Source organism: Streptomyces sp. NPDC046866, assembly GCF_040704625.1.
GTDB lineage: Bacteria > Actinomycetota > Actinomycetes > Streptomycetales > Streptomycetaceae > Streptomyces.
In genome coordinates this window covers 85,732-142,318 of the sequence record NZ_JBEYXN010000005.1, presented here as the reverse complement: position 1 = coordinate 142,318, position 56,587 = coordinate 85,732, and the positions used below count along the sequence as shown (strand labels likewise).

Annotated in this window: 50 protein-coding genes, 2 tRNA genes and 1 pseudogene (1 of these 53 cut by a window edge); 29 read left to right on the top strand and 24 right to left on the bottom strand. The window is 73.1% G+C overall.

The features are described from left to right. Both AB0953_RS10770 and AB0953_RS10765 read left to right on the top strand, forming a co-directional pair. Positions 1-443: the final stretch of a hypothetical protein gene (locus tag AB0953_RS10770; protein ID WP_366859056.1), read on the top strand. Its footprint begins 580 nt before the window's first position; only the last 443 of its 1,023 coding nucleotides appear in the window; the start codon falls outside the window, past its left edge; its stop codon occupies positions 441-443. 72 nt (positions 444-515) lie between these two features. Continuing rightward, positions 516-589, top strand: a tRNA-Ala gene (locus AB0953_RS10765). 134 nt (positions 590-723) lie between these two features. On the opposite strand, the gene AB0953_RS10760 is transcribed toward AB0953_RS10765, so the two are convergent. Further along, on the bottom strand, positions 724-1,221 hold the full coding sequence (locus tag AB0953_RS10760) for a GNAT family N-acetyltransferase (protein ID WP_366859055.1): 498 nt from the start codon (positions 1,219-1,221) through the stop codon (positions 724-726). Between the two features lie 38 nt (positions 1,222-1,259). Here AB0953_RS10760 and AB0953_RS10755 point away from each other — a divergent pair, with 38 nt between their 5' ends. Next, on the top strand, positions 1,260-2,066 hold the full coding sequence (locus AB0953_RS10755) for an exodeoxyribonuclease III (protein WP_366859054.1): 807 nt from the start codon (positions 1,260-1,262) through the stop codon (positions 2,064-2,066). On the opposite strand, the gene AB0953_RS10750 is transcribed toward AB0953_RS10755, so the two are convergent. Then, positions 2,045-2,749, bottom strand: coding sequence for a MerR family transcriptional regulator (locus AB0953_RS10750; protein ID WP_366859053.1), 705 nt, complete (start codon positions 2,747-2,749; stop codon positions 2,045-2,047). The two genes, AB0953_RS10755 and AB0953_RS10750, sit on opposite strands and share 22 nt — an antisense overlap. A gap of 139 nt (positions 2,750-2,888) precedes the next feature. Here AB0953_RS10750 and AB0953_RS10745 point away from each other — a divergent pair, with 139 nt between their 5' ends. The 4 genes from AB0953_RS10745 to AB0953_RS10730 all read left to right on the top strand — a co-directional run bounded on the left by AB0953_RS10745 (position 2,889) and on the right by AB0953_RS10730 (position 6,627). Further along, the gene (locus AB0953_RS10745) at positions 2,889-4,526 is read left to right on the top strand and encodes an NAD(P)/FAD-dependent oxidoreductase (protein WP_366859052.1); all 1,638 of its coding nucleotides are present in this window, start codon (positions 2,889-2,891) and stop codon (positions 4,524-4,526) included. Continuing rightward, a complete protein-coding gene (locus tag AB0953_RS10740) occupies positions 4,523-5,479 on the top strand; it encodes an alpha/beta hydrolase (protein ID WP_366859051.1) in 957 nt (318 codons plus the stop codon). Before AB0953_RS10745 ends, AB0953_RS10740 begins: the two co-directional genes overlap by 4 nt. Continuing rightward, positions 5,476-6,360: an SDR family oxidoreductase gene (locus tag AB0953_RS10735; RefSeq protein WP_366859050.1), complete on the top strand. Its 885-nt coding sequence runs from the start codon at positions 5,476-5,478 to the stop codon at positions 6,358-6,360. The genes AB0953_RS10740 and AB0953_RS10735 overlap by 4 nt, the downstream gene beginning before the upstream one ends. A gap of 75 nt (positions 6,361-6,435) precedes the next feature. After that, positions 6,436-6,627, top strand: a complete 192-nt coding sequence (locus tag AB0953_RS10730) for a hypothetical protein (protein WP_366859049.1) — start codon at positions 6,436-6,438, stop codon at positions 6,625-6,627. A gap of 158 nt (positions 6,628-6,785) precedes the next feature. Here the strand turns inward: AB0953_RS10730 and AB0953_RS10725 are convergent, their stop codons facing one another. Further along, positions 6,786-10,079, bottom strand: a complete 3,294-nt coding sequence (locus AB0953_RS10725; protein WP_366859048.1) for a S41 family peptidase — start codon at positions 10,077-10,079, stop codon at positions 6,786-6,788. After that, positions 10,076-10,234 (bottom strand): hypothetical protein, encoded by a 159-nt coding sequence (locus AB0953_RS10720; RefSeq protein ID WP_366859047.1) that lies wholly within the window; start codon positions 10,232-10,234, stop codon positions 10,076-10,078. Before AB0953_RS10720 ends, AB0953_RS10725 begins: the two co-directional genes overlap by 4 nt. Here AB0953_RS10720 and AB0953_RS10715 point away from each other — a divergent pair. Both AB0953_RS10715 and AB0953_RS10710 read left to right on the top strand, forming a co-directional pair. Then, entirely contained in the window at positions 10,233-10,823 is a 591-nt protein-coding gene (locus AB0953_RS10715; RefSeq protein WP_366859046.1) for a TetR/AcrR family transcriptional regulator, read from the top strand. The two genes, AB0953_RS10720 and AB0953_RS10715, sit on opposite strands and share 2 nt — an antisense overlap. 125 nt (positions 10,824-10,948) lie before the next feature. Next, positions 10,949-13,162 carry an MMPL family transporter gene (locus AB0953_RS10710; protein ID WP_366859045.1) on the top strand — a complete coding sequence of 738 codons (2,214 nt, stop codon included), beginning with the start codon at positions 10,949-10,951 and terminating at the stop codon, positions 13,160-13,162. 90 nt (positions 13,163-13,252) lie between these two features. Here the strand turns inward: AB0953_RS10710 and AB0953_RS10705 are convergent, their stop codons facing one another. Then, positions 13,253-13,684: an SsgA family sporulation/cell division regulator gene (locus AB0953_RS10705; protein ID WP_366859044.1), complete on the bottom strand. Its 432-nt coding sequence runs from the start codon at positions 13,682-13,684 to the stop codon at positions 13,253-13,255. 187 nt (positions 13,685-13,871) lie between these two features. On the opposite strand from AB0953_RS10705, the gene AB0953_RS10700 reads away from it, so the two are divergent. Genes AB0953_RS10700 through AB0953_RS10685 form a run of 4 tightly spaced genes read left to right on the top strand, consistent with a single transcriptional unit; the run spans position 13,872 to position 17,664 of the window. Beyond that, positions 13,872-14,936, top strand: coding sequence for an energy-coupling factor ABC transporter permease (locus AB0953_RS10700; protein WP_366859043.1), 1,065 nt, complete (start codon positions 13,872-13,874; stop codon positions 14,934-14,936). A 1-nt stretch (position 14,937) separates the two neighbouring features. Continuing rightward, a complete protein-coding gene (cbiQ, locus tag AB0953_RS10695) occupies positions 14,938-15,699 on the top strand; it encodes a cobalt ECF transporter T component CbiQ (protein ID WP_366859042.1) in 762 nt (253 codons plus the stop codon). After that, the gene (locus AB0953_RS10690) at positions 15,696-16,463 is read left to right on the top strand and encodes an ABC transporter ATP-binding protein (RefSeq protein ID WP_366859041.1); all 768 of its coding nucleotides are present in this window, start codon (positions 15,696-15,698) and stop codon (positions 16,461-16,463) included. The genes cbiQ and AB0953_RS10690 overlap by 4 nt, the downstream gene beginning before the upstream one ends. A gap of 28 nt (positions 16,464-16,491) precedes the next feature. Then, positions 16,492-17,664: a serine hydrolase domain-containing protein gene (locus tag AB0953_RS10685; RefSeq protein ID WP_366859040.1), complete on the top strand. Its 1,173-nt coding sequence runs from the start codon at positions 16,492-16,494 to the stop codon at positions 17,662-17,664. Positions 17,665-17,879: 215 nt separating this feature from the next. Here AB0953_RS10685 and AB0953_RS10680 read toward each other — a convergent pair whose 3' ends face one another. The 8 genes from AB0953_RS10680 to rsmI all read right to left on the bottom strand — a co-directional run bounded on the left by AB0953_RS10680 (position 17,880) and on the right by rsmI (position 25,051). After that, positions 17,880-18,086 carry a hypothetical protein gene (locus tag AB0953_RS10680; protein ID WP_366859039.1) on the bottom strand — a complete coding sequence of 69 codons (207 nt, stop codon included), beginning with the start codon at positions 18,084-18,086 and terminating at the stop codon, positions 17,880-17,882. After that, positions 18,083-18,433 carry a hypothetical protein gene (locus AB0953_RS10675; RefSeq protein WP_366859038.1) on the bottom strand — a complete coding sequence of 117 codons (351 nt, stop codon included), beginning with the start codon at positions 18,431-18,433 and terminating at the stop codon, positions 18,083-18,085. The genes AB0953_RS10680 and AB0953_RS10675 overlap by 4 nt, the downstream gene beginning before the upstream one ends. Positions 18,434-18,476: 43 nt before the next feature. Beyond that, positions 18,477-19,418, bottom strand: coding sequence for a 4-(cytidine 5'-diphospho)-2-C-methyl-D-erythritol kinase (locus tag AB0953_RS10670; protein WP_366859037.1), 942 nt, complete (start codon positions 19,416-19,418; stop codon positions 18,477-18,479). After that, positions 19,415-20,314 carry a 16S rRNA (adenine(1518)-N(6)/adenine(1519)-N(6))-dimethyltransferase RsmA gene (rsmA, locus tag AB0953_RS10665; protein ID WP_366859036.1) on the bottom strand — a complete coding sequence of 300 codons (900 nt, stop codon included), beginning with the start codon at positions 20,312-20,314 and terminating at the stop codon, positions 19,415-19,417. The genes AB0953_RS10670 and rsmA overlap by 4 nt, the downstream gene beginning before the upstream one ends. Further along, a complete protein-coding gene (locus AB0953_RS10660; protein WP_366859209.1) occupies positions 20,311-21,519 on the bottom strand; it encodes a ubiquitin-like domain-containing protein in 1,209 nt (402 codons plus the stop codon). Before AB0953_RS10660 ends, rsmA begins: the two co-directional genes overlap by 4 nt. A gap of 1,124 nt (positions 21,520-22,643) precedes the next feature. Then, positions 22,644-23,537, bottom strand: coding sequence for a TatD family hydrolase (locus AB0953_RS10655; protein WP_366859035.1), 894 nt, complete (start codon positions 23,535-23,537; stop codon positions 22,644-22,646). A gap of 10 nt (positions 23,538-23,547) precedes the next feature. Further along, positions 23,548-23,934 carry a hypothetical protein gene (locus AB0953_RS10650; RefSeq protein WP_366859208.1) on the bottom strand — a complete coding sequence of 129 codons (387 nt, stop codon included), beginning with the start codon at positions 23,932-23,934 and terminating at the stop codon, positions 23,548-23,550. Between the two features lie 274 nt (positions 23,935-24,208). Then, positions 24,209-25,051 (bottom strand): 16S rRNA (cytidine(1402)-2'-O)-methyltransferase, encoded by an 843-nt coding sequence (rsmI, locus tag AB0953_RS10645; RefSeq protein ID WP_366859207.1) that lies wholly within the window; start codon positions 25,049-25,051, stop codon positions 24,209-24,211. Positions 25,052-25,322: 271 nt separating this feature from the next. Between rsmI and AB0953_RS10640 the strand changes: the two genes are divergently transcribed. The 9 genes from AB0953_RS10640 to AB0953_RS10600 all read left to right on the top strand — a co-directional run bounded on the left by AB0953_RS10640 (position 25,323) and on the right by AB0953_RS10600 (position 38,918). Then, on the top strand, positions 25,323-27,002 hold the full coding sequence (locus AB0953_RS10640; protein ID WP_366859206.1) for a phospholipid carrier-dependent glycosyltransferase: 1,680 nt from the start codon (positions 25,323-25,325) through the stop codon (positions 27,000-27,002). A 196-nt stretch (positions 27,003-27,198) separates the two neighbouring features. Further along, a complete protein-coding gene (locus AB0953_RS10635; protein ID WP_366859034.1) occupies positions 27,199-28,839 on the top strand; it encodes a penicillin-binding transpeptidase domain-containing protein in 1,641 nt (546 codons plus the stop codon). 111 nt (positions 28,840-28,950) lie between these two features. Beyond that, the gene (locus AB0953_RS10630) at positions 28,951-30,285 is read left to right on the top strand and encodes an acyltransferase (protein ID WP_366859033.1); all 1,335 of its coding nucleotides are present in this window, start codon (positions 28,951-28,953) and stop codon (positions 30,283-30,285) included. A gap of 28 nt (positions 30,286-30,313) precedes the next feature. Next, positions 30,314-32,110, top strand: coding sequence for an ABC-F family ATP-binding cassette domain-containing protein (locus AB0953_RS10625; RefSeq protein ID WP_366859032.1), 1,797 nt, complete (start codon positions 30,314-30,316; stop codon positions 32,108-32,110). Positions 32,111-32,267: 157 nt separating this feature from the next. Beyond that, complete coding sequence (locus AB0953_RS10620) at positions 32,268-33,884, top strand: PQQ-binding-like beta-propeller repeat protein (RefSeq protein WP_366859031.1); 1,617 nt, start codon at positions 32,268-32,270, stop codon at positions 33,882-33,884. Between the two features lie 41 nt (positions 33,885-33,925). Further along, entirely contained in the window at positions 33,926-35,695 is a 1,770-nt protein-coding gene (locus tag AB0953_RS10615; RefSeq protein ID WP_366859030.1) for a PQQ-binding-like beta-propeller repeat protein, read from the top strand. 138 nt (positions 35,696-35,833) lie between these two features. Further along, on the top strand, positions 35,834-36,532 hold the full coding sequence (locus AB0953_RS10610) for a LuxR C-terminal-related transcriptional regulator (protein ID WP_366859029.1): 699 nt from the start codon (positions 35,834-35,836) through the stop codon (positions 36,530-36,532). A 98-nt stretch (positions 36,533-36,630) separates the two neighbouring features. Continuing rightward, complete coding sequence (galE, locus tag AB0953_RS10605; protein ID WP_366859205.1) at positions 36,631-37,578, top strand: UDP-glucose 4-epimerase GalE; 948 nt, start codon at positions 36,631-36,633, stop codon at positions 37,576-37,578. Between the two features lie 569 nt (positions 37,579-38,147). After that, complete coding sequence (locus AB0953_RS10600; RefSeq protein WP_366859028.1) at positions 38,148-38,918, top strand: response regulator transcription factor; 771 nt, start codon at positions 38,148-38,150, stop codon at positions 38,916-38,918. Here the strand turns inward: AB0953_RS10600 and AB0953_RS10595 are convergent. Next, on the bottom strand, positions 38,877-39,374 hold the full coding sequence (locus AB0953_RS10595; RefSeq protein ID WP_366859027.1) for a MarR family transcriptional regulator: 498 nt from the start codon (positions 39,372-39,374) through the stop codon (positions 38,877-38,879). The genes AB0953_RS10600 and AB0953_RS10595 overlap by 42 nt on opposite strands. A gap of 175 nt (positions 39,375-39,549) precedes the next feature. Here AB0953_RS10595 and AB0953_RS10590 point away from each other — a divergent pair, with 175 nt between their 5' ends. Together AB0953_RS10590 and AB0953_RS10585 are read left to right on the top strand one after the other, a co-directional pair. Further along, positions 39,550-40,410 (top strand): trans-aconitate 2-methyltransferase, encoded by an 861-nt coding sequence (locus AB0953_RS10590; protein ID WP_366859026.1) that lies wholly within the window; start codon positions 39,550-39,552, stop codon positions 40,408-40,410. A 2-nt stretch (positions 40,411-40,412) separates the two neighbouring features. Next, entirely contained in the window at positions 40,413-40,799 is a 387-nt protein-coding gene (locus tag AB0953_RS10585; protein ID WP_366859025.1) for a glyoxalase, read from the top strand. 78 nt (positions 40,800-40,877) lie between these two features. Here AB0953_RS10585 and AB0953_RS10580 read toward each other — a convergent pair whose 3' ends face one another. Then, positions 40,878-41,549 carry a TetR/AcrR family transcriptional regulator gene (locus tag AB0953_RS10580; protein ID WP_366859204.1) on the bottom strand — a complete coding sequence of 224 codons (672 nt, stop codon included), beginning with the start codon at positions 41,547-41,549 and terminating at the stop codon, positions 40,878-40,880. After that, positions 41,549-42,529 (bottom strand): acyl-CoA desaturase, encoded by a 981-nt coding sequence (locus AB0953_RS10575; RefSeq protein WP_366859024.1) that lies wholly within the window; start codon positions 42,527-42,529, stop codon positions 41,549-41,551. Before AB0953_RS10575 ends, AB0953_RS10580 begins: the two co-directional genes overlap by 1 nt. A gap of 396 nt (positions 42,530-42,925) precedes the next feature. Here AB0953_RS10575 and ppc point away from each other — a divergent pair, with 396 nt between their 5' ends. Together ppc and AB0953_RS10565 are read left to right on the top strand one after the other, a co-directional pair. Then, positions 42,926-45,706, top strand: coding sequence for a phosphoenolpyruvate carboxylase (ppc, locus tag AB0953_RS10570; protein WP_366859023.1), 2,781 nt, complete (start codon positions 42,926-42,928; stop codon positions 45,704-45,706). Positions 45,707-45,823: 117 nt separating this feature from the next. Further along, a complete protein-coding gene (locus AB0953_RS10565) occupies positions 45,824-46,402 on the top strand; it encodes a Uma2 family endonuclease (protein WP_366859022.1) in 579 nt (192 codons plus the stop codon). A 3-nt stretch (positions 46,403-46,405) separates the two neighbouring features. Here the strand turns inward: AB0953_RS10565 and pth are convergent, their stop codons facing one another. The 6 genes from pth to AB0953_RS10535 all read right to left on the bottom strand — a co-directional run bounded on the left by pth (position 46,406) and on the right by AB0953_RS10535 (position 51,484). Beyond that, positions 46,406-46,996: an aminoacyl-tRNA hydrolase gene (gene pth / locus AB0953_RS10560; RefSeq protein ID WP_366859021.1), complete on the bottom strand. Its 591-nt coding sequence runs from the start codon at positions 46,994-46,996 to the stop codon at positions 46,406-46,408. A 90-nt stretch (positions 46,997-47,086) separates the two neighbouring features. Further along, complete coding sequence (locus AB0953_RS10555; RefSeq protein WP_366859020.1) at positions 47,087-47,671, bottom strand: 50S ribosomal protein L25/general stress protein Ctc; 585 nt, start codon at positions 47,669-47,671, stop codon at positions 47,087-47,089. A gap of 184 nt (positions 47,672-47,855) precedes the next feature. Then, positions 47,856-48,833 (bottom strand): ribose-phosphate diphosphokinase, encoded by a 978-nt coding sequence (locus tag AB0953_RS10550; RefSeq protein ID WP_362178035.1) that lies wholly within the window; start codon positions 48,831-48,833, stop codon positions 47,856-47,858. A gap of 147 nt (positions 48,834-48,980) precedes the next feature. Then, positions 48,981-50,429: a bifunctional UDP-N-acetylglucosamine diphosphorylase/glucosamine-1-phosphate N-acetyltransferase GlmU gene (glmU, locus tag AB0953_RS10545; protein WP_366859019.1), complete on the bottom strand. Its 1,449-nt coding sequence runs from the start codon at positions 50,427-50,429 to the stop codon at positions 48,981-48,983. Between the two features lie 108 nt (positions 50,430-50,537). Continuing rightward, positions 50,538-50,609: transfer RNA gene (locus AB0953_RS10540), tRNA-Gln, on the bottom strand. Between the two features lie 29 nt (positions 50,610-50,638). After that, complete coding sequence (locus tag AB0953_RS10535) at positions 50,639-51,484, bottom strand: hypothetical protein (RefSeq protein ID WP_366859018.1); 846 nt, start codon at positions 51,482-51,484, stop codon at positions 50,639-50,641. A gap of 130 nt (positions 51,485-51,614) precedes the next feature. Between AB0953_RS10535 and AB0953_RS10530 the strand changes: the two genes are divergently transcribed. Beyond that, positions 51,615-52,904 (top strand): histidine kinase, encoded by a 1,290-nt coding sequence (locus AB0953_RS10530; RefSeq protein ID WP_366859017.1) that lies wholly within the window; start codon positions 51,615-51,617, stop codon positions 52,902-52,904. Positions 52,905-52,919: 15 nt separating this feature from the next. Here AB0953_RS10530 and AB0953_RS10525 read toward each other — a convergent pair whose 3' ends face one another. Both AB0953_RS10525 and AB0953_RS10520 read right to left on the bottom strand, forming a co-directional pair. Then, entirely contained in the window at positions 52,920-53,432 is a 513-nt protein-coding gene (locus AB0953_RS10525) for an SUKH-3 domain-containing protein (protein WP_366859016.1), read from the bottom strand. Positions 53,433-53,443: 11 nt separating this feature from the next. Next, on the bottom strand, positions 53,444-53,992 hold the full coding sequence (locus AB0953_RS10520) for a YwqJ-related putative deaminase (RefSeq protein WP_366859015.1): 549 nt from the start codon (positions 53,990-53,992) through the stop codon (positions 53,444-53,446). A gap of 230 nt (positions 53,993-54,222) precedes the next feature. Here AB0953_RS10520 and AB0953_RS10515 point away from each other — a divergent pair, with 230 nt between their 5' ends. Further along, complete coding sequence (locus AB0953_RS10515; protein WP_366859014.1) at positions 54,223-55,212, top strand: SMI1/KNR4 family protein; 990 nt, start codon at positions 54,223-54,225, stop codon at positions 55,210-55,212. Positions 55,213-55,219: 7 nt separating this feature from the next. After that, a pseudogene (locus AB0953_RS10510) lies at positions 55,220-56,587 on the top strand (hypothetical protein); the annotation flags it as partial.

The following is a 56,587-nucleotide window of genomic DNA, read 5'->3' as shown; positions in this document are numbered from 1 at the left end:
CGCGGCGCCGCGAGGCCGAGGAGGCCCCGGGCGCCGAACCGGAGCCCGCGCCACCCGTGTCCCCGCAGGAGGCCGGGCGGCGGGCCCTGGTCGAGCAGACCGACCACGCCGAATGGGTCGACCAGACCCGCGAGCGCGAACGCGGCCCCGTCCGCGGGGACAGCTGGGAGCCGGTCCCGGTCCCGCTGCCCACGTACGTCACCGCCCCGGTCGCCCCGCGCGCCACGGGCCCGGCCGCGCCCGACGCCTGGAGCGCGACCCGCTCCAGCGCGGCCGAGCCGACCGACCCCCGGCTGCGGGCCCAGCCCGGCCCTGCGGCCAAGGCCGACCCGAAGCAGGACGCGAAGCCCCAGCCGGGCCGCCCCCGCGCCCAGGGCCGCGGCCGCACCCCGCTGTTCGACCAGTACGAGAGCGAGGACCGCCCCCGCGCGGCCAACGAATGACCCCGCACGGCCGCTCCGGGGAACGGATTTTGGAGCAGCACCGCGGGGATGCTAATGTTTCACACGTCGCAAGGGCCTGTGGCGCAGTCTGGTAGCGCACCTCGTTCGCATCGAGGGGGTCTGGGGTTCAAATCCCCACAGGTCCACAAACGACAGTTCTCGGATAGCTACCGGGAATCGTCACGAGATCCCGTCAGGTCGAAAGACCGGGCGGGATCTCGGCGTTTCCGGGGTCATGGCCGAACGGCCCGGCGGACCCGGGCCGTTGTGGGGATTCGGGTCACGGGTGGGTGAGGGGCTTGGCCATGCAGCGGCTGCTGTCGTAGTCGCGGTAGTAGCCGAACTTCTCCGACGGGGCGTAGCCCGAGGAGAGGTAGAGGGCGATGGCCTCCGGCTGCTGGTCGCCGGTCTCCAGGACCATGCGGGTGCGGCCCGCGGCCCGGGCGTCGGCCTCCAGCTCCGCCAGGATGCGGCGGGCCAGGCCGAGGCCGCGGGCCGCGGGTATGACGTACATGCGCTTCAGTTCGGCGTCGCCGTCCGCGTAGCCCTCGTCGTTCTTGTCCTGCGTGCGCCAGCCGCCGCTGGCGACCGGGGCGCCGGCCTCGTCGTAGGCGAGCAGGTACAGGCCCTGCGGCGGGACGAACATCGCCGGGTCGAGGGAGGTGGCGTCGCCCTCGCCGCCGTAGCGGGCCTGGTACTCGAGCTGGACCTGGCCGTCGAGCCTGACCGCGTCGGGGTGGTCGTAGGGCACTGCGCGGAGCTGGATCCCGTGAGACATCCGGACATCGTACGGAACGGTCGGGCTATGGTGCTGGGATGCTCATCGTGACCTCCGTGAACGTGAATGGGATCCGCGCCGCCGCCAAGAAGGGCTTCTCCCCGTGGCTGGCCGGGTCGGATGCCGATGTCGTGTGCCTGCAGGAGGTGCGGGCGGAGGAGGCGCAGATCCCCGAGGAGGTGCGCAGCCCCGAGGGCTGGCACACCGTCTTCGCGCCGGCCGCCGCCAAGGGGCGGGCCGGGGTCGCGGTGTACACGCGCCGGGCGCCCGAGCGGGTGCAGGTCGGCTTCGGCAGCGAGGAGTTCGACGCCTCCGGGCGCTACCTGGAGGTGGACCTGCCCGGCGTGACCGTCGCCAGCCTGTACCTGCCCTCGGGGGAGGCGGGGACCGCGAAGCAGGACGAGAAGTACCGGTTCATGGCGGAGTTCCTGCCCTATCTGGCCGGGCTGCGCGAGCGCGCCGCGGCCGGCGGGCGCGAGGTCGTCGTCTGCGGCGACTGGAACATCTGCCACCGCGAGGCGGACCTCAAGAACTGGCGGACCAACCGCAAGAGCGCCGGGTTCCTGCCCGAGGAGCGCGAGTGGCTCGGGAAGGTCTACGACGAGGCCGGGTACGTGGACGTGGTGCGGGCCCTGCACCCCGACACCGAGGGCCCCTACTCGTGGTGGTCCTATCGCGGCCGCGCCTTCGACAACGACGCCGGCTGGCGCATCGACCTCCAGGTCGCCTCCCCGGGGCTCGCGGCGCGCGCGGTCAAGGCGTTCGTCGAGCGGGCCGAGACGCACCCGGAGCGGTGGTCCGACCACGCCCCGGTGACCGCCGTCTACGAGCTCGGCCCCTCCTGAGCGGCGCCCGGCGGGCGGGCCGCCGCCAGCAGGCGGTCCATCGCCAGGGAGAGCTCCGCCTCCACCACGCTCTTGGCCAGGGGGCGCAGCCGGGTCACCGCCTCCTCGTCGGGCAGGTGCTCGGCGATGAGCTCGGCGAACAGGGCGGCCATGGCGTCCGCGTGCGCGCGGACCCGGCGGCCGGTCTCCAGGACCGCCGCCAGCGGGATGCCCTCGCGCACCAGGGCCGAGGAGACGTCGAGCAGGCGGCGGCTGACGTGGACGATGGCGTCGCCGTCGGTGGCGAGGTAGCCGAGGTCGAGGGAGGCCGCCAGGTTCTCCGGGGTGACCTCTCCCTCGAAGTAGTCCGCGAGGGCCTCCGGCGTCAGCCGCACGGGCGTCTCCTCGGACCAGCCGATCCCGAGCAGCTCGCCGAGCTGGCTGACGTCGCGGCCGTTTTCGAAGGCGGCGGTGAGCTCGGCTATGCCGCCGAGGGTGTGGCCCCGCTCCAGCAGGGCGGCGATGGTGCGCAGCCGGGCCAGGTGGTGGTCGTCGTACCAGGCGATGCGGCCCTCGCGGCGCGGCGGCGGCAGGAGCCGGCGCTCGCGGTAGAAGCGCAGGGTGCGGACGGGGATTCCGGCCGCCTCGGCCAGCTCCTCCGTACGGTATTCGCGCACTGTCGTCCCCGCTTCCCTGTCTGCCACGGCCGAAGCCTATGGCGTACCGGCAGTAACTTTCCGGGTGCGACCCCTACCCATGGGTACGGAGCTGCTCTACCCTCCCGATTGTGCCAGTGATTGCTGGCAGAGTGGCGCGACGGTGCGATGCGGAGAGGCGGCGGGCATGAGCGGCATGGGCGGCGGCACGGGCGGCACGGGCGGGCGTGAGCACGTCCGGGTGGCGGTGATCGGCTCCGGGTTCGGCGGGCTGGGCGCGGCCGTCCGGCTGCGCCGGGAGGGGATCACGGACTTCGTCGTCCTGGAGCGGGCGGACTCCGTCGGCGGGACCTGGCGCGACAACAGCTACCCCGGCTGCGCCTGCGACGTGCCCTCCCACCTCTACTCCTTCTCCTTCGCGCCCAACCCCGACTGGCCGCGCACCTTCTCCGGACAGCCGCACATCCGGGCCTACCTGGAGCACGTCGCCGACACCTTCGGCCTGCGCCCGCACATCCGGCTGAACCACGAGGTCCGCACGGCCCGCTGGGACGCCGAGCGGCTGCACTGGGAGATCGAGACCACGGGCGGCACGCTCACCGCCGACGTCGTCGTCTCCGCGACGGGGCCGCTGTCCGACCCGAAGATGCCCGAGGTGCCCGGACTGGCCGAATTCCCCGGCAAGGTCTTCCACTCCGCCCGCTGGGACCACGACTACGACCTGCGCGGCAAGCGCGTCGCCGTGATCGGGACCGGTGCCTCCGCCATCCAGATCGTCCCGGCCATCGCACCCGACGTGGAGCGGCTCACCCTCTTCCAGCGCACGCCGCCGTGGGTCATGCCGCGCACCGACCGGGCCATCAGCTCGGTCGAACGCTGGCTGCACCGGCAGCTGCCGTTCACCCGGGCGGCCCGGCGCGGGCTGCTCTGGGGGATCCGCGAGCTCCAGGTCAGCGCCTTCACCAAGCGGCCGAACCAGCTGGGCCTGATCGAATCGCTGGCCAAGGCCAATATGGCCCGCTCCATCAAGGACCCGGAGCTGCTGGCCAGGCTGACGCCCTCGTACCGGATCGGCTGCAAGCGGATCCTGCTGTCCAGCGAGTACTACCCGGCGCTCGCCCGGCCCAACGTGGACCTCGTGGCCTCCGGGCTGAAGGAGGTCCGCGGCGCCACCCTCGTCGCCGCAGACGGCACCGAGGCCGAGGCCGACGCGATCGTCTTCGGGACGGGCTTCCACGTCACCGACATGCCGATCGCGGACCGGGTGGTGGGGGCGGAGGGCCGTACGCTCGCGGACCACTGGAAGGACGGGATGCAGGCGCTGCGCGGGGCGACCGCGGCCGGCTTCCCGAACTGGATGACGATCATCGGGCCGAACACCGGGCTCGGGAACAGCTCGATGATCCTGATGATCGAGTCGCAGCTGAACTACATGGCGGACTACCTGCGCCAACTGGCCCTCCTCGAGGGAAGCGGCCCGGGCGGGCGGGTCGCGCTCGCCGCCCGGCCGTCGGCCGTGAACCGGTGGAACCGGCACGTCCAGGCCCGGATGCAGCGGACCGTCTGGAACACCGGCGGCTGCACCAGCTGGTACCTGGACGCCCAGGGCCGCAACACCACCGTCTGGCCGGGGACCACCGGCGAGTTCCGCAAGCTCACGCGGAGCGTGGACCTCGGCGAGTACGAGGTGGTGCGCGTCCGGGACGGCGGCCCCGAGCGGGTCCCGGCCCAGGCGAAGGCCCCCGCCCGGGCGAAGGCCCCTGCCACCGCCAAGGCAGCGGCGTCCGCCGCCGCCAGGGCCGCCGCCGAGGAGGACGCCGCATGAGCCGCCGTACGGACCGCCGCCCGGCCCACGCCACCACCGGGCGGTACGCCCCGCCCGCCGCGCGGAGCGAACGGTTCGCCGTCTCCGCCGACGGCGCCCGCCTGCACGTCGAGGAGCACGGGCCCGAGGAGGCCCCGGCCGTCGTCCTCGCCCACGGCTGGACCTGCTCGACCGCCTTCTGGGCCGCGCAGATACGCGACCTCGCCCGCGACCACCGGGTCATCGCCTACGACCAGCGCGGCCACGGGCGCAGCCCCGTCGTCCCCGCCTCCGGCTACAGCACCACCGCGCTCGCCGACGACCTCGTCGCCGTGCTGCGCACCACCCTCGCCCCCGGCGAGCGCGCCGTCGTCGCCGGGCACTCCATGGGCGGCATGACCATCATGGCCGCCGCGGGCCGGCCCGAGTTCGCCGAGCACACCGCGGCCGCGCTGCTGTGCAGCACCGGCAGCTCCCGCCTGACCGCCGAGTCCCTCGTGGTCCCCTGGCGCCCCGGCCCGGTACGGACCCGCCTGACCCGGGCCGTCCTCGGCTCGCGCGCCCCGCTCGGGCCGGTCACGCCCGTGGCCCGGCAGGTGCTGAAGTACGCCACCATGGGCCCCGGTTCGGCGCCCGACCGGGTCGACGCCTGCGCCCGCATCGTGCACGCCTGCCCCACCGACGTCCGCCACGGCTGGTCCCGGGTCCTGGCCGACCTGGACCTGGACGAGGGCCTGGCCGCGCTCACCGCGCCCACGGCCGTCATCGGCGGCACCAGCGACCGGCTCACCCCGATCGGGCACGCCCGCGGCCTCGCCGCGGCCCTGTCCCACTGCGTGGGGCTGACCGAGCTCACCGGAATGGGCCACATGACCCCGATCGAGGCCCCCGAGGCCGTCACCGGCGCCGTGCGCGAGCTGGTCGGCCGGTATCTGACCCCGACGTCCCAGGAGCAGAAGGAGAAGACGCCGTGAGCACCCACAGGAGTCTGGAAGGCCGGGTCGCCGTCGTCACCGGCGCCGCCCGCGGCGTCGGCGAGCTGCTCGCCCGCACACTCTCCGCGCGCGGCGCCCGCGTGGCGCTGGTCGGCCTGGAGCCGGAGGCCCTCAAGGAGGTCTCCGAGCGGCTGCACACCGACAGCGACCACTGGTACGCCGACGTCACCGACCAGGAGGCGATGTCCCGGGTCGCACAGGAGGTGGAGCAGCGCTTCGGGAAGGTGGACATCGTCGTCGCGAACGCGGGCGTGGCCGCCGGCGGCCCGCTCGCCGACTCCGACCCCGATTCCTGGCGCCGGGTGATCGAGGTGAACCTGATCGGCGGCGCCGTCACCGCCCGCGCCTTCCTGCCCGCCCTGACCGCGAGCCGGGGCTACTTCCTCCAGATCGCCTCGCTCGCCGCGATGACGCCCGCGCCGATGATGTCGGCGTACTGCGCCTCCAAGTCCGGGGTCGAGGCCTTCGCGCACTGCCTGCGCGCCGAGGTCGGGCACAAGGGCGTCAAGGTCGGTGTCGGCTACCTGTCCTGGACCGACACCGACATGGTGCGCGGCGCCGACCAGCACGAGGTGATGCGCGAGCTGCGCGGGCGGCTGCCGTGGCCCGCGAACCGCACGTACCCCCTGGGTCCGGCCGTGGACCGGATCGTCGCCGGCATCGAGCGCCGCTCGGCGCACGTGTACGCCCAGTGGTGGCTGCGCGGGATGCAGTCGGTCCGCGGCTACCTGCCGGCGCTCATCGCGCTCGGCGGACAGCGGGAGATGAAGCGGTTCGAACCGCGCCTGGGCGAGGGGCCCAAGGGGCTGGTGGGGGCGGGCGGGGCCGCCGACGAGCAGGCCAGGATGCAGCGCAACTGATCGAAATGCGGCATTTGCCCGGTCGTGCAAGTCTGGTCGAGGCCCGATCCCCTAGACCCTCCAGGAGGGAAAAGCATGGGCATCAAGGACGAGTCCCAGAACAAGGCGCAGGAGCTCAAGGGCAAGACCCGGCAAGCCCAGCAGGATGCGTCGCAGCGCTCCCAGCAGGCCAAGGGCAAGGCCCAGCAGGGCCAGGAGCGGGCCCGGCAGAGCGGCCAGGACAAACTGGACGACGCGCGCGACGAGCTCGACGACTGGGACGCGTGAGCCGGCGGGTGACCGAACGGGCCTGACTGCCAAAGGGCCTTGACGCACACAGCACCGCAGCGCCGAGGGGCGCGACCCGTACTCTTCTCCGGGTCGCGCCCCTCCTGCGTCCTTTCCCGTGTCCCTTCCTGCGTCCTTCCTTCGTCGTCCCTTGTCCGCTACCGCGGCGGCAGCTTCGGCCGCCGCAGGTCGGGCACGTCCTCGTAGCCGGGCGGTACGGCGGCCGGGTCCTGCTCCAGCAGCTCCAGCGCCAGGTGCACGGCGTCGTCCAGTTGGGCGTGCCGACCCTCCGCCCAGTCGAGCGGGGTCCGCAGGATCTCCAGGTCCGGCTCCACCCCGTGGTTCTCCACCGACCAGCCGTACTCCGGGAACCAGGCGGCGTTCATCGGCACCGTGATCACCGTGCCGTCGCCCAGGGTGTGCCGGCCCGTCATGCCGACGACCCCGCCCCAGGTGCGCTGGCCCACCACCGGGCCCAGGCCCAGCAGTTTGATCGCGGCGGTGATCATGTCGCCGTCGGAGGAGGTCGCCTCGTCGGCCAGCGCCACGATCGGGCCACGGGGCGCGTTGGAGGCGTAACTGACGGGCTGGGCGTTGCGCGTGAGGTCCCAGCCGAGGATCGAGCGGGTCAGCTTCTCCACCACCAGCTCGCTGATGTGACCGCCGGCGTTCCCGCGCACGTCCACGATCAGGGCCGGCCGGGACATCTCCATGCGCAGGTCGCGGTTGAACTGCGCCCAGCCGGAGCCGCCCATGTCGGGGATGTGCAGGTAGCCGCACTTGCCGCCGCTGACCTCGCGGACGACGGCGCGCCGCTTGGAGACCCAGTCCTGGTAGCGCAGCGGCCGCTCGTCGATCAGCGGGACCACCGCCACCCGCCGGGCGCGGCCCTCCCCTTCGGCGGGCGTGAAGGTCAGCTCGACGGTGGTGCCGCCCGCGGCCGCGAGCAGCGGGTAGGGCCCGGTCACCGGGTCCACGGGGCGGCCGTCCACGTGGGTGAGCACGGCCCCCTCCCGGATCCCGGTGCCGGCGAGCGGGGAGCGGGCCTTGGAGTCGGAGGACTCGCCGGGCAGGATCCGCTTGACGACCCAGCCCTCCTCCCGCGGCACGAGGTTGGCGCCGAGCAGCCCGATGGGCCGCTGGTAGTGCGGCGGGCCCTCGTTGCGGCGGGCGGGGGAGACGTACGCGTGGGAGGTGCCGAGCTCGCCGAGCACCTCGCGCATGAGGTCCGCGAACTCGTCGGGGGAGGCGACCCGTTCGACCAGCGGCCGGTACTGGGCGAGGACGCCGTCCCAGTCGATGCCGCACATGTTCGGTTCCCAGAAGTAGGCGCGGATCAGCCGGCCCGCCTCCTCGAAGGCCTGGCGCCATTCGGCGGCGGGGTCCACCTCGTGCCGGATGCGCCGCAGGTCCAGGTAGACGGTGGAGTCGCTGTCGCCCGACTCGGTGGCGGGCACCGCCCGCAGGTCGCCGTCGTCGTTGAGGACGAGCCGGGTGCCGTCGCCGCTGACCGCGAACCAGTCCAGCCCGGAGGCCAGTTCGCTCTTGCGGGCCTTGGTGATGTCGAAGTGCTCCAGGGTGGGCTTGCCGCTGATGTCGGCGGGGTTGGCGAAGGTCTCGCCGAGCGCTCCGGAGATCGGCCAGCGCAGCCACACCAGCCCGCCGCCGTGGACCGGGTGCAGCGCCGAGTACTTGGAGGCCGCCACCGGGAAGGGGGTGACCCGGCTCTCCAGGCCCTCCACCTCCACGATCACCGAGCCGTCGCCCTCCCCGGACTCGCCTTCCACCGGGTCGAGTCCGCCGGCGGCGGGCCGGCCCTCGGGGGTGAGCGCGAAGGGCGAGGGCGTCGCCGAGGACAGCGGCACCAGGTACGGGCGGCAGCCCAGCGGGAAGGACAGGTCGCCGGTGTGCACGTCGTACACCGGGTCGAAGCCGCGCCAGGACAGGAAGGCGAGGTAGCGGCCGTCGCGGGTGAAGACGGGGTGGTCGTCCTCGAAGCGGCCGTTGGTGACGTCCACGACGGAGCGCGGGCCCGGGCCGGAGATCCGGGCCATCTTGATCTGCCGCAGCGAGCGCCCGATGCCCGGGTGCGACCAGGTCAGCCAGGCCCCGTCCGGTGAGAACGCCAGGTCGGTGACGGGCCCGTTGACGGACCGGATCAGCTCGGTGACCTCGCCGTCCGACTCCTCGGTGGCGTCGATGAGCAGCAGCCGCCCGTCGTGGGAGGCGATCGCGAGGCGCTCGCCGTCCGGGTCGGAGAGCAGCTCCAGTACGCGGCCCAGCTGCCCCGAGGCCAGCCGCCGGGGCTCGCGGTCGCCGGAGGCCCGCGGCAGGGAGGCGATCTCGACGGCGTCCTCGCCCTCGGCGTCCGTCACGTACGCGATCTGCCCGCTCGTGCCGAGCATCTCGGGCAGCCGGACCCGTACCCCGGGGGTGTCGGCGATGGTGCGGGCGGGCCCGTCGCGGTGGGTGAGCCAGTACAGGCTGCCGCGGATGACCACGGCGCTGGCCCGCCCGGTGGTGTCCACGGACAGGGAGTCGACGTGGTGGGCGGCGGGCACCTGGTAGATGCGCCGGCCCGCGCGGGGGCCGCCGAGGCGGACCTCGAGGCGGCGCGGGGAGGCGTCGGGCGAGAGGGAGTCGACGAGCCACAGGTCGCCGGCGCACTGGTAGACGACGCGCCGGCCGTCGCTGGAGGCGTGGCGGGCGTAGAACTCCTCGTGGTCGGTGTGGCGGCGCAGGTCGGTGCCGTCGGGCAGGCAGGAGTACAGGTTGCCGATTCCCTCGTGGTCGGAGAGGAAGGCGATCCGCCCGTCGACGAACATCGGGGCGTCGAGGTGGCCGTCGATGTCCTCCAGCAGCCGTTTGCCGTGCAGCCAGAGCCGGCCGGTGGCGCCGCCGCGATAGCGCTTCCAGGCGGCGGGCTCGTGCGGGGGCTTGCCGGTCAGCAGCAGGGTGCGCCGCTCGCCGGCTCCTTCCCCGTTGCCCGGTTCGTCGTGCACCGCGATGTCGGAGACCGGCCCCCACGGCAGGCGCCCGCCGGGGGAGCCGTCGGTGGGCAGGCAGTAGGCCCAGGCGAAGTAGGAGAACGGCTGCCCGTGCGAGGACACCGCCAGGATGTCGCTGCGGCCGTCCTTGTCCGGCGGGGTCCAGCCGCAGACCCGGGTGTCGGTGGCCCCCCAGTAGCTGAGCTGGCGGGCCGGGCCGCCGTCGACCGGGGCGAGGTGGATCTCGGGGTCGAGGCTGCGCCAGGTGGTGAAGGCGATGTGGCGGCCGTCGGGCGAGAAGCGGGGGTGGCCGATGCGGGTGCGGTCGACGGTGATCCGCCAGGCCCGGCCGGGGCTCCGGCCCTCCGGGACCAGCGGGGCGACCCAGAGGTCGTCCTCGGCGGCGAAGCACAGGAGGTCGTCGTGCAGGTGCGGGAAGCGGAGGTACGCGACGTCGTGACTCACCCCACAATGCTTTCCGCGTCGAAGGGGCGCGGCAACTCGTACAGGTGATCCACGCCACCCCCATAAACGAAACGGAACGGTTTCGTTTCGTTGGCTCGAGGGGTATCGTCGTCGGTGTACGCAACGGTTTCGCTCGAACGGGAGGTGTCGGACATGCCCGAGGAAGTCTCCTCGCGGCGCAGCCGCATCACCCCCGAGCGGGAGGCCGAACTCCACGGGGCGGTCCTGGACCTCCTGCGCGAGGTCGGCTACGAGGCGCTGACCATGGACGCGGTCGCCGCCCGTACGAAGTCCAGCAAGGCCACCCTCTACCGCCAGTGGGGGAGCAAGGCCGAGCTGGTCGCCAAGGCCCTGCGGTGCACCCAGCCGGTCTCCCTGGCGGAGATCGACACGGGCAGCCTGCGCGGGGACTTCGGGCAGATGGTCCAGCGCTCCGACGACGCGCAGATGGCGAAGGACACCGCCCTGATGCGGGGTCTCGCCCACGCCGTCCACGAGAGCCCGGAGCTCCACAAGGCGCTGCGGGACCTGCTGGTCGACCCGGAGATCACCGGACTCCAGGTGATGCTGAGGCGAGCCGTCGACCGGGGGGAGATCGCCCCCGACTGTCCGGCCCTTCCGTTCGTACCGCACATGCTCATCGGGGCGTTCATCTCGCTCCCGCTGATCGAGGACCGGTCCGTCGACCGGACCTTCCTCGGCCAGTTCATCGACGCCGTGGTCTTCCCCGCCCTCGGCGTCTGAGCTCGACCCGTACAGCGCACCGCCCTGCTGCTCCTGACACGCCGCTCTCGTCGTCGGGCCGGCTCTCCACGCCCTGATCCGTCCCACGACGGATCCACCACGACCTGAACGGGAGAACCGCCTCCGTGGCCACCTTCCTCTACAGACTCGGCAGGGGCGCCTTCCGGCGCCGCGGCCTCGTCGCCCTCATATGGGTGGCGCTGCTCTTCGCCGCCGGCTTCGGCGCGGCGTCTGCGGGCGCCCCCACCTCCGGCTCGTTCTCCATGCCCGGTACGGAGGCCCAGAAGGCCTTCGACGTGCTGGACGAGAAGTTCCCGGGCATGTCCGCCGACGGCGCCTCCGCGCGCATCGTCATCAAGGCGCCGCAGGGCGCGAAGATCACCGACCAGGCCAACAAGGCCCAGGTCGAGAAGATCGTCTCCGGTATCAAGGGCGGCGAGGGCAAGGCCCAGGTCGCCTCGGTCACCGACCCCTTCCAGGTGCAGGCGGTGAGCCGGGACGGCTCCACGGCGTACGTCAGCGTGAAGTACACCGTCAGCGGCATGGAGCTGAAGGACGACACGCGCGACGCGCTGAAGGGGTCCGGCACCGCCGCCAAGGCCGCCGGGCTGACCGTCGAGATCGGCGGCGACGCCCTGATGACCGCGCCCGAGCAGGGCTCCGGCGAGATCATCGGCATCGTGATCGCCGCGATCGTGCTGGTCATCACCTTCGGCTCGCTGGTCGCGGCCGGGCTGCCGCTGCTGACCGCGCTGATCGGCGTCGGCATCGGCGTCTCCAGCATCACCGCCCTCGCCAACGTGCTCGACCTCGGCTCCACCACCTCCACCCTCGCGATGATGATCGGCCTCGCGGTCGGCATCGACTACGCCCTCTTCATCGTCTCCCGCTACCGCGTGGAGCTCGCCGAGGGCCGCGAGCGGGACGAGGCCGCGGGACGGGCCGTCGGAACCGCCGGCTCCGCCGTCGTCTTCGCCGGCCTGACCGTGGTCATCGCCCTCGTGGGCCTGGCCGTCGTCAACATCCCGATGCTGACCAAGATGGGCGTCGCCGCCGCGGGAACCGTGGTCATCGCCGTCCTCGTCGCCCTGACGCTGGTCCCGTCCATCCTGGGCTTCGCGGGCAAGAAGGTCCTGCCCGCGGGCACCAAGAGCAGGCTGTTCGGCAAGGGCCGCCCGGCCGGCGCCGAGCCCAAGGCCAACGGCGGCACCCGCTGGGCCCGCTTCGTGCTGCGCCGCCCGGTGCTCGTGCTCCTCGCCGGCGTGATCGGCCTCGGCGCCCTCGCCATCCCGGCGGGCAAGCTGGAGATGGGCCTGCCCGACGACGGGGCCCAGCCGGTCTCCACCACCCAGCGCAAGGCCTACGACCTGCTCTCGGAGGGCTTCGGCCCCGGCTTCAACGGCCCGCTGCTCGTGGTCGTCGACGGCGACAAGAAGCTCGCCGACCAGACCGAGGCGCGGATCAAGGGCCTCCAGGGCGTGGCCGTGGTCACCCCGCCGAGCCCCAACAAGGACGGCGACGCCTCGATCATCACGGTGATCCCGAAGGACCGCCCGGCCTCCGCGGAGACCGAGGCACTGGTCCACGAGATCCGCGAGGGCAGCCCGGACGGCGTGCTCGTCACCGGCGCCACCGCGATGAACATCGACTTCTCGCAGAAGATGAACGACGCGCTGCTGCCCTACCTCGGGCTCGTCGTCGGCCTCGCCTTCCTGCTGCTGATGCTGGTCTTCCGCTCGGTCCTGGTCCCGCTCAAGGCGGCCCTCGGCTTCCTGCTCTCGGTCGTCGCGGCCCTCGGCGCGGTCGTCGCGGTCTTCCAGTGGGGCTGGCTCGGCTCGCTCTTCGGGGTGGAGCAGACCGGTCCGATCATGAGCATGATGCCGATCTTCATGGTGGGCGTCGTCTTCGGCTTGGCCATGGACTACGAGGTCTTCCTCGTCACCCGGATGCGTGAGGCGTACGTCCACGGCGAGCGCCCGGGCCAGGCCGTCGTCACCGGCTTCCAGTACAGCGCCCGCGTGGTCGTGGCCGCCGCCGTCATCATGATCGCCGTGTTCGCCGGCTTCATCGGCGCCAGCGAGCAGATGGTGAAGATGATCGGCTTCGGACTGGCCGTCGCCGTCTTCTTCGACGCCTTCATCGTCCGCATGACCATCGTCCCGGCGGTGCTCGCCCTGCTCGGCCACAGGGCCTGGTGGCTGCCGCGCTGGCTGGACCGGCTGCTGCCCAACGTGGACGTGGAGGGCGAGAGCCTGCGCCGGCACCTGGAGGCGGGGGGCGCTTCCGGCTCCGCGCAGGACCAGGGCCCGGACAAGGACCGCGAGCTGGTCAGCGCCTGACCCGCACGTCGTGCCGCACACAGGACCGGCCCCGCACCCGACCGGGTGCGGGGCCGGTCCCGTCGGGCCGGTCCTCTTCGGGCGGGCCCGTTAGGCCGAGCGGGTGGCGCAGGCGTACGTCCGGCGCAGGAAGCGGCGCAGCGCGGCGATGTCGAACTGGATGACCGCCACCCCCTCGGGCGAGTGGAACTCGACGACCGCCTGGACGCGCCCGCAGGGCCAGATCCGTACGTCGCCGGTGCCGCTCGGGGCCTGGAGGCCGGCCTCGAGCAGGGACCGGGGGAAGACCCACTCGTTCTCGGTGCCCTCGGGGGAGAGCCCGGCGGGGAAGACGATGCGCACGGCGAGCGGCTGGTCGGCGGTGAAGCGCAGGGCGACGGGGATCTTGCGGTGGAGCGGATCGTCCGTGACGACACGGGCGGTGACGCGCTCCTCGACGACGGCCGCGAGCGCGGTGGCGGTGGCGGCGGAGGTCCTGGTCGCAGTGGCGGTGGTGGGGGGATCCTCGGCGGTGGCTGACATCGACAAGCTCCCTCTATTCGGAACATATGAGTCCGTATTCCCCCCAGCCTCGCACATTCCCACGAAACCGCGCGCTGCTGTTTGTGGCCTCCCCGCTCTTGCCAACGATTTGCAACTGGGTCGTATTCTTGAACGGATAAAGAATTTGTAGGTTCAAGGACCGGACCGCAGGAAGCGGAGCCAAGCCATGCACGTGCCCGATGGATTCATCGACGCCCCCGTCTCCGTCGCCGCAGGCGCCGTGGCCGCCACGGCGGTCGCCGTCAGCCTGCGCGGCGCCCGCCGGGAGCTCGACGAGCGCACCGCGCCGCTCGCCGGCCTCGTCGCGGCCTTCGTCTTCGCCGTCCAGATGCTCAACTTCCCCGTCGCCGCCGGCACCAGCGGACACCTGCTCGGCGGCGCCCTCGCCGCCATACTCGTCGGCCCGTACACCGGCGTGCTCTGCGTCTCCGTCGTGCTGCTCATGCAGGGCGTGCTCTTCGCCGACGGCGGCCTGACGGCCCTCGGCGTCAACATCACCAACATGGCCCTGGTCACGGTGGTCGTCGCCTACGCGGTCTTCCGCGGCCTGGTGAAGCTGCTGCCCCGCACCCGCCGCTCCGTCACCGCCGCCGCCTTCGCCGGGGCCCTGCTGTCCGTGCCCGCCGCGGCCGGCGCCTTCACCCTCCTCTACGCCTTCGGCGGCACCACCGACGTCCCGATCGGCAAGGTGCTGACCGCCATGGTCGGCGTGCACGTCCTCATCGGCCTCGGCGAGGCCGCCATCACCGCCACGACCGTGGGCGCCGTACTGGCCGTCCGGCCGGACCTCGTGCACGGCGCGCGCGGGCTCGCCGCGCCCCTGAAGCTGCGCGTCGGCGGCGAGCTGGTCGACGCCCCGGCCGCGGCGCCCGCCGCCGCACCGGCCGGCGGCCGGTCCGCCCGGAAGGTGTGGGCCACCGGCCTGGCCACCGCCCTCGTCCTGGCCGGCTTCGTCTCCTTCTACGCCTCGACCAGCCCCGACGGCCTGGAGAAGATCGCCGCCGACCAGGGCATCGACCGGAACGTGCGCGAGCACGCCGCCGCCGGATCCCCGCTCGCCGACTACGGCGTCAAGGACGTGGACGACGCCCGCCTCTCCGGCGGGCTCGCCGGCGTCATCGGCGTCGGCGCGACCGTCGCCGTGGGCACCGGCGTCTTCTGGACGGTGCGCCGCCGCCGCACCGACGGGCCGGCCGCCGCCGCCCCGGCCGCCGCCTCCCCGGTCCGCTGACGTGGGCGCGGGCCACGCCCACAAGCTCTACCGGCACGGGCACTCGCCGGTCCACGCGCTGCCGCCGCACTGCAAGCTCGCCGCGGCGTTCGCGTTCGTCCTGGTCGTCGTCTCCACACCGCGCGAGGCGGTGTGGGCCTTCGGCCTGTACGCCGTCCTCCTCGCGGCGGTCACGGCCCTCGCCCGGATCCCGGCGGGCTTCCTGCTGCGCCGGCTGCTGATCGAGGTCCCGTTCGTGCTGTTCGCCGTCCTCATGCCCTTCGTGGCGCAGGGCGAGCGGGTCGACGTCCTCGGCCTGTCGCTGAGCGTCTCCGGGCTCTGGGGCGCCTGGAACGTCCTGGCCAAGGGCACGCTGGGCGTCGCCGCCTCCGTCCTGCTCGCCTCGACCACCGAGCTGCGGGCGCTGCTGCTCGGGCTCCAGCGGCTGAAGCTGCCGCCGCTGCTCGTGCAGATCGCCTCCTTCATGGTCCGCTACGGCGACGTCATCACCGACGAGCTGCGCCGGATGTCCATCGCCCGGCGCTCGCGCGGCTTCGAGGCCCGCGGCATCCGGCACTGGGGGGTGCTGGCCAAGACCGCCGGCGCCCTGTTCATCCGCTCGTACGAGCGCGGCGAGCGGGTCCACCTCGCGATGGTCAGCCGCGGCTACACCGGCACGATGCCGGTGATCGACGACATCGCGGCCACCCGCGCCCAGTGGGCGCAGTCGGCCGCACTCCCGGCGACGGCACTCGCCGTCTGTGTGATCGGATGGATGCTGTGACCGCTCCTGTCGACTCCCCCGCCCCCTCCCTGGAGGTGTCCGGCCTCGCCTACGCCTACCCGGACGGCCACCAGGCCCTCTTCGGCGTGGACCTGACCGTCGGGCGCGGCGAGCGGGTGGCCCTGCTCGGGCCCAACGGCGCCGGCAAGACCACGCTGGTGCTGCACCTGAACGGCATCCTCGGCGGCGGCGTCGGCACCGTGGCGGTCGCCGGGCTGCCCGTGGAGAAGCGCAACCTCGCCGAGATCCGGCGCCGGGTCGGCATCGTCTTCCAGGACCCCGACGACCAGCTGTTCATGCCCACCGTCCGGGAGGACGTGGCCTTCGGCCCGGCCGCGGCCGGGCTGCGCGGCAGCGCGCTCGAGGAGCGGGTCACCGAGGCCCTGGAGCTGGTGGGAATGGCCGGCTTCGCCGACCGGCCCCCGCACCACCTGTCGTTCGGCCAGCGCCGGCGGGTGGCGGTGGCGACCGTGCTCGCCATGCGGCCGGAGATCCTCGTCCTGGACGAGCCCTCCTCCAACCTGGACCCGGCCTCGCGGCGCGAACTCGCGGACATCCTGCGCTCGCTGGACGTGACCGTGCTGATGGTGACGCACGACCTGCCGTACGCGCTGGAGCTGTGCCCGCGGTCGGTGGTGCTCAGCGAGGGCGTCATCGCGGCCGACGGCCGCACCCAGGACCTGCTGTGCGACGAGGAGCTCATGCGGGCCCACCGCCTGGAGCTGCCCTTCGGCTTCGACCCGCGCTCGGTGTCGGTGGCATAACCGCGCGCCCCGTGTGGTTGCACCCCTCGTGAACATCCAGGGTCAGGTGGCGGAGGGCTTCGAGCCCGTCCGGGACGCCTTCGTGCGGAATTTCGAGGTACTCGGCGACCGGGGCGCGGCGGTGGCCGTGTACCGGGACGGGCGGCGGGTGGTGGACCTGTGGGCGGGCCCGCGGGACGTCGACGGCGGCGGGGACTCCGAGCCGTGGGCGGCCGGCACGGCCCAGGTGGTCCGCTCGGCCACCAAGGGCGTGGCCGCCGTCGTCCCGCTGCTGCTGCACCAGCGGGGGCTGCTGGACCTGGACGCGCCGGTGGCCGAGTACTGGCCGGAGTTCAAGGCGGGCGGCAAGGAGCGGGCCCTGGTGCGGGACCTGCTCGCGCACCGGGCGGGCGTGCCGGCGCTGGACGTGCCGCTGACCCCGGCCGAGGCGGTGGACGGGCTGTCCGGGGCGCGGGCGGTCGCCGGGCAGCGGGCGTTCTGGGAGCCGGGCACCGCGCACGGCTACCACGCGCAGACCTACAGCTGGCTGCTGTCGGAGCTGGTCCTGCGGGTCACGGGCGCCTCGCTGGGGCAGTGGCTCGCGCAGGAGGTCACCGGCCCGCTGGGGCTGGACTTCTGGATCGGGCTGCCGCAGGCCGTGGCGGACGCGGGCCGCGTGGGCCGGGTCGGGCCGGTGGAGGCGCCGGAGCCGGCCGGGGGGCTGCGGACGCGGCCCCGCAGAAACGTTTCTGAGGCTTGGGCGGACCCGGGCTCGCTGACGCGCCGCGCCTTTGCCGCGATCACCCCGCTCGCCGACGAGAACGACCCCGGGTTCCGGGCCGCCGAACTCCCGGCCTCGGCCGGCGTCGGCACCGCGCGGGGGCTGGCGGGCCTGTACGCGGCGCTGCTGGACGACACCGAGGACGGGGCGCGGGTGTTCGCCCCCGAGACCCTTGCCCTGGCCGGGCAGGAGCTGTCCGCCGGGCCGGACCGGGTGCTGGTCGTCCACACCCGCTTCGGGCCGGGGTACATGCTGCACAGCCCGGCCTCGCCGCTGCTGTCCCCGGCCTCCTTCGGCCACCCCGGGCGCGGGGGCTCCCTGGCCTTCGCCGACCCGGAGTCGGGCGTCGGCTTCGGCTACGTCACCAATGCCCACGCCAAGTCGGTCACCGCCGACCCGCGGGCCCAGTCGCTGGTCCGGGCCCTGCGCGCCTGTCTCTGAGGGGGCGGGGGGAGGGGGAGCCGCGGGCCGAAGCCGGGCCCGCGGCCGGGCAGCCCTGCGGGGCCGTTCCCCTACCCGCCCTTCCCCCGTTCCCCGGACTCCGCCCGGCCCCCGCGCCTCAAACGCCGACGGGGCTGATTTCCGCCGGGGCGGTCAGCCGACCCAGACCACACGGACGACGGAGATCTCCCGTAGCCGCTCGGGCGCCAAGAACATCATGAAGCCGCGGCCGCCGAAGATGTCGAGTCGAGGGTCCGGTGACCACCGCCCTCGACCGGGCCGCGACCGACGTCACCGGCATCCCGCCCGAGAATGGCGAGCTGGGCTGCAAGCCGCTCCACCTCGGTGACGACTTCTTCGGGCAACGCCCCGACAACGTGCGGGGCGTCGGGGTTGTAGTGCCAGGTCCAGTCGTCGCTCACGCGGCGGCCTCGCGCCGGGCAGCGGCGAGGATGTCCTGGATCTCGGCGACGGCCTTGTCGAGGGTCTCCCGGTCGCCGGCCGCCTCGGCGAGCGCCTCCAGCTCCCGCAGCCGTGCCGCGCGGGCGGGGCGCCGCTGGACGGCGACGAACTCCCCCCACCACTGCAGGAACGCCCGGAGCGGAGCGATGGTGCTCTGTTCGGCGCTCTGCTCCGCCGCACGGTCAAGGTGTTCCACGAAGGCCGGCAGGTGCGCCGGGGCGATCTGCGCAACAGCCGCCCGCAGCGCGGCCGGGGTGAGGGCGGGCATCGGAATCAGTGGTCTGTCCGTCACGGCCTGCTCGGTCATCTCGGAACGCCTCCCGCCTCAACCCTTGTCCGTCAGGCTCAGACTAGCCCGGGTGCGGCCCCGTGAGGCGGGTGGCGCCGGGAGCCGGGGACGTGGCCGTGCGGGTGGTGCGGCAGGTGCCCGAGGCTTCCAGGGCGGCGGCCACCTTGGCCGCGGCCTCCTCGTCGCGGACCAGGAACGCCGTCGTCGGGCCGGAGCCCGAGACCAGTCCGGCCAGGGCGCCCGCCTCGGTGCCCGCGGCCAGCGTCGCCGCCAGCCCGGGCCGCAGCGAGAGGGCGGCCGGCTGGAGGTCGTTGGCCAGGGCGGCGGCCAGCGCGTCCGGGTCGCCCGCCGCGAGGGCGGCGAGCAGGGCCGGCGAGGCCTCGGGCGCCGGGACGTCCCGCCCCTCGGCCAGCCGGTCGAACTCGCGGAACACGGCCGGCGTGGACAGCCCGCCGTCGGCGACCGCGAACACCCAGTGGAAGGTGCCCGCGCCGACCGGGGTCAGCAGCTCGCCGCGCCCCGTGCCGAGCGCCGCCCCGCCGAGCAGGCTGAACGGCACGTCGCTGCCGAGCTCCGCGCAGATCTCCAGCAGGTCCTGCACGGGGCTGTTCAGGCCCCACAGCAGGTCGCAGGCCAGCAGGGCGCCGGCGCCGTCCGCGCTGCCGCCGGCCATCCCGCCCGCCACGGGGATCTTCTTCGCGATGTGGATGTGGACCGCGTCGGACAGGCCGTGCCGGGCCGCCAGGGTCTGCGCCGCCCGCGCCGCCAGGTTCGTACGGTCCAGCGGGACCTGGTCGGCGTCGGGCCCGCTGCAGGTCACCGTCAGTTCGTCGGCCGGGGTGACGGTCACCTCGTCGTACAGGGACACGGCCAGGAACACGTTGGCCAGGTCGTGGAAGCCGTCGGGCCGGGCCGCGCCCACCGCCAGCTGCACGTTCACCTTCGCCGGGACGCGGACCGTCACCCCGTCCGCGTGCACGCCCCGCCGCACGCCCCCGCTCACAGCGCCGGCCTCTCGGCGGCCGGCTTGTGCTCGGCGATCGCGGCGAACTCCTCCACGGTCAGGGACTCGCCGCGCGCCTGCGGCGAGATGCCGGCGGCGACGAGCGCCGCCTCGGCGCCGGCCGCGGAACCGGCCCAGCCGGCCAGCGCGGCCCGCAGCGTCTTGCGCCGCTGCGCGAAGGCCGCGTCGACGACGGCGAAGACCTCCGTCTTGGAGGCGGTGGTCCTGATCGGCTCGGTGCGGCGGACCAGGGAGACCAGGCCCGAGTCGACGTTCGGGGCGGGCCAGAAGACGTTGCGGCCGATGGCCCCGGCCCGCTTCACGTCCGCGTACCAGTTCGCCTTGACCGACGGCACCCCGTACACCTTGCTGCCCGGCTTGGCGGCCAGCCGGTCGGCGACCTCGGCCTGCACCATCACGAGCGTGCGCTCGATGCTCGGGAAGCGGTCGAGCATCGTCAGCAGCACCGGCACGGCCACGTTGTAGGGGAGGTTCGCGACCAGCGCGGTCGGCGCCGGACCGGGCAGCTCCTCCACGAGCATCGCGTCGGAGTGCACCAGCGCGAAGCGGTCCTTGCGCTCCGGCATCCGCGCCTCGACGGTGGCGGGCAGGGCCGCGGCCAGGATGTCGTCGATCTCGACGGCGGTGACCCGGTCGGCGGCCTCCAGCAGCGCGAGCGTCAGCGAGCCGAGCCCCGGCCCGACCTCGACGACCACGTCGTCGGGCCGGACCTCGGCGGTGCGCACGATGCGCCGCACCGTGTTGGCGTCGATGACGAAGTTCTGGCCCTTCTGCTTCGTCGGGCGCACGCCGAGGGCCGCGGCCAGTTCGCGGATGTCGGCCGCGCCGAGGAGGGCGTCAGGGGTCTTGTCGGGCTGCTGCTCTGCGGTGCTCACCGGTAAAGCCTACGGCCGCAGTGCGGCCACGGACTCGCCCCCCGCTGCACGTAGAGCTTCTTCGCCCGGTACGTCTGCTCCGCACCGGTTGCGTCCTGCGGGCGGCCGCTGCCGCCGAGGGCCTGCCAGGTGCGCACGTCGAACTGGTAGAGGCCGCCGTACGTCCCGGAGGCGTCGGTGGCGTGGGCCCGGCCGCCGGACTCGCACTGGGCGAGCGCCGCCCAGTCCAGTCCCTCGGCGCCGGCGACGGAGGTCGGCAGCGGCCTGGTGCCGACCCTGACGAGCTGGGTGACGGGCTCGCGGACGACCTCCTCCGCGACCCGGCGGGGTTTCTGCCGGACTCCGTTGACGGTGCGCAGGGAGTAGGTGACGCGGCGGGCGCCGGGCCGGCCCGGCCGCTCGACGACCTCGGTCCCGGCGAACAGGGCGTCGTCCTCGACGCGCTCGGTCGCGTAGGGGATGTGCTCCTCGCGGACCTCGCGGGTGCCGGTGATGCGCAGCACCGTGACGGTCTGTCCGTCGCGCGGGAAGGAGTCGGGCGGGACGGAGGTGGTGTCCTCGCCCTGGAGGGTGAGGCCGGCCTGGCCCAGGGCCTCCTGCACGGTGGCGGCGTTGGTGCGGATGGTGGTCTCGCCGCCGTCGGCCATGAACGTGATGCTGCGTTCGGTACGGACGGCGAGGTCGAGGCCGCTGCGCGGGACGGGCGCGGTGCGCGGCGCGGAGAGGTAGGCCCCTTCGACGCGGATCCCGAACTGGCGCAGGGCGCCCTCGACGGTGCGGGCGGTGGTCCACACCTGGCGGCTCTGCCCGTCGAGGAGGAGGCGCAGGGGACGGCCGTAGCGGACGACGACCTCGTCCCCGTCGTCGAGGACGGCGCCGCGGGCGGGCGCGACGAGGTCGTGGGCGCCGACGCCGAGGCCTTCGGCGGCGAGGAGTTCGCCGACGTCGCCGGCGAAGGTGTGCAGGGTCCGGGACTCGCCGTCCACGGTGAGCCGTACGGACTTGTCGGTGGCGACGAAGGCGGTGGTGCCGCCGGCGAGGAACGCGACGACGAGGGCCTGCGGGACGATCCGCCGCCAGTGGTCGCGCGCCTGGCCTCCGGCGGGGACGGGAAGGGGGACGCGGAGGGGAGCCGGGGCGGGGACCGTGGCCGGGGGGGTGCGGCGCCGGCGCCCGGTCCCGGGCAGCGGGTCGGGCGCGGTCAGGGTGTCCGGCCCGCCGCCGGACGCCGGGGAGGCGGTGCGGGTCCCCGGCCCCGCGGCTGCCGCGGCGGCGGTTGCGCCCGCCGCGGCCGATCCCGCGCCCCTGCCGGCGGGGGCCGCCGGAGCCGCGGCCGGGCGCCGCCGGCGGCCCGGCCCCGCCGCCTCTGACTCGTAGGGTTCCTCCCGCGGGGCGGCAGGCGCCCGGCGCCGCCCGCCGGCCTCGGCCTCGCGGGCCACCTCGGCCGGGGCGGTCCGCCGCTGGGCCCGCCGTCCCACGGCTCCGCCTGCGACGGGCTCCTCTTGCGGGCCGGTGCGCCCCCGGCCCCGCCGCCCTGCGGCCTCGCCCTCACCCTCGCCGGGGTCCTCGCGCGGGCCGCCGCGGCCCCGGGCCCGCCGCCCTGCGGCCTCGGTTTCGCCGGGCTCCTCCCGGGACCCGGCGCGCCCCCGGCGTCGGCCGGGGGCGGCACCCTTCTCGGCGGCTGCCGCGGGCTCGGCTCCGCGGCGCCGGCGGCCCGCCCGCCGCTCCCCGGGTGCCCGGGGAGCCGGCACGCCGGGCGCGGCCGGTCCGGACTCGGCCGCGCCCTCCGCCCCGGCGAGCGGCGCGGGGCCCGGGAGCCCCGGGGCGTGGTCCTCCGTCGCGGCCGGCGCCGGACCGGGCTCGCCGCCTGCGAACGCGTACGCAGGCGGGGCCGTACCGGGATCGGGGACGGCGTCCGCCGGCCCGGCGGGGTGGCCGGGGTACGGGCTCGGGGCGGCTTCGGCGTCCGGTGTCCCGACGGGCATGCGGCTCGGGCCGTAGTCCGGGTAGGGGGCGGGGGCCGGGCCGGCGCCGGCCGTTCCGGCGTGCGGCGGGCCGCCGGCGTGGCCGGGGTGGGGCTGCGCCGCCCCCGGGCCCCCGGTCGCCGTCGCGACCGGGGCCTCGTGGACGGGCGGCGGCCAGGACGGAAGGCGGGGGTCGGGGGCGGACCCGTAGGGCCCGGGGTAAGGACTCTCGCTCACGACGCTCGCTCCACTGTCCGGGCCCGGCTTCGGTTCGGGCACGGCACCCTAGCGGAGGGTCCGTCACTCGCCAAAGTCGGCCGGTCACCCAGCGTGCCGAACAGGTCGGCTCCGGCGGGCCCCCGGGGTCAGTAGTCGAAGGCGCGCGCCGTGTTCGCCGCCAGGGCGGTGGCCATCGCGTCCTCGTCGATCCCGCGGACCGCGGCCATGGCCCGCACGGTCAGCGGAATGAGGTACGGCGCGTTGGGCCGTCCGCGGTACGGCGCGGGGGTGAGGTACGGCGCGTCGGTCTCGACGAGCACCAGCTCCAGCGGGGCGACGGCGAGGGCGTCGCGCAGCGGCTGGGCGTTCTTGAAGGTGACGGTCCCGGCGAAGGAGAGGTAGTAGCCGGCGGCGGCGCATTCCCGGGCCATGTCGGCGTCCCCCGAGTAGCAGTGGAACACCGTCCGCTCGGGCGCGCCCTCCTCGCGCAGGATGCGCAGGACGTCGGCGTGGGCGTCGCGGTCGTGGATGACCAGGGCCTTGCCCTGCCGCTTGGCGATCTCGATGTGGGCGCGGAAGGAGCGCTCCTGCGCCGCCATCCCCTCGGGGCCGGTGCGGAAGTGGTCCAGGCCCGTCTCGCCGACCGCCTTGACGTGGCGGAGGGCGGCGAGCGCCTCGATCTCGGCGAGCGCGTCGTCGAGCGCGGCCTGGCCGCCGCCCGCCCGGGCCCCCTGCCGGGACCAGCCGTCGGGGTCCCCGTGGACGATGCGGGGTGCCTCGTTCGGGTGCAGGGCCACCGCCGCGTGGACGTTGTCGTACGCGGCGGCGGTCTCCGCGGCCCAGCGGGACCCCTTCACGTCGCAACCCACCTGGACCACGGTGGTCACGCCGACCGAGGCGGCCTTGGCCAGGCCCTCCTCGACGGTGCCGGACTGCATGTCCAGGTGGGTGTGCGAGTCGGCCACCGCCACCCGGAGGGGTTCGGGCAGCGGCGGCGGGGTGTCCCGGTCGTTCCGGTCGGCCTTGGAGGGAGCGCTCATACGGCCGATCTTATGACCGGCGCAGCCACCTCAGCAGGCGTGCGAGCGGACCCCTGCGCTCCTCCTCGGCGTCCACGGGGACGGGTCCGGGGGCGTCGTGCTGCGGCGCCTTGCGCTGCCTGGGCGGCCGGGGCTCGTTCGCGCCGGCCGGCACGGGGCCGGCGATGCCGGGGGCGATGCGGTGGTGGTAGAGCTTGTCGATCATGCCCAGTACCGAGGAGACCTGGCCCTCGCGCATGATCCGCACCACGTGACCGCCGCAGTTGTGGCAGGTCGGGTTCGACAGCGGCGACGGCACGCGCTCGCCGCCCGCCTTGTACATGATGAAGGGCTGGCCCTTGCCGTCGATGTGGTGCTCGATCTCGTACGCCTGCTCCCAGGAGTACCCGCACTTCATGCACGCGAAGGAGTAGGCCTCGTGCACGGTCTCCACGCCGGGTGCGGCGGCGCGGGCAGGGGCGGGTACTGCGGAAGCGGGGACGGGTGCCGAGGTGTCTGCGATCTCACTCATGCCAGCTCCTCTTGTTCCACTGGTGCCATTGCCAGTGGACGCCTCTGCGGGCAGGAGCGCATCAGGCCCTGTCTACTGTTGGACGGTCTTTGGGCGACTCATTCCCAAAGCGCCCGGTGCGCGGTCTGATCTTTGCTTTTCAGGTTAGCTCTTTACCGTCTTACAGCATCTTTTCAGCCGCATTCTTTGCCGCCACGACCGCGTCGAAGACCTCCCGCTTGGGTACTCCGACCTCGGCCGCGACCGCCGCAATGGCTTCTTTTCGACGCTCCCCGGCCTCCTCGCGCACCCGCACCCGGCGCACCAGCTCCTCGGCGTCCACATCGCCCGGCGCGGCCGCCGGGGCGCCCTCCACCACGATGGTGATCTCGCCGCGCACGCCCTCGGCGGCCCAGGCCGCCAGCTCGCCGAGCCCGCCGCGCATGACCTCCTCGTACGTCTTGGTCAGCTCGCGGCAGACGGCCGCGCGCCGGTCGGGGCCGAACACCTCGGCCATCGCGGCGAGGGTGTCGTCGAGGCGGTGCGGGGCCTCGAAGTAGACGAGGGTGCGCCGCTCGGCCCCGACCTCGCGCAGCCGGCCCAGGCGCTCGCCGGCCTTGCGGGGCAGGAAGCCCTCGAAGCAGAACCGGTCGACGGGCAGCCCCGACAGGGCGAGCGCGGTCAGCACCGCGGAGGGCCCGGGCACGGCGGTCACCTTGATGTCCTGCTCGACGGCGGCGGCCACGAGCCGGTAGCCGGGGTCGGAGACGGACGGCATGCCGGCGTCGGTGACCAGCAGCACGCGCTTGCCGTCGCGCAGCGCCTCGACCAGCTCCGGGGTGCGGGCCGATTCGTTGCCCTCGAAGTACGACACCACGCGCCCGGTGGTGTGCACGCCGAGCCCCTGGGTCAGCCGGCGCAGCCGCCGGGTGTCCTCGGCCGCGACGACGTCGGCCCGCTCCAACTCGGCGGCGAGCCGGGGCGGGGCGTCGGCGAGGTCGCCGATCGGGGTGCCGGCGAGCACGAGGACGCCTCCCGAACCGGAGGAGCCTTGCGGGCCGGAGGATCCGAGGGGGGCGGAGGGGGCGGGCTGCTCAGTCGTCACCCGTCCATCCTCTCAGCCGTCCCGCCCGCCACGTGCCCGGGCGGTCCGCGGTCCGCGGGCTCGGCGCTGGGGTTCGCACAGCCGCGTTCCCTACGATGACCCGGTGACCAGTACCGCGACGCCGCCGCCCAGCCCCGCGGGGGCCCCGCCCGCACCGTTCGCGGGGCGCGAAGAAGAGCCGTCCACCTGGCTGCGCCGCCTGCGCGGCTTCGGCTACGCGCCGCCCGCCGGCGCCCGGCGGCCCGACGTCCGCGCCCGCCTGGTGCCCCCGTACGCCCGCCCCTCCGCGCAGTTGTGGACGGCGCTCGGCATCCCCGCCTCCGCGGCCCGGACCTGGCAGCGCGTCATGGCCTGGGCGGGGCCGGTGGCGGTGGCACTGGTGGCCGGGGTGCTGCGGTTCGTGCACCTGGGCAGCCCGAAGGCCGTGATATTCGACGAGACGTACTACGCCAAGGACGCCTGGGCCACCATCCGGCAGGGGTACGAGGCGAGCTGGCCCAAGGACATCGACAAGGCGATCCTCGCCAACCCCGACGGCGTCGCCCTCCCCGCGGACCCCGGCTACGTGGTGCACCCGCCGGTCGGCAAGTGGGTCATCGGGCTCGGCGAGTGGATGTTCGGCTTCGACCCGTTCGGCTGGCGGTTCATGACCGCCGCGCTCGGCACGCTCTCGGTGCTGATGCTGTGCCGGATCGGGCGCCGCATGCTGCGCTCCACCTTCCTCGGCTGCCTGGCCGGAGCGCTGCTCGCGGTGGACGGCCTGCACCTGGTGATGAGCCGCACGGCCCTGCTCGACCTGGTGCTGATGTTCTTCGTGCTGGCCGCCTTCGGGTCGCTGCTGATCGACCGGGACCGGGCGCGGGCGCGGCTCGCGGCCGCCCTCCCGGTGGACGCCGAGGGGCGGACCCGTGCGGACGCGGTGATCGCCGAGACGCTGCGGCTGGGCTGGCGCCCGTACCGGATCCTCGCGGGCGTCTGCCTGGGCCTGGCCTTCGGCACGAAGTGGAACGGTGCCATCGCGCTGGCCTTCTTCGGCGTGCTGACGGTGCTGTGGGACGCCGCCGCGCGGCGCACCGCGGGCGCGGGCGCCCCGTACGCGGCGATGCTGCGCCGGGACGCGCTGCCCGGCTTCGTCTCGACGGTGCCGGTGGCGATCGCGGTGTACCTGGCCTCGTGGACGGGCTGGATCCTGAGCCCGGACGACGGCCGGGGCGGGTACTTCCGCGACTGGGCCGCCAAGCAGGACCAGCACAGCTCCCTGTCGTTCCTGCCGGAGTGGCTGCGCAGCCTGTGGCACTACGAGACCGAGGTGTACAAGTTCCACGTGGGCCTGACGTCGGGGCACACCTACGAGTCGAACCCGTGGAGCTGGCTGGTCCTGGGCCGGCCCGTCTCCTATTTCTACGAGTCCCCCGAACCCGGCACGGACGGCTGCCCGGCGACCGCGGCCGGCAAGTGCGCCCGCGAGGTGCTGGCGCTGGGCACGCCGCTGCTGTGGTGGGCGGGCTGCTTCGCTCTGCTGTACGTGCTGTGGCGGTGGTTCTTCCGCCGCGACTGGCGGGCGGGTGCGATCGCGTGCGCGCTGGGTGCGGGCCTGCTGCCCTGGTTCAACTACCAGGAGCGGACGATCTTCTACTTCTACGCGGTGGTGTTCGTCCCGTACCTGTGCCTGGCGGTGGCGATGATGGTCGGCGCACTGCTGGGCCCGGCGGGCTCCTCGGAGCGGCGGCGCGCGCTCGGCGCGATCGCGGCGGGCGTGCTGGTGCTGCTGATCATCTGGAACTTCATCTACTTCTGGCCGATCTACACCGGCCAGACCGTCCCGATGGACACCTGGCGCGGCCGCATGTGGCTGGACAGCTGGGTGTAGCGGCGCAGACGAGGGCCCCGGCGCCGGACGGCGCCGCCGGATGGCGCTGCGCGCGTCGCCGACATCGGTTTCCGGCCGATCCGTGTGGCCTGTCCGGTATCCGTGTGTGCATTGCCTGCGGACGGCGCGTAAGGTCCGCACCAGGAGATCTTTGAACACGTTCAGAGATCCGGGGGATCCTGGGGAGGATGTTCACGTGAACGGGGCAGCCAAAGGGGCCGTCGTCGGCGGGGTGTTCCTCGCGATGCTCGGCGGGGCCGGGTACGGGGTGTACGCGCTGGTCGACGGCGCCGGCAGCGGGCACGGCGGCGGCGCGGGCGCCGACCGCACCGTCCAGAGCGCGAAGGGCGGCGGCCCGGTCACCGACGAGGAGGCCGCCCGCACCGCCAAGGCCTTCCTCGCCGCCTGGGCCGCGGGCCACGACCGCGAGGCCGCCGAGCTCACCAACAACACCCAGGCCGCGCAGAGCGCCGTGGCCGACTACCGGGCCGCGGCGCACGTGTCGAAGGCCGTGATCACCCCGGGCGCCCCGACGGGAGCGACCGTCCCGTTCACGGTGGCCGCCGAGATCACCTACGAGGGGGTGACCAAGCCCCTGGCCTACAGCTCCCGGCTGACCGTCGTACGCGGCGTGACCAGCGGGAAGGCGCTCGTCGACTGGCAGCCGTCGGTGATCCACCCGCAGCTCGGCAAGGACGAGAAGCTGCGCGCGGGCGCACCGGCCGCCCCGCCGGTGAAGGCCGTCGACCGCAACGGCGAGGAGCTCACCGCCGAGAAGTACCCCTCGCTCGGACCGGTCCTCGACCAGCTCCGCCAGACGTACGGGGCGAAGGCGGGCGGCAAGGGCGGGGCCGAGCTGTGGATCGAGCCGGCCGGGCAGGGCGCGCCGCGGCGGACGCTGCTGACGCTGGCGGAGGGCGAGCCGAGCACGCTGCGGACCACCCTGGACGCGACGGTCCAGGCCGCGGCCGAGAAGGCCGTCGCCCGCTACCCCGAGGCCTCGGTCGTCGCGGTCAAGCCGAGCAGCGGGCACGTCCTGGCCGTCGCCAACCACCGCAAGGACGGCTTCAACGCGGCCATGGAGGGCGCCCGCGCCCCCGGCTCCACGATGAAGATCGTGACCGCGGCGATGCTGATCGACCGCGGCCGGGCGGGGGCCGACCAGCCGGCGCAGTGCACGAAGGAGGCCTCCTGGGGCGGCCGCTCCTTCCACAACCTCAACCACTTCGACCTGCCCGGGGACGCGCCGTTCGCGACGGCCTTCGCCCGCTCCTGCAACACCGCCTTCATCAAGCGGATCGACGACGTGAACGACGACGCGGCGCTGGCCAAGGAGGCCCGCGAGGTCTTCGGGATCGGGCTGGACTGGAAGACCGGCGTCCGGTCCGCCGACGGCAAGGTGCCGGAGGCGACGGGCGCGGGGGCGGCGGCCGAGTACATCGGGCAGGGCCAGATCACCATGAACCCGCTCAACGTCGCCTCGATCACGGCCACGGCGCGCACGGGCGTCTTCCGGCAGCCGGTGCTGGTGGACGCGGACCTCGACGGGCGGCCCCTCGCCCAGGCCGCCCGGGCGATGAAGCCGTCGGTGACGCAGCAGCTGGTCCGGATGATGCGGCAGACGGCCGCGAACGGGACGGCCGCGGAGGTGATGAGCGGGGTGCGCGGCTCCGACAAGGGAGCCAAGACCGGTTCGGCGGAGGTCGACGGGGCCGGCAGCCCGGACAGCTGGTTCACGGGATACAGCGGCGACGTCGCCGCGGCCGCCATGGTCGAGGGCGGCGGTCACGGCGGCGACGCGGCGGGCCCGATCGTGGCGGCCGTCCTCAACTCCTGACCGGCCGCGCCGCCCCCGCCCCCGCACCCCCGCTCCCCGGGGGCCCGTACCCAGGCGGGAGTGAGTACGTGCGCTCTGTCGGCGCGGCCCCGGGGGCGGGAGGGTGCAGGCATGGGGAACAACGTCAGGGCGATGGCCGCGGCCACGCCCGTCTCGCGCGACCGGTACGTCGATCTGCTGCGCGTCGCCTCGCTCGGCACCGTCGTGCTCGGGCACTGGCTGATGGCCGCGGTCAGCAGCGCGGGGATAGGCAACCTGCTCGCGGTCCTGCCCGGCCTGCAGGTGCTGACCTGGGGACTCCAGGTCATGCCGGTGTTCTTCTTCGTCGGCGGGTTCTCCCACGCCCTGTCCTACCGGTCACTGGAGCGGAAGGCCGCCGGCGCCCCCGTGTACGCCGCCTTCCTGCGCGGCCGGCTGCGGCGGCTGCTGCGCCCCACCCTCGTGTTCGTGCTGGTGTGGACCGCGGGGGCGCTCGCCGTGCAGGCCGCCGGCCGGGGCGACGGCCGGCTCACCGCCGCCGCCCTGCGGATGGTCACCCAGCCCCTGTGGTTCATCGGGATCTACCTCGCCATGGTGGCCTTCACCCCGCCGCTGCTCCGGCTGCACCGCCGGTGGGGCTGGGCCGCCTTCGGGCTGCTCGCCGGCGCGGCCGCCGCCGTCGACGTGCTCCGGTTCGCGCTCGGCGTGCCCTACGCCGAGTTCCTGAACTTCGCCTTCGTCTGGCTAGCCGTGCACCAGCTCGGCTTCCTGCGCGCCGACGGCCGGATCACCCGCCCCGCCGCCCTCGCCGCCGCCGGGCTGGCCGGCGCCGTGCTGCTCGTCGCGTACGGGCCGTACCCGCTGTCCATGGTCGGGATGCCCGGCGAGAAGGTGTCCAACATGGCCCCGCCGACTCTCGCCCTGCTCTGCCACGGCATGTGGCTCGTCGGCGCCGTGCAGCTGCTGGCCGGCCCGGCGCGGCGCCTGCTGGCCCGGCCCCGCGTCTGGCGGGGCGTCGTCGCCGCCAACGGGATCGCCATGACCGCCTTCCTCTGGCACCTGACCGCCATGCTCGCCGTGTACGCCGCCCAGATCTCCCTCGGGCTCCGGCTGCCCGAGCCGGCCTCGGCCGCCTGGTGGGCGCAGGTACCGGTGCGGCTGCTCCTCGCGGCGGCCCTGACCGGCCTGCTGGTGGCGGTGTTCCGCCGCTTCGAAGCCCCGGCGGCGACCCCGCCCGCCCTCGGCTCCCGGCCCCGCTCCGGGCCCCGCGCCGCCGCCGGGACCGTGCTCAGCCTGCTGGGCGTCCTCGGCCTGTCCATGACCGGCCTCGGGGGCCTCTTCGAGGGCCACACCGCCACGCTCGTCGCCCTGCCCGTCACCGCGCCCGCCGCGATCGCGATGGCACTCGGCGGCTGGTGCCTGGTGGAACGATCCGCCCCGGCGCGGAGCGTTAGGCTGAGGGGCTGATCCACACCCTTTCCCTGGAGCGCGTCTGATGGCCGTCAACCTGGTCAATGTCGAGGCAGTCAGCAAGGTGTACGGCACCCGTGCCCTGCTCGACGGCATCTCCCTCGGCGTGTCCGAGGGGGACCGGATCGGTGTCGTCGGCCGCAACGGCGACGGCAAGACCACCCTCATCCGGATGCTGGCCCGCCTGGAGGAGCCCGACTCCGGCCGCGTCACCCAGAGCGGCGGCCTGCGCATGGGCGTCCTCACCCAGCACGACTCCCTCGACCCCGCCGCCACGATCCGCCACGAGATCATCCGGGACATGGCCGACCACGAGTGGGCCGGCAACGCCAAGATCCGCGACATCCTGACCGGCCTGTTCGGCGGCCTGGACCTGCCCGGCTTCACCCTCGGCCTCGACACCGTCATCGGCCCGCTCTCCGGCGGCGAGCGCCGCCGCATCGCGCTCGCCAAGCTGCTCATCGAGGACCAGGACCTGATCGTCCTCGACGAGCCCACCAACCACCTCGACGTCGAGGGCATCTCCTGGCTGGCCCGCCACCTCCAGGAGCGCCGCTCCGCACTCGTCTGCGTCACCCACGACCGCTGGTTCCTCGACCAGGTCTGCACCCGCATGTGGGACGTCCAGCGCGGCTCGGTCTACGAGTACGAGGGCGGCTACAGCGACTACGTCTTCGCCCGCGCCGAACGCGAGCGCATCGCCGCCACCGAGGAGGCCAAGCGGCAGAACCTGATGCGCAAGGAGCTGGCCTGGCTGCGCCGCGGCGCGCCCGCCCGCACCTCCAAGCCGCGCTTCCGCATCGAGGCCGCCAACGCCCTCATCGCGGACGTGCCGGAGCCGCGCGACACCTCCGAGCTGATGCGCTTCGCCAACGCCCGCCTCGGCAAGACCGTGTTCGACCTCGAGGACGTCACCGTCCAGGCCGGCCCCAAGACGCTGCTCAAGCACCTCACCTGGCACCTGGGCCCCGGCGACCGCATCGGCCTCGTCGGCGTCAACGGCGCCGGCAAGACCTCCCTGCTGCGGGCCCTCGCCGAGGCCGCCCGCACCCAGGGCGAGATCCAGCCCGCCGCCGGCACCGTCACCGTCGGCAAGACGGTCAAGCTGGCCTACCTCTCCCAGGAGGTCGGCGAACTCGACCCGTCCCTGCGGGTCCTGGAGGCCGTGCAGCGCGTACGCGACCGCGTCGACCTCGGCAAGGGCCGCGAGATGACGGCCGGCCAACTGTGCGAGCAGTTCGGCTTCACCAAGGAGAAGCAGTGGACGCCCGTCGGCGACCTCTCCGGCGGCGAGCGCCGCCGCCTGCAGATCCTGCGGCTGCTGATGGACGAGCCCAACGTCCTGTTCCTCGACGAGCCCACCAACGACCTCGACATCGAGACGCTCACCCAGCTGGAGGACCTCCTCGACGGCTGGCCGGGCTCGATGATCGTCATCTCCCACGACCGGTTCTTCATCGAGCGCACCACCGACACGGTGATGGCGCTGCTCGGCGACGCGACCCTGCGGATGCTGCCCCGCGGCCTCGACGAATACCTGGAGCGCCGCCGGAAGATGATCGAGGCGGCCGCCCCGGCGCCCGCCCCGGCCCCGGCCAAGTCGGCCTCCGCGGGGGACCAGCGGGCCGCGAAGAAGGAGCTGGCGAAGATCGAGCGCCAGCTCAACAAGATGGCGGACCGCGAGACGAACCTGCACGCCCAGATCGCCGAGAACGCCACCGACTTCGAGAAGGTCGCCAAGCTCGACGCGGAGCTGCGCGAACTCATCTCGGACCGCGACGAGTTGGAGATGCGCTGGCTGGAGCTGGCCGAGGAGGCGTAGGGGCCGCCCGCGCCGCGCGGGCCAACTGGCCCGATAACGGCGCTGTCACGGGCCGGTCCGCCCTTGGGAACAGGGGTGCGACCGGCCCGTTGTGCGTCGGCCGGCAGTGATACAAAGGTGATCCCCCCGACCGCCCGCACGCCGAAGGTACGCGCTGATGACCGAGCCGCCCCAGCCGCCGAACCAGCCGTCCGCGCCGTCCGGTTACGGCCACCTTCCCGGCCCGCCGCAGCCGGGGTACGGCATGCCCCCGCAGGGCCCCAACCCGTACGCGCAGGCGCCGACGCAGCCCATGGGGCAGGTGGGGTACGGGTTCCCGCCGCCCGGGAGCGCGCCCGGAGCCCCGCACGGCCAGGGCACCCCGCCGAAGCGGAAGACCGCAGCCATCGTCGCGGCCGCCGTGGCCGGCGCGCTCGTGCTCGGCGCCGGCGCCTGGTTCGCGTTCGGCTCCGGCGGCCCGGACGGGCCCGCCCGGCCGGCGGCGCAGGGCTCCGCCCCCGCCGACGGCAAGCCCACCGGCTCCCCGGACAAGGGCGACGGCAGCGGCAACGGCGCGAAGGACTCCGAGGACCTCAACGCCGGCCGCAAGCAGGGCGAGGACAAGGTCCTGTGGCTGAAGACCGCCAAGATCGACGGCCCCGGCATGGGCGTCGACTCCGAGGGCCAGTGGGTCGTCGGCGACACCGTCGTCAAGAGCGCGTGGAAGAGCCTCACCGCCTACGCGGCCGCCGACGGCAAGCAGCAGTGGACCCTGTCCTTCCCCGCCCCGATCTGCTCCGTCACCCGCCAGACCACCGCCGACGCCAAGACCGTCGTCATGTACAAGGACGGCGAGTCCGACAGCGCCACCTGCAACCAGATGCGGCTGGTCGACCTCAAGGCGGGCAAGGAGGGCTGGTCCAAGGAGGTCCCCAAGGAGGGCCTCTTCGACATCATGACCAGCCCCTCCCTCGGCATCGCCGGCGACACCGTCGCCGTCAGCCGCAGCGGCACCGCCAGCGCCTTCAGGATCGGCACCGGCGAGAAGCTGTTCGGCAGCGCGAACGCCGAGGGCTGCAAGCCCGACGCGTACGTGGCGCACCAGAGCAGGATGATCTCCGTCAACACCTGCTACGACGAGGACCTCAGCGCGGAGGTCTCCGACGCCGACCCGGTCACCGGCAAGCGGACCTGGACCTACAGGCTCCCCGCCAAGTACAAGGTGACCGCCGTCTACTCGCTCGACCCGATCGTCCTCGACGTCGGCAACGAGGAGAAGAAGGAGCGCTCCATCGTGGTCCTCGGACCCGACGGCAAGCAGCGCGCCACCGTCAGCGGCGAGGGGACCTTCGCCACCGAGTGCACCAACGGCCTCTTCCGCTCCGTCCAGGTCTGCGAGTCCACCGTCGTCGACGGCGGCACCCTCTACATGCCGACCGCCCCGGAGTCCGGCAAGGCGAACGAGATCGTCGCCTTCGACCTGGCCACCGGCAAGGCCAAGTGGCGCACCCCGGCGGGCGAAGGCCGCACCCTCGTCCCGCTCAAGGCCGAGAACGGGCAGCTGATCGCCTACCGCAAGGCCGCTGCCGGCCAGGGCGGCGAGGTCGTGGCCTTCCCGGCCGCCGGCGGCGAGCCCACCGCGCTCCTGCGCAACCCCTCCGGCGCCGCCGCTCCGATCGAGAGCTCGTTCTACGACCCGAAGATCGACTACGTGGGCGGCCACCTCTACATCTCCGCCTCCCGCCTGCTCGCCAAGGGCACGGACGAGAAGCTCCTGATGGTCTTCGGCAAGTGAACGAGTCCACCGAGCCGCCCACCGAGAGGCAGTAGCAACCGATGAGTACCCCGCCGCCCCCCCACCAGCCGCCCGCCGGCGGTTTCGGAGCGCCGCAGGATCCCCCGCCGGGCGGGTTCGGCGCGCCGCCGCCGGTGCCGCCCGCGCCGCCGGCCGCCCCGCAGCAGCCGCCGCTGCCGCCCGCGGCCCCGCAGCAGCCGCCCGCACCCCCGGCCGCGCCGCCCGCGCCCGCCGGACCTGCGGGCCCGCAGCAGGCGCAGCCCGCGTACGGCTACCCCCAGCAGGGCTACGGCTATCCGCAGCAGGGCGCCCCGGGCCCCTACGGCGCCCCCACCGCCCCGATGCAGGCCGCCCAGCCCATGGCGGCCCCGCCCGCCGGCGGCGGCAACCAGAAGAAGACCCAGCTGATGATCATCGGTGCGGCGGCGCTCGCCGTCGTCCTGATCGTCGCCGGCGGCCTCTGGTACGCCTCGGGCGACGGCGGCGGCAGCGAACCCGAGGCCAAGGGCGGCAGCACGGCCACCAACACCCCGGCCGGCGGCGGCGGCTCGGAGAAGGTGCCCGCCAGCACCAAGAGCCGGCCGCTGTTCAACCAGCCGAGCCCGACACCCGACGACATCGTCTCCGTCCCCGGCTCCTGGCTGACCGACTCGGTGTACGTCAAGACCGACATCGGCAAGGTCGTCGGCTACAACCTCGTCGACGGCGGCAAGAAGTGGGAGCTGCCCTTCCCCGGCGAGATCTGCGGCGCGACCAAGCACGTCAGCGACAACAAGTCCGCGGTGCTGTTCCGGGCGGTCCAGCCGACCCCCGAGAACAAGTACCCCCAGTGCACCGAGGTCGGCGTCATCGACCTGAACGCCGGCAAGCTCGTCTGGCAGGGCAACGCCAAGGGCAGCGCCACCGGCGACAAGCCCGCCGACCTCGAAGAGGTCACCATCAGCGGCCAGACGGTGGCCGCGGCGGGCCTGCGCGGCGGTGCCGCCTGGAACCTCGCCGACGGCAAGCCCCTGTGGGGGCCGAAGCTCGACGCCGACAACTGCCACGACGAGGGCTACGCGGGCGGCGAGGCCCTCGCCGTCATCCGCAAGTGCGGCTCCATCGGCAACCAGACCGTCCTCGCCCAGAGCCTGGACGCGAAGACCGGCGCGGTCACCGCCTCGTACAAGCTCTCCGAGGGCGTCGAGGACGCCTCGATCATCTCCACCAAGCCGCTGGTCGTCGCCGCCGACGTCGGCAAGACCGCCAAGAACGCCACCGGCATCAGCGACCTGTTCGTCGTCGACGCCAAGGGCGAGCTGAAGGCGCGCATCTCGATGGCCTCCGGCAACCTCGGCGGCAAGTGCAGCGTCACCTACGTCGAGAAGTGCACCAACATCGTCGTCGGCAACGGCAAGGTGTACGTGCCCTCGATCCCGCACCAGGGCGGCGACTCCGACCTGGGCCGCACCAACGAGCTGCTCTCCTTCGACCTGGAGACCGGCAAGCAGACCAACGACAAGGCCGACGCGGGCGAGCGCTACACCATCTACCCGCTGCGCATGGACGGTCCCAACGTCATCGCCTACAAGGTCCCCCCGTACGACAAGGGCGGCCAGGTCGTCTCCATCGACGGCACGACGATGAAGGAGACCCTGCTGATGCAGAACCCCGGGGACAAGGCCAGCCGCACCGTCGAGACGGCCTACTCGCCGGACTACTCCGAGATCCGCTACCACAACGGCAAGCTCTTCCTGGCGCGCACGAACGTCAGGAAGCCCTACTCGCCGGGCGAGCAGGAGTACCTCTTCGCCTCCTACACCGCCGGCTGAGCCGGAACACCCGGCCGTCCCGCGGTCACCCGAGCCCCCGGAAGGTCCGCCTTCCGGGGGCTTTCGCGCGGTATCCGCCGCGGACCGTCGAACAAGCGTGTAGCTTGCCGGGGCAGAAGGGTCGGGGGTGGGAGCCCAATGGGCGTACGGGTCATGGTGGTCGACGAGCACCGGCTGCTGGCCGAGGCGCTCGCCTCGGCCCTGAAGCTGCGCGGACACCGGGTCCTCGCCGCCGCCGCGCCGGCGGCGGGCGCCGCCGAGCTGGTCATCAGCCGGGCGCCGGAGGTGTGCCTGCTGGGCACGGCGACCCCGGCGGAGCCGGGGGTCTTCGAACCGGTCGTCCGCATCAAGCGGGAGCGGCCGCAGATCGCGGTCGTGGTCCTCGGCCCGGTGCCGAGCCCGCGCGGGATCGCGGCGGCCTTCGCCGCGGGCGCCTGCGGGTACGTGCGCCAGGACGAGCGGATCGAGGGCGTCGAGCGGGCCCTGGCCAAGGCGCGGGCGGGCGAGGCGGCGGTCTCCCCGCAGCTGCTGCAGGGGGCCTTCGCGGAGCTGCTGAACCCGGCGGTCCAGCCGGACGACGAGGGCAGCCGGCTGCTGCGGCTGCTCACCCCGCGCGAGGTGGAGGTGCTGGTCCGGGTCGCCGAGGGCGAGGACACCCGGCTCATCGCGGCGGGCATGGAGATCGCCCCGAGCACGGCGCGCACGCACGTGCAGCGGGTCCTGATGAAACTGGGCGTGGGCTCCCGGCTGGAGGCGGCCGCCCTGGCCGCCCGGACGGGTCTGCTGGAGCGGGCCGCGCTGCCGCGGACGGACGCCGATTTCCCCGGAGGGCCGTAATCCGGTATGCCAGTGGGCGGCACGTGCACGCATCGCGCGTGCGTTCCCCCGTGAGAGGCAGCAGACGAGTGAGCAAGACGACGGCGTCTTCGAAGTACATGGTCACCGGCGGTGCCGGCTACGTCGGCAGTGTCGTCGCGGCCCACCTCCTGGAAGCCGGCCACGAGGTCACCGTCCTCGACGACCTCTCCACCGGCTTCCGCGAGGGCGTCCCGGCCGGGGCGGCGTTCATCGAGGGCCGGATCCAGGACGCCGCGCAGTACCTGGACCCCTCCTACGACGCAGTGCTGCACTTCGCGGCGTTCTCCCAGGTCGGCGAGTCGGTCGCCAACCCGGCGAAGTACTGGGACAACAACGTCGGCGGCACCCTGGCCCTGCTGAACGCCATGCGCGGGGCGGGCGTACGCAAGCTGGTCTTCTCCTCCACCGCGGCCACGTACGGCGAGCCCACCGAAGGCCTGCTGACCGAGGCCTCGGCCACCCGGCCCACCAACCCCTACGGCGCCTCCAAGCTGGCCGTGGACCACATGATCGCCGGCGAGTGCGCGGCACACGGCGTGGCCGCGGTCTCGCTGCGCTACTTCAACGTCGCGGGCGCCTACGGCCGGTACGGCGAGCGACACGACCCCGAGACGCACCTGATCCCGCTGGTGCTCCAGGTGGCCCTGGGCGAGCGGGCGGCGATCTCGGTGTTCGGCGAGGACTACCCGACGCCCGACGGCACCTGCATCCGCGACTACATCCACGTGGCCGACCTGGCGGAGGCCCACCTGGCCGCGCTGGCGGCGGCCACCCCCGGCGAGCACCTGATCTGCAACCTGGGCAACGGGGCCGGCTTCTCGGTCCGCGAGGTCATCGAGACCGTCCGCAAGGTCACGGGCCACGAGATCCCGGAGGTCGTCGCGGAGCGCCGCGCCGGCGACCCGGCGGTCCTCGTCGCCTCGGCGCGGGCCGCGCACGACAGGCTCGGCTGGACCCCGTCCCGCCCCGACCTCACGGGCATCATCACCGACGCGTGGAACTTCACCCGCGCCCTGCGTTCCTGACGCCCCGCCGCCCGCGTGCACCGCGGGCCCCGCGCACCCCGTGCCGTCCGCGCCCCCCGCACCCCCGTCGTGCGGGGGGCGCGGTGCGTGCGCGGGGGGTGCGCGGGGGAGTGCGCGCCGGGGGCGGCGCAAGGCCGCCGGGCGCGGTGCGGGGGCGCGGGCCGCGGACGGAGCGCCCTGGGCGGGCGCGGTGCGCGGGCGCCCGGCGTGCACACGCCGGGTGAAATGCACCCCGTGCAACTGCCCGGGGCACCTCCCGGGCGGGACGCCGTCTTCCGGACCCCGCGACGGTCGAATTCGCGCCACGGCAGAGCGCCTTGGGGGCCGTCCAGCCGGAAAACCGCTCGGAAAACTTCTGCTATTCGGCCAACCGCGGGCCGCCCCCCGCTCTACGCTGATGCGTGACACCGGTGGGGGCCGGTGTTGATTCAGGGGTCGAGACACGCCGGGTACGGCGTCCGGTCCGGGGTAGTGCAGAGATGTCTCGGCGGCGGCCGCGGCGACTGCGGATCACCACCGGTCCGGGCGCCGTACCCGCAGTCGTCCGTTCCCCGACCCTTGGGGGTTTTGTGGTTCGCATCCGAGTTCTCGTGGTCGACGACCACCGCATCTTCGCCGAGTCGCTCGCCGCAGCGCTCGCGGCCGAGCCCGATGTCGACGTGTCCGCGGCCGGCAGCGGCCCCGCCGCCCTGCGCTGCCTGGAGCGCGCAGTGGCCGAGGGCCGCCGCTTCGACGTGCTCCTGGTCGATGCCGACCTCGGCGCCTCCGCCGGGTCGGTGCCGGCCCAGCGCACCTCGGGCTCCGGGCCGCCACCGCCGTCCGGCGCCGACGGGATCGCGCTGGTCGCGGGCGTACGGGGCTCCCACCCCGCCGTCCGCACCGTCGTCCTCGCCGAGCGCGACGACCCGCGCCGGGCCGCGATCGCCCTCCAGGCGGGCGCCTCCGGCTGGGTGGCGAAGGACTGCTCGCTCTCCCGGCTGCTGGCCGTGATCCGCGGCGTGCTGCGCGAGGAGACCCACCTGCCGCCCGCCCTGCTGACCGGGGTGCTGCGGGAGTTGACGGCCGCACGCAAGCACCGCAGCGACAGCGAGCGGCTCGTGGAGTCCCTCACCCCGCGCGAGCACGAGGTGCTGCGGTGCATGGTGGCGGGGCTGGGCCGCAAGGACGTCGCGGCCCGGCTGTTCCTGTCCCCGCACACGGTCCGCACGCACATGCAGAACGTGCTGGGCAAGCTGGGCGTGCACTCCACGCTCGCCGCGGTGGCGCTGGCCCGGCGGGCGGGCGTACGGCCGGCGGAGCTAGCCGGGGACGTTGTCGAACGGAGCGGTCAACTGGCGTAGGAGGGCGGCGAGATCGGCGCGCTGGGCCTGGGAGAGCTGGGCCAGGATCGCCCGCTCCTGGTCCAGCAGCCCGGCGAGGGCCTGGTCCGCGCGGTCACGGCCCTCCGGGGTCAGCCGGACCAGGACCCCGCGCCGGTCGTTGGGGTCGGGCAGCCGCTCGACGAGGCCCTTCTTGGCGAGCCGGTCGATGCGGTTGGTCATGGTTCCGGAGGTGACCAGGGTCTGGGTCAGCAACTGGCCGGGGGAGAGCTGGTAGGGCGCGCCGGCGCGCCGCAGGGAGGTCAGCACGTCGAACTCCCACGGCTCCAGGCCGTGCTCGGAGAAGGCCAGCCTGCGGGCGCGGTCGAGGTGGCGGGCGAGCCTGCTCACGCGGCTCAGCACTTCGAGCGGTTCCACGTCGAGGTCAGGGCGTTCCCGCCGCCATGCCGCGACCAATCGGTCGACCTCGTCCTCCATGCCGATCAGTGTAAGGGGTCTGTCGATGTGAAGTCTCTTGAATTCGAGATTCCAGGAGGTGTATATCTTGAAAACGTGAATCTCGATATCAAGATATATTTCGTGCACCGATGGGCATGGAGGGGGCCGGAACCGCTTCCGCTTCCGCCCGACCCGCCAGCAGGGAGGTTCGAACATGCATTCCGATATCGCAGCGTCGGCCGGCATCCCCACGGCCACCACCCACGCCGCCCCCACCTGGGACCCCCAGCAGTACCTGCGGCACTCAGGACACCGAACCCGGCCCTTCCTCGACCTCTTGAACCGCATACCCGAACTCCCCACCCGCCCCGCCCGCATCGCCGACCTCGGCTGCGGCCCCGGCAACGTCACCGCCCTGCTCGCCGAACGCTGGCCCGAGGCCCACATCACCGGCTTCGACCTCTCCCCGGAGATGCTGCGCCGCGCCGACGCCGAGCACGCGGGACGCACCCCGGGCGGCGGCACCCTCGACTTCCGGCCCGCGGACATCGCCGGCTGGCTCCCCGAGGAGCCCTATGACCTGATCGTCTCCAACGCCGCGCTCCAGTGGGTCCCGAGCCACCCCGGCTCCTTCGCCGCCTGGATCAACGCCCTGCGCCCCGGCGGCACCTTCGCCTTCCAGATCCCCGGCAACTTCACCGCACCCAGCCACGCCCTGCTCGCCCGGCTCTGCGACAGCCCGCGCTGGCGCGACCGGCTCGCCGGGCACGGCGCCCGCTACATCCACACCCTCGAACCCGCCGAGTACCTCGCCCGGCTCACCGAGCTGGGCTGCGCCGCCGACACCTGGGAGACCACCTACTTCCAGCTGCTGGCCGGCACCGACCCGGTCCTGGACTGGGTCAAGGGAACCGCCCTGCGGCCCGTGCTGACCGCCCTGGGGGACGACCACAAGGCCGTGGAGGACTTCCTCGCCGAGTACCGCGACCTGCTGCGCGCCGCCTACCCGCCCGGGCCGCGCGGCACCGTCTTCCCCTTCCGCCGCATCTTCGCCGTCGCCGTGAAGGAGCACTGACCTTGCTGACCGCCGTCGACCACGTCCAGCTCGCCGCGCCGCCCGGCTCGGAGGACCGGCTCCGCGCGTACACCCGGTTCCTCGGCACGGCCGAGATCCCCAAGCCAGCCGTCCTCGCCGCCCGCGGCGGCTGCTGGTTCGCCGCCGGAGCCGTACAGCTCCGCCTCGACGTCGAGGAGGACTTCCGCCCCGCCCGCACGGCGCACCCTGGGCTGCGGGTGACGGGGATCGAGGAGTACGCCCGCAGACTCGAAGAGCGCGGGGCCGCCGTCGTCTGGAACGACGACCTGCCGGGGCACCGCCGCTTCTCCTCCGAGGACCCCGTCGGCAACCGGATCGAATTCCCGGAACCCCTCGGCCCGCCGGCCGGCGGCCACCCCAACGGCTGACGGCGCACACGACGGCGCCCCGCCCCCGCGCGCTGCGGGGGCGGGGCGCCGCCGTCGCCCGGCCCTGCGCGGGCCGGCTCAGCTCTTGCGGTGGCCCACCAGGCGCGGCTTCGACTCCAGGCCGTCCAGCCCGTGCCAGGCCAGGTTCACCAGGTGCGCCGCGACCTCCGCCTTCTTCGGCCGGCGCACGTCCAGCCACCACTGCCCGGTCAACGCCACCATCCCGACCAGCGCCTGCGCGTACAGCGGGGCCAGCTTCGGATCGAAGCCCCGCGCCTTGAACTCCAGGCCCAGGATGTCCTCGACCTGCGTGGCGATGTCACTGATCAGCGACGCGAACGTGCCCGTCGACTGCGCCACCGGCGAATCCCGCACCAGGATCCGGAAGCCGTCCGTGTAGGACTCGATGTAGTCCAGCAGTGCGAAGGCAGCCTGCTCCAGCAGCTCCCGCGGATGGCCGGCCGTCAGCGCGCCCGTCACCATGTCCAGCAGCTGGCGCATCTCCCGGTCCACCACCACCGCGTACAGGCCCTCCTTGCCGCCGAAGTGCTCGTACACCACCGGCTTGGAGACACCGGCCTTCGCCGCGATCTCCTCCACCGAGGTGCCCTCGAAGCCCTTCTCGGCGAACAGGGCGCGGCCGATGTCCAGCAGTTGCTGGCGCCGCTCGGCGCCCGTCATCCGGACCCGGCGGCCTCGCCGGGGCTTGTCGCTGCTGGAAACGCTGCCGTCGATCGCCACGTCCCCCATCATGCCGCGTTCGCGGCGTTTTCCCTGCGCCGGGCATCGATGCGGGACTCCGACGGCCAGCGCACGTCGGTGGCCCAGCCCGCCAGCTCGAACCAGCGGATCAGCCGGGCGCTGGAGTCGAGCTGCCCGCGCAGCACCCCGTGCCGGGCCGACGTCGGATCCGCATGGTGCAGGTTGTGCCAGGACTCCCCGCACGACAGCACCGCCAGCCACCACACGTTGCCCGAGCGGTCACGGGACTTGAACGGGCGCTTGCCGACCGCATGGCAGATCGAATTGATCGACCAGGTCACGTGGTGCAGCAGCGCCACCCGCACCAGGGACCCCCAGAAGAACGCCGTGAACGCACCCCACCACGACATCGTCACCAGGCCCCCCACCAGCGGCGGGAGCGCCAGCGACAGGGCCGTCCAGCCGACGAAGCCCCGCGAGATCCCGCGGATCACCGGATCCTTGATCAGATCCGGGGCGTACTTCTGCTGGTTGGTCTGCTCCTCGTCGAACAGCCACCCGACGTGCGCCCACACCAGGCCCTTCAGCAGGGCGGGAACCGTCTCGCCGAACCGCCACGGCGAATGCGGATCACCCTCGTGGTCGGAGAACTTGTGGTGCTTGCGGTGGTCCGCCACCCAGCGCACCAGCGGCCCCTCCACCGCCATCGACCCCATCACCGCCAGGGCGACCTTCAGCGGCCGCTTGGCCTTGAACGAGCCGTGCGTGAAGTGCCGGTGGAAGCCGACCGTGACGCCGTGGCAGGTCAGGAAGTACATGAACGCCATCAGCCCCAGGTCCAGCCAGCTCACCCCCCGGCCCCAGGCCAGCGGCACCGCCGCCAGCAGCGCCAGGAACGGCACGGTGATGAACAGCAGCAGCGCGACCTGCTCGACGGACCGTTTGCTCTCGCCGCCGAGCGTCGCGGACGGCACGGGGGAATCAGAGGGCGCGGACGTGCCCTCGAAGAGATCGGGACTGGTGGTCATGGGCGTCCCCAGGGGGTGAGGAGGAGGCAGGGACCCGGGCTACGGATGCGTAACCTACGGCAACGTAAGTATGGCAAAGCGGGAGCCCGCAGCAAGAGGACCACGACCCGGCCGCGCCGCGCCCACGGCCCGCCCGCACCGCCCCCGCACCCCCATCCTGCGCCGCCAGCCCGCCCCCTGCCATCGGGCCGCGCGCCGCCTGGTGAGACGGTCGCCGGCCGAACCGGCCGGACACCTATCCTGGTGTCGTCGGACAGCGCGGTCCGCACGGGCAGCCGAGCTGCGCACCAGATGGGGACACCCCCGGAGCCGATCCGGGACGGCGCCTCCGTGCACCCGGAGCGCACCCGGAGCCCACCTCCCCGTAGCGCTCGACCACTGCAAGGAGCCGCACCTGTGAGCAGTGCCGACCAGGCCTCCCCGGCCCAGGCCTCCACCCGGGCCCAGGCCCCGTCCACCGCCGACACCTCCGCCAACGCGGAGCTGCGCGCGGACATCCGCCGCCTCGGCGAACTCCTGGGCGAGACCCTCGTCCGCCAGGAGGGCCAAGAACTCCTCGACCTCGTCGAGCGCGTCCGCGCCCTGACCCGCACCGACGGCGAGGCCGCCGCCGCGCTGCTCGGCGACACCGACCTCGAGACCGCCGCCAAGCTCGTGCGCGCCTTCTCCACCTACTTCCACCTCGCCAACGTCACCGAGCAGGTGCACCGCGGCCGCGAACTGCGCGCCCACCGCGCCGCCGAGGGCGGCCTGCTGGCCCGCACCGCCGACATGCTCAAGGACGCCGACCCCCAGCACCTGCGCGAAACGGTCCGCAACCTCAACGTCCGGCCCGTCTTCACCGCACACCCCACCGAGGCCGCGCGCCGCAGCGTCCTGAACAAGCTGCGCCGCATCGCCGCCCTGCTGGAGGAACCCGCCTCCGGAGCCGGCGACCGCCGCCGCCACGACCTGCGCCTCGCCGAGAACATCGACCTCATCTGGCAGACCGACGAACTGCGCGTCGCCCGCCCCGAACCCGCCGACGAGGCCCGCAACGCCATCTACTACCTCGACGAGCTGCACGCCGGAGCCGTCGGCGACGTCCTCGAGGACCTCGCCGCCGAACTCCAGCGCGTCGGCGTCGAACTGCCCCCCGGCACCCGCCCCCTCACCTTCGGCACCTGGATCGGCGGCGACCGCGACGGCAACCCCAACGTCACCCCCGAGGTCACCCGCGAGGTGCTGATCCTCCAGCACGAACACGGCATCACCGACGCCCTCGAACAGATCGACTACCTGCGCGGACTGCTCTCCAACTCCATCCGCTACACCGGCGCCACCGAGGAGCTCCTCTCCTCCCTGCAGGCCGACCTCGAACGCCTCCCCGAGATCAGCCCCCGCTACAAGCGGCTGAACGCCGAGGAGCCGTACCGCCTGAAGGTCACCTGCATCCGCCAGAAGCTCCTCAACACCCGCCAGCGCCTCGCCAAGGGCACCCCCCACGAAGAGGGCCGCGACTACCTCGGCACCTCCGAGCTGCTGACCGACCTCACCCTCGTCCAGACCTCGCTGCGCGAGCACCGCGGCGCGCTCTTCGCCGACGGCCGCATGGACCGCACCATCCGCACCATCGCCGCGTTCGGCCTGCAGCTCGCCACGATGGACGTACGCGAGCACGCCGACGCCCACCACCACGCCCTCGGCCAGCTCTTCGACCGGCTCGGCGAGGAATCCTGGCGCTACGCCGACATGCCGCGCGACTACCGCCAGAAGCTCCTGGCCAAGGAGCTCCGCTCCCGCCGGCCCCTCGCCCCCACCCCGGCACCCCTGGACGCAGCCGGACAGAAGACCCTCGGCGTCTTCTTCACCATCAAGGACGCCTTCGAGAAGTTCGGCCCCGAAGTCATCGAGTCCTACATCATCTCCATGTGCCAGGGCGCCGACGACGTCTTCGCCGCCGCCGTCCTCGCCCGCGAAGCCGGACTCATCGACCTGCACGCCGGCTGGGCCAAGATCGGCATCGTGCCTCTCCTGGAGACCACCGACGAACTGCGCGCCGCCGACGTCATCCTCGACGACATGCTCGCCGACCCCTCCTACCGGCGCCTGGTCTCCCTGCGCGGCGACGTCCAGGAAGTCATGCTCGGCTACTCCGACTCCTCCAAGTTCGGCGGCATCACCACCAGCCAGTGGGAGATCCACCGCGCCCAGCGCCGCCTGCGCGACGTCGCCCACCGCCACGGCGTGCGCCTGCGCCTCTTCCACGGCCGCGGCGGCACCGTCGGCCGCGGCGGCGGCCCCTCCCACGACGCGATCCTCGCCCAGCCCTGGGGCACCCTGGAAGGCGAGATCAAGGTCACCGAACAGGGCGAGGTCATCTCCGACAAGTACCTCGTGCCCTCCCTGGCCCGCGAGAACCTGGAGCTGACCGTCGCGGCCACCCTGCAGGCCTCCGCCCTGCACACCCGGCCCCGCCAGTCCCACGACGACCTCGCCCGCTGGGACGCGGCCATGGACATCGTCTCCGAGGCCGCCCACGCCGCCTACCGGGAACTCGTCGAGGACCCCGACCTGCCCGCGTACTTCTTCGCCGCCACCCCCGTCGACCAGCTCGCCGACCTCCACCTGGGCTCCCGCCCCTCCCGCCGCCCCGACTCCGGCGCCGGCCTCGACGGCCTGCGCGCCATCCCCTGGGTCTTCGGCTGGACCCAGTCCCGCCAGATCGTCCCCGGCTGGTACGGCGTCGGCTCCGGCCTCAAGGCCCTGCGCGACGCCGGCCAGGACGGCGCCCTCTGCGAAATGGGCACCCGCTGGCACTTCTTCCGCAACTTCCTGTCCAACGTCGAGATGACCCTCGCCAAGACCGACCTGCGGATCGCCCAGCACTACGTCGACACCCTCGTGCCCGACGAGCTCAAGCACGTCTTCGACCGCATCCGCGCCGAACACGAGCTCACCGTCCGCGAGGTCCTGCGCATCACCGGCGGAGAAAAGCTCCTGGACTCCCAGCCCGTGCTCCAGCAGACCTTCGCCGTACGCGACGCCTACCTGGACCCGATCTCCTACCTCCAGGTATCGCTGCTGGCCCGCCAGCGCGCCGCCGCCGCCCGCGGCGAAGCCCCCGACCCGGTCCTCTCCCGCGCCCTGCTCCTCACCGTCAACGGTGTCGCCGCAGGCCTGCGCAACACCGGCTGACCCGGACGGTCGAACGAACGGCCGGTATCCGCGCCCGTCACACGATGTGATGACGAGCGCGGATACCGGCCGCTACCGTGGTGTTCCAAGACCAGAATGCCGTCCATGGGAGCAGCCATGACCGCCGAGCACACCTGGCCCCGTCCTCCAGCGGACGGGTACACCGTGGACGACCTGCTGTCGCTACCGGATCTCCCGCCCCACACGGAGCTGATCGACGGGAGCTTGGTCTTCGTGAGTCCGCAGCGGAACTTCCACACCGATGTGCTGCATCTGCTGGTGAACGGGCTGCTGGACACGGCCCCGCGGACAGTCCGGGTGAAGCGGGAAATGACGGTGGTCATCGACAAGCGCAACGCGCCCGAGCCGGACATCATCGTTGTGCGCGCCGAAGCCGTCACCGGTCGCACCCAGACGCGCTACCTGGCAGCTGACGTGCTGCTGGCCGTCGAGGTCGTTTCCCCCGACTCCGAAGCACGCGACACGGAGAGCAAACCGCAGAAGTACGCGGCCGCCGGCATCCCGCACTTCTGGCTCGTCAAGATGGAGGGGGAGGACGAGCACCCGGTGGTGTATGCCTACGACCTTGATCCGCACACCAAGGCCTATGTATGCCAGGGCATTTTCCACCGGGAGCTCAAGACGTCGCTGCCTTACGACATCAGCATCGACCTGACCCGCATCGACGACCTGTAGCCCTCAGGAGTTGTACGCAGACTGCGCGCGCTCCAGGCCCTCCGTGACCAGGCACTCCACGGCATCCGCAGCCCGGTCCACGAACCAGTCCAGATCCTTGCGCTCCGCCGAGGAGAAATCCTTCAACACGAAATCCGCCACCTGCATCCGGCCCGGCGGCCGCCCGATGCCGCACCGGACCCGGTGGTACTCCGCACCCATCGACTTCGTCATCGACTTCAGCCCGTTGTGCCCGTTGTCACCGCCGCCCAGCTTCAGCCGCAGCGTCGCGTAATCGATGTCCAGCTCGTCATGGACCGCGATGATCCGGTCCACCGGCACCTTGTAGAAGTCGCGCAGCGCCGTCACCGGCCCGCCCGACAGGTTCATGAACGACATCGGCTTCGCCAACACCACCCGGCGGTTCGCCGGCCCCGGAGGCCCGATCCGCCCCTCCAACACCTGCGCCCGCGCCTTGTGCGCCTTGAACCTGCCGCCGATCCGCTCCGCCAACAGGTCCACCACCATGAAACCGATGTTGTGGCGGTTGCCGGCGTACTCACCGCCCGGGTTGCCCAGCCCGACCACCAGCCAGGGGCTCGACTCGTCCGACATTCCTGCTCGCTCCTTGTACACATGGGACGACCGCCGTCCCGCTCCCAGTGGAGCCGGACGGCGGTCGGTCGGCAAACGCGACGGGGAGGCTCAGGCCTCCGCGCCCTCCGCGGCCTCGGCAGCCGGCTCCTCGGCCTGCGCGGCCACGACCTGCAGGACCACGGCGTCGGCCTCGGTCACCAGGGCAACGCCCGACGGCAGCGCGATGTCCTGCGCCAGGACGGACGCACCGGCGGCCAGACCCTCGACGGAAACGGTCAGCGCCTCCGGCAGGTGGGTGGCCTCGGCCTCGACCGACACAGCGGCGAGGACGTGCTCCAGCAGGTTGCCACCGGCGGCCAGGTCGCCCTCGGTGTGGACCGGAACCTCGACCGTGACCTTCTCGCCCTTCTTCACGGCGAGGAAGTCGACGTGGTCGACGGTGCGCTTGATCGGGTCCTTCTGAACGGCCTTCGGGATGACCAGCTCGGAGCCCTCGCCCGCGATGTCCAGGGAGATCAGGACGTTCGGGGTCTTCAGCGCCTGGGTCAGGGCGTGGCCCTCGACCGAGACGTGCTTCGGGGCCTCGCCGTGGCCGTAGATGACCGCGGGAATCTGCTTGTTGCGGCGGGTGGCACGGGCGGCGCCCTTGCCGAAGACGGTGCGGATCTCAGCGGAGAGCTTGACCTCGGACATGTTCACTCCTCGTGGGGTGACGGAACGGACAACGGTCACCCGGCCACGAAACGGCCTGCTACGAAGAGCGCGTCGATAACGGAGCGCCAGCACCAAAAGGCGCGGCCTCCCTCGCCGAGCAACTCCACGAGTCTACCCGGCGGGGAGGCCGCCCCCAAAAGGATCTATCCGCAGGATCCGGCGCCTACTGCTGCTCCTCGAACAGGCTGGTCACCGAGCCGTCCTCGAAGACCTCACGGACCGCACGCGCCACCATCGGGGCGATCGACAGCACCGTGATCTTGTCGAGCTCCAGGTCCGACGGGTCCGGCAGCGTGTTCGTGAAGATGAACTCGCTCACCTTCGAGTTCTTCAGACGGTCGGCCGCAGGACCCGACAGGATGCCGTGCGTGGCCGTCACGATGACGTCCTCCGCACCGTGCGCGAACAGCGCCTCGGCCGCGGCACAGATCGTGCCACCGGTGTCGATCATGTCGTCGACCAGCACGCAGACCCGGCCCTTGACCTCACCCACGACCTCGTGGACGGTCACCTGGTTCGCGACGTCCTTGTCACGGCGCTTGTGCACGATCGCCAGCGGGGCGTCCAGACGGTCGCACCAGCGGTCCGCGACCCGCACACGGCCGGCGTCCGGCGAGACGATCGTCAGCTTCGTGCGGTCCACCTTCGCACCCACGTAGTCCGCGAGGACCGGCAGGGCCGACAGGTGGTCCACCGGGCCGTCGAAGAAGCCCTGGATCTGGTCCGTGTGCAGGTCCACCGTCAGGATCCGGTCCGCACCGGCCGTCTTCAGCAGGTCCGCCACCAGGCGCGCCGAGATCGGCTCACGACCCTTGTGCTTCTTGTCCTGACGGGCATACCCGTAGGACGGGATGATCACGGTGATCGAACGGGCCGACGCGCGCTTCAGCGCATCGATCATGATCAGCTGCTCCATGATCCACTTGTTGATCGGAGCCGTGTGGCTCTGGATCAGGAAGCAGTCCGCACCACGCGCCGACTCCTGGAAACGGACGTAGATCTCACCGTTCGCGAAGTCGAAGGCCTTCGTCGGCACGAGGGCAACGCCCAGCTGGTGCGCAACCTCCTCGGCCAGCTCGGGGTGGGCGCGGCCGGAGAAGAGCATCAGCTTCTTCTCGCCGGTCGTCGAGATCCCGGTCACAGCACAGTCTCCTCAGACGTGTTGAAAAGCTGCTCGCCCCCATGTGCGTCCGTCCCGCACACGGTGAAGCCAGCCGAATTGCGTGCACCTATCACGGTACGCCGTCTCCGACGTACCTGTTTCCGGTCAGTTCACCCGAAGGGCACCTCAGCCCTCCACGGAGTCCCCCTGGACCGCCGACTGAGCCGCCGACGCAGCAGCACTTCCCGGACGCTTACGAGCCACCCAGCCCTCGATATTCCGCTGCTGACCGCGCGCCACGGCCAGCGCACCGGGCGGCACATCCTTCGTGATCACCGAGCCGGCCGCCGTGTACGCGCCGTCCCCGATGGTGACAGGCGCCACAAACATGTTGTCCGAGCCCGTCTTGCAGTGTGAACCGATCGTCGTGTGGTGCTTGTGCTCACCGTCGTAATTCACGAAGACGCTCGCCGCACCGATGTTCGAGTACTCGCCGATCGTCGCGTCACCCACGTACGACAGGTGCGGCACCTTCGTACCCTCACCGATCCGCGCGTTCTTCATCTCCACGAACGTGCCGGCCTTCGCCTTCAGCTCCAGCCGCGTCCCCGGACGCAGATACGCGAACGGACCCACCGACGCCGACTCGCCCACCACAGCCGAATCCGCCACCGTGTTGTCCACGCGCGCGCGCGGGCCCACCTCCGTGTCCCTCAGCCGCGAGTTCGGACCGACCTCGGCCCCCTCCGCGACGTGCGTCGCACCCAGCAGCTGCGTACCCGGATGCACCACCGCGTCCTGGCCGAAGGTCACCGTCACGTCCACCAGCGTGCTCGCCGGATCCACCACCGTCACACCGGCCAGCATCGCCCGCTCCAGCAGGCGCGCGTTCAACAGCGCACGGGCCTCCGCCAACTGCACCCGGTTGTTGATCCCCAGGATCTGGCGGTGATCACCGCCGACCGACGCGCCGACCCGGTGACCCGCCTCGCGCAGGATCCCCAGCACATCCGTGAGGTACTCCTCGCCCTGGCTGTTGTCCGTGCGCACCTTGCCCAGCGCATCCGCCAGCAGGGCGCCGTCGAACGCGAACACCCCGGAGTTGATCTCGCGGATCGCGCGCTGCGCCTCGGTGGCGTCCTTGTGCTCGACGATCGCGGTGACGGCGCCGGTCTCCGGGTCGCGGACGATGCGGCCGTAGCCGGTGGAGTCCGGGACCTCGGCGGTCAGGACGGTGACGGCGTTGCCGTCGGCGCCGTGGGTCTCGACCAGGGCGCCCAGGGTCTCGCCGGTCAGCAGCGGGGTGTCGCCGCAGACCACGACCACGGTGCCGTCGACGGAGCCGCCGAGCTCCTGGAGGGCCATGCGGACGGCGTGGCCGGTGCCGTTCTGCTCGTACTGGACGGCCGTGCGCACATCGGCGTCGACGGCGGAAAGGTGCGCGGTGACCTGCTCGCGGGCGTGGCCGACGACGACCACGAGGTGCTCGGGGTCCAGCTCGCGCGCGGCGGCGACGACGTGCCCCACGAGCGAACGCCCGCAGATCTCGTGCAGAACCTTGGGAGTGGCCGACTTCATGCGGGTGCCCTCACCCGCTGCGAGGACGACGACGGCTGCCGGGCGGTTGGCGCTCACGGGTGTGCCCTTCGGCTTCGGGGGTGGACCTGTGAAGGATACCGGGGCGTTAAGGGCCGGAAACGAGGGCGGGTCCTGACCTTCCGGTCAGGACCCGAACTCGCAAAGCTCCCCTGCCAGGACTCGAACCTGGAACAAATCATCCAAAGTGACCCGTGTTGCCGATTACACCACAGGGGATAGTAAAACCGACCAAACCGGACATTTAGCTAGTTGGTCGATCTGACGGACCCAACTATGCCGCACCAAGTGCCTTCAATGCGACGGTACAAGTCGCAGCTTGCGGAGACACGGACGATCAAGCATCCGCGGTAGTCGGCGCCGGTGTTCTTCCTGACCGTCTTCGGGTTGTGCTTCTTGAGGGTTGTCTTTTGGAGCTCCTCGCGTTCCACGCCCACGAAGTCGGCCCAGTACTGCTCGGCGCCGGCGACGTCGGCGGACTCGTGGATCATCACCCGAAAGCGGAGCCGGTCGCGGGTGATCCCCATGAGCTCGAGCCAGGCCAGGTAGACGGCGATGACCCCTGGGTCGCTGTTGATGAAGATGGCGGTTTCCGAGCGCCTGTAGGTCTTGCTCTTGCTGCCTTCGGCCCAATAGAGGGCAGCGCCCACGAGGAGGAGCTCGCGCTCGCTCATGGCGCCGACGAGGTCGCGCGCGGTTGCGATGGTCGCCTCTCGGGCGGCTTCCCGGATGGGCCCCTCGTGGGCCCATCGCTTCAGGGCTGCGTCGCGCCCCTGCTCCTGGGCGGAGCGCCGGTCCGCTTTCGGTAGGTCGCGGACCCACAGGGAGATCGAGCTCTTCGAGCAGCCCAGCTCCAGCTGGATCTGGTCGTAGGTCATGCCCTGGAGGCGGAGCTCGCGGGCGCGGTCGCGGAGGTCGTCCTTGGCGTTGGGGCGCTTGGTCCATTCCGGGGCCGGCTCGCCCTGGAGGAGGCGGTTCAGGATGTCGCCGTTGTACACGCTGAGGCGGTCGCGGATCTGGCGGCGGCTGAGGCCTTCGCGGCGGAGGGTGACTGCTTGCTCGCGCAGGGCTTCGAAGTCCGAGTATTTGCTCATGCCGCCACCTTGGTCCGGAATGTGGGATTCAGGTCTCTTTCTGTGGTCGATTCAGTCGGACGTGCGATTACCGCGGGTTTGCGGGAATTCCGGTCGCGGGTGTGCTGGGGGCGCTGCGTACGCTGAGGGCATGACCAGTGCGGGGGAAGAGCAGGGCGGGGCCGGTCGGGACGGGCCCTTGTGGTGGGAGCGGCGGCGGGGGGCCGTGCTCGATGTGGGGCTGGGTGCGGTGTCGGCGCTCGAGTGTGCGGTCGAGGGGGTGGATTTCGCCCGGGAGGGCGGGCTGCCGACGGTCGCGGGGGTGTTGTTCGGTGTGGCGGTGGGGTCCGTGCTGGTGCTGCGGCGGCGTTGGCCGATCGCGGTGGTGCTGGTCGGGATCGGGGTCGCTCCGGCTGCGATGGGTTTTCTGCTGAGCCTGGTGGGGCTGTACACGCTTGCCGCGTGTGAGGTGCCGCGGCGGATCACGGCGACGCTGGCTTCGATGTCGCTGGTGGCCACGTTCGTCGTCACCTATGTGCGCACCGCGGGGGATGCCGGGACGACCCCGACGCTGGTGGTGGTGCTGTCGGTGTTCATGGCGGTGGCGCTGAACGTGCCGCCGGTGTTGCTGGGGCTGTACATAGGGGCTCGGCGGCGGTTGATGGAGAGCTTGCAGGAGCGGGCCGATTCGTTGGAGCGGGAGTTGTCGCTGCTGGCGGACCGGGCGGAGGAGCGGGCGGAGTGGGCCCGTACGGAGGAGCGCACGCGGATCGCGCGGGAGATGCACGACGTGGTGGCGCACCGGGTGTCGCTGATGGTGGTGCATGCGGCGGCGTTGCAGGCTTTGGCGCCGAGGGATCCGGCGAAGGCGGCGAAGAACGCGGCGTTGGTGGCGGACATGGGTCGTCAGGCGTTGACGGAGTTGCGGGAGATGTTGGGGGTGCTGCGGGCGCCTGCCCCGGCGCGGTCGGCGCCGGTTGCGGCGGCTGCGGGTGTGGCCGTCGGCGCGCCGGCCGTGGCGGGCGGGGGTTTGGAGGACGGGCCGACGCTGGCGGAGCTGGAGGCGCTGGTGGGGCAGTCGCGTGCCGCGGGGATGGTGGTGGAGCTGGATGTGCGCGGGACGGGGCCGGGGCGGGGCTATGCGGCGGAGGTGGAGCAGACGGCGTACCGGGTGGTGCAGGAGGCGTTGACCAATTGCCACAAGCATGCGCCGGGGGCGCGGGTGGTGGTGCGGCTCGCCCATCGTGAGGGTGAGGTGGCCATGCAGGTGGAGAACGGGCCGGGTGCGGCGGATGTGGTCCGGCCGGAGCTGCCCAGTGGGGGCAATGGGCTGGTGGGGATGCGTGAGCGGGTCGTCGGGCTCGGTGGGGTGTTCGTGTCGGGCCCGACGGACTCCGGGGGGTTCAGGGTTTCGGTGGTTCTGCCGGGTGGGCGGCCCTGACGTGGGTCTGGGCCGTCAGGGGGTCATGGTCAGCCGGGTGGGCTGGAGGCCGGTCAGGAGGAGGGTGAGGGCTTCGTCCATGCCGGCGCCGAGGTACCAGTCGCCGGTGTGGTCGATGGCGTAGATGCGGCCCTCTTGGTCGATGGCGAGGTGGGAGCCGCCGTCGGAGTCGGTGCCGAGGGGGCAGAGCTGGGTGGACAGGGCCCGGCCGAGGTCGGCGAAGGTGCGGGCCAGGTGGAGTCCGGTGAGGGGGTCGAGGCGTACGGGGACGGGGGCTATCTGGCGGCCGGGTCCGGGCGGGCTGATGGTGAGGCCGCCGAATTCGGCCCAGGCCTCGACGGCGGCGGGGAAGACGGTGTGGCGGTGTCCGGCGGGGGTGGTGTGGTCGCGCAGTGCGTCGGCCCAGTATTCGGCCTGTTTGATGTCCCAGCGGCCGGGCTCCCAGCCGGCGGTGCGCAGGGCCTGGTCGACGGGGGTGGGGAACCGGGTGGCGGAGGAGCGGTCGTAGGAGGCGGAGGAGATGGTCATGGTTGCGGTGGTCAGGCCTTCTCTGACGCGGGGGTGAGGTCGACGTGGCGTACGCCGAAGTGGGCGAGGAGGGCCTCGCAGGAGCGGCAGGGCGGTGCGTAGGTGCCGTGGAGGGGGTCGCCGTCCTCGCGGATGCGGCGGGCGGTGATCTTGGAGTGTTTCAGGGAGCGGCGGGCTTCGCTCGCGGTGAGGGGTTTGCGTGAGGCCCGTTTGCTGCGGGCGCCTTCGGCGGCGGCGAGGTGGCGGGAGACGAGGATGGCCTCGGGGCAGCGGCCGGTGAACCGTTCACGCTGGCTGCTGGTGAGGGTGTCGAGGAAGTCCTGCACGAGGGGGTGCAGGGTGGGTGGCTGGTCGGCTTTGCCGGCGGTGCTGGTGAGGGTTTCGCCGCGTACGGAGAGGGCGGCGGCGATGGTGGGCAGGATGCCGTCGCGGCGGAAGCGGGGGACGGGTGCGGTGGAGCGGCCGTCGGTGCCGCTCCAGCGCAGGCGTGGGTCCGAGGCCGGGACGGCTGCGGTTGAGCCGCCGTCGGGTGTGCCGCTGCGTGTCGCCGTGTTCTGCATGGTCGCTTCTTCCCTCCCGTGGCTGCGGTGGTGGCCGCTGTTGCGCACGCCCCCGTGCTGCGGGGACAGCCTGTCAAATGTCCTCTGTCGTGTGGAACCGGGGTCGAATATTCGTATCAATTCGGATGTTCCCGGCCGTCGTGCGGGTGGGCGGGTCGTGGGCGGGGGCCGCTCTTGCCGGAGCACATAGGCTGTGGTGAACCAGCCAGATCCAGCAGGGGGCTACCGCCATGACGACAGGTCGGCTCGGGCAGCAGGCCGCGCCACCCAACGCCGCGTACTCGGGGCAGGTCGTGCATTTCCCGGACCCGGTCCGGGCCGCGCGGCATCCTCATGGAGTGCGGATGGGCGCTCAGGGACATCCCGACTTCTCGCCGTATGCGCGGGCGGCGGTGGAGATCGCCGAGCCGCCGGAGGGTTTCGGTGTGGACGAGCTGCGGTTGACGGACTACGTCTCCGCGAACGCGGCGATGCACGCTGCGGGTCATGCCCTGTGGGACACGGTCGGCCCGGTTGCGACGCCACACGGCTGGACCTGGCACCACGTGGCGGGGACGCGGCGGATGGAGCTGGTCCCGGTCGAGGTGAAGGCGCTGCTGCGCCACCATGCGGGTCTGGCCACCGCCCCGGTCGACCATGACAAGCGCGGGACGCGGCCGTTGCAGGAGGTGCGTCCGGCGCACCTGGCGGTGCCGCGGACGGGTGTGGCGGTGGCCGAGGAGCAGGTCCAGGGTGTCGAGGAGGACCTGGGTTATCGGCTGCCGGAGTCCTACCGTTCGTTCCTGAAGGCTGCGGGTGGTTGTGCGCCGGTGGGTGCGGGGTTGGACGTGGAGCTGGGTCTGCTGGTGGACCAGCCGTTCTTCACGGTGCGTGAGGAGGCGGCGGTCAATGATCTGGTGTACGTGAACAAGTGCCTGCGCGACCATCTGACGAAGGACTACCTGTGCGTCGGGTTCGTCCAGGGCGGGCTGCTGGCGGTGAAGGTGAAGGGCGAGGGCATCGGTTCGGTCTGGTTCTCCCCGTACGACGACGGGCGGGACCGGGACGGCTGGTCCGTCCAGGAGCGCGTGGAGCGGCTGCTGCTGCCGTGCGGTGCCGATTTTGATGCCTTTCTCGAACGGTTGGCGGGAAATCCACCGGAGTTGGAGACGGTGGCCGGTCTGATGGTGGACGGCGGATTCGCGCGTTCGGTTCCGGTGGCTGCACCGGTGGAGGGATGACGGCGCGATGGTGACGTTTGCGCAGGCGCAGGAGCGCGCCGAGGAGTGGATCAACGGTGGTGTGCCGCCGTATCAGCACCGTGAGGTGCGGGTGCGGGAGTTCGGGCTGGGGTTCGTGGTGTGGGCCGAGGACCGGGCGGGCGGGCCGGTGTCGGGGGGTGGCCGGCAGCGGCTGGTGATCGCCCGGGACAGCGGTGAGGTGACGCTGTGGCCGGGGTTGCCGGTGGGTGAGGTCATCCGCCGGTACGAGGAGGAGTACGGGGCGGCTGCTGCGCCTGCGGCGGAGGCTTCGGTGCCGACGCCGCGGATCGACTCCGAGCAGACCTCGTTCATGCTGAGTCCGCCGGAGTGGTTGCAGGAGGCTGCGGACCGGGCGGGGATTCCGCCGGCTGCGGGTGCTGCTTCGGGTGCGGGTGCTGCTTCGGGTGGCGGTGCGGATGCGGGTCCGGGGGCGGCGGGTGCCGTGTCGGAGCCGGAGCCGCTGTCCGCTGCCGCGGCGGAGCCGGGGCCGGCTGCTGCCGCGCCGGAGCCGGTGCCGCTGCGCCGGGAGGTGCCGGAGGGGTCCTCCGCCGATGGCGGGGTGCCGGCCGGGGCCACGCCGTGGGCGGGCACCGATGTGAACCCGGGGGCGGACGACGCCTCGGTGGCGCTGCCGGCGACGGTGTTCGCGCCGCCGCTGTCCGGGTCGGACCTGGAGGACCTGCCGGCGCCGCCGTCGGCGTCCTCCGAGGCCAGGACCCAGCTGATGGCCGGGGGCAGTCAGCTTCCGAAGACCGCGATCGCGCCCGCGCTGGACCTCGGCGCGGGTGCGCCTGGTGTGTCGGCGGGGGCGGGGGCCGGGGAGCCCGCGGGCCGGGCCCAAGCCACCCCGCCGGGTGCGCCGCCGGCCGTGCCGCCCGCCCCGCCCGGGGCTCCGGGTGCCGCTGCCCCGGCCCAGCCGCCGGTGCCTGCGGGTCCGCCCGGTGCGCCGGGTGTGCCTGGTGTTTCGGGTGCGGGTCAGCCGCCTGCGCCTCCGGGGCCGCCCGGTGCTCCGTCGATGGGGCGGGGGCTGGACCATGCCGCGACGATGCTGGCCGGTCCTGCGGTCACGGGTCAGCCGCCTGCGCCTCCCGGTCCGCCCGGTGCGCCGGGTGCCTCGGGTGCGGGTCAGCCGCCTGCGCCTCCGGGGCCGCCCGGTGCTCCGTCGATGGGGCGGGGGCTCGACCACGCTGCCACGATGCTGGCCGGTCCTGCCGTCACGGGTCAGCCGCCTGCGCCTCCCGGTCCGCCGGGTGCGCCCGGTGCCTCGGGTGCGGGTCAGCCGCCTGCGCCTCCGGGGCCGCCCGGTGCTCCGTCGATGGGGCGGGGGCTCGACCACGCTGCCACGATGCTGGCC

Excerpts from the sequence above, each read along its gene's own strand:
- AB0953_RS10760 (WP_366859055.1), bottom strand. The coding sequence starts at position 1,221 with ATGTCTCACGGGATCCAGCTCCGCGCAGTGCCCTACGACCACCCCGAC.
- AB0953_RS10755 (WP_366859054.1), top strand. The coding sequence starts at position 1,260 with ATGCTCATCGTGACCTCCGTGAACGTGAATGGGATCCGCGCCGCCGCC.
- AB0953_RS10745 (WP_366859052.1), top strand. The coding sequence starts at position 2,889 with ATGAGCGGCATGGGCGGCGGCACGGGCGGCACGGGCGGGCGTGAGCAC.
- AB0953_RS10740 (WP_366859051.1), top strand. The coding sequence starts at position 4,523 with ATGAGCCGCCGTACGGACCGCCGCCCGGCCCACGCCACCACCGGGCGG.
- AB0953_RS10730 (WP_366859049.1), top strand. The coding sequence starts at position 6,436 with ATGGGCATCAAGGACGAGTCCCAGAACAAGGCGCAGGAGCTCAAGGGC.
- AB0953_RS10715 (WP_366859046.1), top strand. The coding sequence starts at position 10,233 with ATGCCCGAGGAAGTCTCCTCGCGGCGCAGCCGCATCACCCCCGAGCGG.
- AB0953_RS10720 (WP_366859047.1), bottom strand. The coding sequence starts at position 10,234 with ATGTCCGACACCTCCCGTTCGAGCGAAACCGTTGCGTACACCGACGAC.
- AB0953_RS10705 (WP_366859044.1), bottom strand. The coding sequence starts at position 13,684 with ATGTCAGCCACCGCCGAGGATCCCCCCACCACCGCCACTGCGACCAGG.
- AB0953_RS10700 (WP_366859043.1), top strand. The coding sequence starts at position 13,872 with ATGCACGTGCCCGATGGATTCATCGACGCCCCCGTCTCCGTCGCCGCA.
- AB0953_RS10675 (WP_366859038.1), bottom strand. The coding sequence starts at position 18,433 with ATGACCGAGCAGGCCGTGACGGACAGACCACTGATTCCGATGCCCGCC.
- AB0953_RS10655 (WP_366859035.1), bottom strand. The coding sequence starts at position 23,537 with ATGAGCGCTCCCTCCAAGGCCGACCGGAACGACCGGGACACCCCGCCG.
- AB0953_RS10650 (WP_366859208.1), bottom strand. The coding sequence starts at position 23,934 with ATGAAGTGCGGGTACTCCTGGGAGCAGGCGTACGAGATCGAGCACCAC.
- AB0953_RS10630 (WP_366859033.1), top strand. The coding sequence starts at position 28,951 with ATGGGGAACAACGTCAGGGCGATGGCCGCGGCCACGCCCGTCTCGCGC.
- AB0953_RS10625 (WP_366859032.1), top strand. The coding sequence starts at position 30,314 with ATGGCCGTCAACCTGGTCAATGTCGAGGCAGTCAGCAAGGTGTACGGC.
- AB0953_RS10620 (WP_366859031.1), top strand. The coding sequence starts at position 32,268 with ATGACCGAGCCGCCCCAGCCGCCGAACCAGCCGTCCGCGCCGTCCGGT.
- AB0953_RS10615 (WP_366859030.1), top strand. The coding sequence starts at position 33,926 with ATGAGTACCCCGCCGCCCCCCCACCAGCCGCCCGCCGGCGGTTTCGGA.
- AB0953_RS10610 (WP_366859029.1), top strand. The coding sequence starts at position 35,834 with ATGGGCGTACGGGTCATGGTGGTCGACGAGCACCGGCTGCTGGCCGAG.
- galE (WP_366859205.1), top strand. The coding sequence starts at position 36,631 with ATGGTCACCGGCGGTGCCGGCTACGTCGGCAGTGTCGTCGCGGCCCAC.
- AB0953_RS10595 (WP_366859027.1), bottom strand. The coding sequence starts at position 39,374 with ATGGAGGACGAGGTCGACCGATTGGTCGCGGCATGGCGGCGGGAACGC.
- AB0953_RS10590 (WP_366859026.1), top strand. The coding sequence starts at position 39,550 with ATGCATTCCGATATCGCAGCGTCGGCCGGCATCCCCACGGCCACCACC.
- AB0953_RS10580 (WP_366859204.1), bottom strand. The coding sequence starts at position 41,549 with ATGGGGGACGTGGCGATCGACGGCAGCGTTTCCAGCAGCGACAAGCCC.
- AB0953_RS10575 (WP_366859024.1), bottom strand. The coding sequence starts at position 42,529 with ATGACCACCAGTCCCGATCTCTTCGAGGGCACGTCCGCGCCCTCTGAT.
- AB0953_RS10565 (WP_366859022.1), top strand. The coding sequence starts at position 45,824 with ATGACCGCCGAGCACACCTGGCCCCGTCCTCCAGCGGACGGGTACACC.
- pth (WP_366859021.1), bottom strand. The coding sequence starts at position 46,996 with ATGTCGGACGAGTCGAGCCCCTGGCTGGTGGTCGGGCTGGGCAACCCG.
- AB0953_RS10555 (WP_366859020.1), bottom strand. The coding sequence starts at position 47,671 with ATGTCCGAGGTCAAGCTCTCCGCTGAGATCCGCACCGTCTTCGGCAAG.
- AB0953_RS10535 (WP_366859018.1), bottom strand. The coding sequence starts at position 51,484 with ATGAGCAAATACTCGGACTTCGAAGCCCTGCGCGAGCAAGCAGTCACC.
- AB0953_RS10530 (WP_366859017.1), top strand. The coding sequence starts at position 51,615 with ATGACCAGTGCGGGGGAAGAGCAGGGCGGGGCCGGTCGGGACGGGCCC.
- AB0953_RS10525 (WP_366859016.1), bottom strand. The coding sequence starts at position 53,432 with ATGACCATCTCCTCCGCCTCCTACGACCGCTCCTCCGCCACCCGGTTC.
- AB0953_RS10520 (WP_366859015.1), bottom strand. The coding sequence starts at position 53,992 with ATGCAGAACACGGCGACACGCAGCGGCACACCCGACGGCGGCTCAACC.
- AB0953_RS10515 (WP_366859014.1), top strand. The coding sequence starts at position 54,223 with ATGACGACAGGTCGGCTCGGGCAGCAGGCCGCGCCACCCAACGCCGCG.